Source organism: Acidiphilium acidophilum (assembly GCF_033842475.1).
Lineage (GTDB): Bacteria > Pseudomonadota > Alphaproteobacteria > Acetobacterales > Acetobacteraceae > Acidiphilium > Acidiphilium acidophilum.
In genome coordinates this window covers 2,041,182-2,098,852 of the sequence record NZ_JAWXYB010000018.1, presented here as the reverse complement: position 1 = coordinate 2,098,852, position 57,671 = coordinate 2,041,182, and the positions used below count along the sequence as shown (strand labels likewise).

Annotated in this window: 47 protein-coding genes, 1 tRNA gene and 1 pseudogene (1 of these 49 only partly in view); 26 read left to right on the top strand and 23 right to left on the bottom strand. The window is 63.0% G+C overall.

All coding sequences use genetic code 11. The annotated features are described in order from the left end of the window. The 12 genes from SIL87_RS12605 to SIL87_RS12550 all read left to right on the top strand — a co-directional run. Positions 1-11, top strand: the end of a protein-coding gene (locus SIL87_RS12605) for a DUF6691 family protein (RefSeq protein WP_319614525.1). Its footprint begins 436 nt before the window's first position; 11 of the gene's 447 nt are visible here — the last part of the coding sequence; the start codon falls outside the window, past its left edge; it ends in the stop codon at positions 9-11. Between the two features lie 120 nt (positions 12-131). Further along, positions 132-1,340 (top strand): efflux RND transporter periplasmic adaptor subunit, encoded by a 1,209-nt coding sequence (locus SIL87_RS12600; protein ID WP_319614524.1) that lies wholly within the window; start codon positions 132-134, stop codon positions 1,338-1,340. Continuing rightward, positions 1,333-4,773 carry an efflux RND transporter permease subunit gene (locus SIL87_RS12595; RefSeq protein ID WP_319614523.1) on the top strand — a complete coding sequence of 1,147 codons (3,441 nt, stop codon included), beginning with the start codon at positions 1,333-1,335 and terminating at the stop codon, positions 4,771-4,773. The genes SIL87_RS12600 and SIL87_RS12595 overlap by 8 nt, the downstream gene beginning before the upstream one ends. Positions 4,774-4,809: 36 nt before the next feature. After that, complete coding sequence (locus SIL87_RS12590; RefSeq protein ID WP_319614522.1) at positions 4,810-6,345, top strand: hypothetical protein; 1,536 nt, start codon at positions 4,810-4,812, stop codon at positions 6,343-6,345. A gap of 182 nt (positions 6,346-6,527) precedes the next feature. Beyond that, complete coding sequence (locus tag SIL87_RS12585; RefSeq protein WP_319614521.1) at positions 6,528-7,307, top strand: hypothetical protein; 780 nt, start codon at positions 6,528-6,530, stop codon at positions 7,305-7,307. Between the two features lie 142 nt (positions 7,308-7,449). Beyond that, positions 7,450-7,965, top strand: coding sequence for a hypothetical protein (locus SIL87_RS12580; RefSeq protein ID WP_319614520.1), 516 nt, complete (start codon positions 7,450-7,452; stop codon positions 7,963-7,965). Between the two features lie 71 nt (positions 7,966-8,036). Further along, positions 8,037-8,888 carry a tetratricopeptide repeat protein gene (locus SIL87_RS12575; RefSeq protein ID WP_319614519.1) on the top strand — a complete coding sequence of 284 codons (852 nt, stop codon included), beginning with the start codon at positions 8,037-8,039 and terminating at the stop codon, positions 8,886-8,888. 106 nt (positions 8,889-8,994) lie between these two features. Beyond that, positions 8,995-10,476, top strand: a complete 1,482-nt coding sequence (locus SIL87_RS12570) for a dynamin family protein (protein ID WP_319614518.1) — start codon at positions 8,995-8,997, stop codon at positions 10,474-10,476. 191 nt (positions 10,477-10,667) lie between these two features. Beyond that, on the top strand, positions 10,668-11,072 hold the full coding sequence (locus tag SIL87_RS12565; RefSeq protein ID WP_319614517.1) for a hypothetical protein: 405 nt from the start codon (positions 10,668-10,670) through the stop codon (positions 11,070-11,072). 13 nt (positions 11,073-11,085) lie between these two features. Further along, positions 11,086-11,955, top strand: a complete 870-nt coding sequence (locus tag SIL87_RS12560; RefSeq protein ID WP_319614516.1) for an adenine nucleotide alpha hydrolase family protein — start codon at positions 11,086-11,088, stop codon at positions 11,953-11,955. Positions 11,956-12,034: 79 nt separating this feature from the next. Next, on the top strand, positions 12,035-13,156 hold the full coding sequence (locus SIL87_RS12555) for an alpha-D-ribose 1-methylphosphonate 5-triphosphate diphosphatase (protein ID WP_319614515.1): 1,122 nt from the start codon (positions 12,035-12,037) through the stop codon (positions 13,154-13,156). A gap of 124 nt (positions 13,157-13,280) precedes the next feature. Next, on the top strand, positions 13,281-13,958 hold the full coding sequence (locus SIL87_RS12550) for a sulfotransferase family 2 domain-containing protein (RefSeq protein WP_319614514.1): 678 nt from the start codon (positions 13,281-13,283) through the stop codon (positions 13,956-13,958). A gap of 57 nt (positions 13,959-14,015) precedes the next feature. On the opposite strand, the gene SIL87_RS12545 is transcribed toward SIL87_RS12550, so the two are convergent. Both SIL87_RS12545 and SIL87_RS12540 read right to left on the bottom strand, forming a co-directional pair. After that, on the bottom strand, positions 14,016-15,188 hold the full coding sequence (locus SIL87_RS12545) for an isovaleryl-CoA dehydrogenase (RefSeq protein ID WP_319614513.1): 1,173 nt from the start codon (positions 15,186-15,188) through the stop codon (positions 14,016-14,018). Continuing rightward, on the bottom strand, positions 15,175-15,552 hold the full coding sequence (locus SIL87_RS12540) for a hypothetical protein (protein WP_319614512.1): 378 nt from the start codon (positions 15,550-15,552) through the stop codon (positions 15,175-15,177). Before SIL87_RS12540 ends, SIL87_RS12545 begins: the two co-directional genes overlap by 14 nt. Before the next feature lie 79 nt (positions 15,553-15,631). Here SIL87_RS12540 and SIL87_RS12535 point away from each other — a divergent pair, with 79 nt between their 5' ends. The 3 genes from SIL87_RS12535 to ppdK are packed head-to-tail and all read left to right on the top strand — an operon-like array spanning position 15,632 to position 21,208. Then, the gene (locus tag SIL87_RS12535) at positions 15,632-16,510 is read left to right on the top strand and encodes a glycine--tRNA ligase subunit alpha (protein ID WP_319614511.1); all 879 of its coding nucleotides are present in this window, start codon (positions 15,632-15,634) and stop codon (positions 16,508-16,510) included. Further along, entirely contained in the window at positions 16,510-18,519 is a 2,010-nt protein-coding gene (glyS, locus tag SIL87_RS12530; RefSeq protein ID WP_319614510.1) for a glycine--tRNA ligase subunit beta, read from the top strand. Before SIL87_RS12535 ends, glyS begins: the two co-directional genes overlap by 1 nt. 7 nt (positions 18,520-18,526) lie before the next feature. Beyond that, a complete protein-coding gene (ppdK, locus tag SIL87_RS12525; RefSeq protein WP_319614509.1) occupies positions 18,527-21,208 on the top strand; it encodes a pyruvate, phosphate dikinase in 2,682 nt (893 codons plus the stop codon). On the opposite strand, the gene SIL87_RS12520 is transcribed toward ppdK, so the two are convergent. From SIL87_RS12520 to ppc, 3 genes are all read right to left on the bottom strand, one after another. Further along, positions 21,205-22,959, bottom strand: coding sequence for an ABC transporter ATP-binding protein/permease (locus SIL87_RS12520; RefSeq protein WP_319614508.1), 1,755 nt, complete (start codon positions 22,957-22,959; stop codon positions 21,205-21,207). The genes ppdK and SIL87_RS12520 overlap by 4 nt on opposite strands. Before the next feature lie 75 nt (positions 22,960-23,034). Further along, positions 23,035-23,472, bottom strand: a complete 438-nt coding sequence (locus SIL87_RS12515; protein ID WP_319614507.1) for a PaaI family thioesterase — start codon at positions 23,470-23,472, stop codon at positions 23,035-23,037. 58 nt (positions 23,473-23,530) lie between these two features. After that, positions 23,531-26,278: a phosphoenolpyruvate carboxylase gene (ppc, locus tag SIL87_RS12510; RefSeq protein ID WP_319614506.1), complete on the bottom strand. Its 2,748-nt coding sequence runs from the start codon at positions 26,276-26,278 to the stop codon at positions 23,531-23,533. Between the two features lie 204 nt (positions 26,279-26,482). On the opposite strand from ppc, the gene SIL87_RS12505 reads away from it, so the two are divergent. Together SIL87_RS12505 and SIL87_RS12500 are read left to right on the top strand one after the other, a co-directional pair. After that, positions 26,483-26,725 carry a hypothetical protein gene (locus tag SIL87_RS12505; protein WP_319614505.1) on the top strand — a complete coding sequence of 81 codons (243 nt, stop codon included), beginning with the start codon at positions 26,483-26,485 and terminating at the stop codon, positions 26,723-26,725. A gap of 45 nt (positions 26,726-26,770) precedes the next feature. After that, positions 26,771-26,965 carry a hypothetical protein gene (locus SIL87_RS12500; RefSeq protein WP_319614504.1) on the top strand — a complete coding sequence of 65 codons (195 nt, stop codon included), beginning with the start codon at positions 26,771-26,773 and terminating at the stop codon, positions 26,963-26,965. A gap of 48 nt (positions 26,966-27,013) precedes the next feature. Here SIL87_RS12500 and ntrX read toward each other — a convergent pair whose 3' ends face one another. From ntrX to dusB, 5 genes are read right to left on the bottom strand one after another with little or no spacing between them, the layout of a single operon-like run. Further along, complete coding sequence (gene ntrX / locus SIL87_RS12495) at positions 27,014-28,411, bottom strand: nitrogen assimilation response regulator NtrX (protein ID WP_319614503.1); 1,398 nt, start codon at positions 28,409-28,411, stop codon at positions 27,014-27,016. A gap of 7 nt (positions 28,412-28,418) precedes the next feature. Beyond that, the gene (locus SIL87_RS12490) at positions 28,419-30,704 is read right to left on the bottom strand and encodes a sensor histidine kinase NtrY-like (RefSeq protein ID WP_319614502.1); all 2,286 of its coding nucleotides are present in this window, start codon (positions 30,702-30,704) and stop codon (positions 28,419-28,421) included. Between the two features lie 9 nt (positions 30,705-30,713). Continuing rightward, positions 30,714-32,174 carry a nitrogen regulation protein NR(I) gene (gene ntrC, locus SIL87_RS12485; RefSeq protein ID WP_319614501.1) on the bottom strand — a complete coding sequence of 487 codons (1,461 nt, stop codon included), beginning with the start codon at positions 32,172-32,174 and terminating at the stop codon, positions 30,714-30,716. Further along, positions 32,171-33,319: a two-component system sensor histidine kinase NtrB gene (locus SIL87_RS12480; RefSeq protein ID WP_319614500.1), complete on the bottom strand. Its 1,149-nt coding sequence runs from the start codon at positions 33,317-33,319 to the stop codon at positions 32,171-32,173. The genes ntrC and SIL87_RS12480 overlap by 4 nt, the downstream gene beginning before the upstream one ends. A 22-nt stretch (positions 33,320-33,341) precedes the next feature. After that, positions 33,342-34,391, bottom strand: a complete 1,050-nt coding sequence (dusB, locus tag SIL87_RS12475) for a tRNA dihydrouridine synthase DusB (RefSeq protein WP_319615976.1) — start codon at positions 34,389-34,391, stop codon at positions 33,342-33,344. Positions 34,392-34,600: 209 nt separating this feature from the next. On the opposite strand from dusB, the pseudogene ispF reads away from it, so the two are divergent. Next, positions 34,601-35,080 (top strand): annotated as a pseudogene (gene ispF / locus SIL87_RS12470) (2-C-methyl-D-erythritol 2,4-cyclodiphosphate synthase); the annotation flags it as partial. Positions 35,081-35,427: 347 nt separating this feature from the next. Then, a complete protein-coding gene (locus SIL87_RS12465; RefSeq protein WP_319614499.1) occupies positions 35,428-36,966 on the top strand; it encodes a Hint domain-containing protein in 1,539 nt (512 codons plus the stop codon). A 161-nt stretch (positions 36,967-37,127) separates the two neighbouring features. Here SIL87_RS12465 and SIL87_RS12460 read toward each other — a convergent pair whose 3' ends face one another. Further along, on the bottom strand, positions 37,128-38,759 hold the full coding sequence (locus SIL87_RS12460) for a hypothetical protein (RefSeq protein ID WP_319614498.1): 1,632 nt from the start codon (positions 38,757-38,759) through the stop codon (positions 37,128-37,130). 427 nt (positions 38,760-39,186) lie between these two features. On the opposite strand from SIL87_RS12460, the gene SIL87_RS12455 reads away from it, so the two are divergent. After that, on the top strand, positions 39,187-39,879 hold the full coding sequence (locus SIL87_RS12455; RefSeq protein ID WP_319614497.1) for a hypothetical protein: 693 nt from the start codon (positions 39,187-39,189) through the stop codon (positions 39,877-39,879). A 77-nt stretch (positions 39,880-39,956) separates the two neighbouring features. Here SIL87_RS12455 and SIL87_RS12450 read toward each other — a convergent pair whose 3' ends face one another. The 3 genes from SIL87_RS12450 to SIL87_RS12440 form a co-directional block, all read right to left on the bottom strand. After that, a complete protein-coding gene (locus SIL87_RS12450; protein WP_319614496.1) occupies positions 39,957-41,291 on the bottom strand; it encodes an ATP-binding protein in 1,335 nt (444 codons plus the stop codon). A gap of 16 nt (positions 41,292-41,307) precedes the next feature. Continuing rightward, positions 41,308-42,042 (bottom strand): response regulator, encoded by a 735-nt coding sequence (locus SIL87_RS12445; RefSeq protein ID WP_319614495.1) that lies wholly within the window; start codon positions 42,040-42,042, stop codon positions 41,308-41,310. Between the two features lie 132 nt (positions 42,043-42,174). Further along, complete coding sequence (locus SIL87_RS12440; RefSeq protein WP_319614494.1) at positions 42,175-42,573, bottom strand: hypothetical protein; 399 nt, start codon at positions 42,571-42,573, stop codon at positions 42,175-42,177. Between the two features lie 259 nt (positions 42,574-42,832). On the opposite strand from SIL87_RS12440, the gene SIL87_RS12435 reads away from it, so the two are divergent. From SIL87_RS12435 to SIL87_RS12415, 5 genes are all read left to right on the top strand, one after another. After that, the gene (locus tag SIL87_RS12435) at positions 42,833-44,314 is read left to right on the top strand and encodes an efflux transporter outer membrane subunit (RefSeq protein WP_319614493.1); all 1,482 of its coding nucleotides are present in this window, start codon (positions 42,833-42,835) and stop codon (positions 44,312-44,314) included. After that, on the top strand, positions 44,311-45,402 hold the full coding sequence (locus SIL87_RS12430; RefSeq protein ID WP_319614492.1) for an efflux RND transporter periplasmic adaptor subunit: 1,092 nt from the start codon (positions 44,311-44,313) through the stop codon (positions 45,400-45,402). The genes SIL87_RS12435 and SIL87_RS12430 overlap by 4 nt, the downstream gene beginning before the upstream one ends. Further along, complete coding sequence (locus tag SIL87_RS12425) at positions 45,399-48,509, top strand: efflux RND transporter permease subunit (protein ID WP_319614491.1); 3,111 nt, start codon at positions 45,399-45,401, stop codon at positions 48,507-48,509. Before SIL87_RS12430 ends, SIL87_RS12425 begins: the two co-directional genes overlap by 4 nt. Positions 48,510-48,766: 257 nt before the next feature. After that, the gene (locus tag SIL87_RS12420) at positions 48,767-50,167 is read left to right on the top strand and encodes an OprD family outer membrane porin (protein ID WP_319614490.1); all 1,401 of its coding nucleotides are present in this window, start codon (positions 48,767-48,769) and stop codon (positions 50,165-50,167) included. 122 nt (positions 50,168-50,289) lie between these two features. Further along, a tRNA-Thr gene (locus SIL87_RS12415) sits at positions 50,290-50,364 on the top strand. A 370-nt stretch (positions 50,365-50,734) separates the two neighbouring features. Here the strand turns inward: SIL87_RS12415 and SIL87_RS12410 are convergent. From SIL87_RS12410 to SIL87_RS12400, 3 genes are read right to left on the bottom strand one after another with little or no spacing between them, the layout of a single operon-like run. Continuing rightward, positions 50,735-51,172: a hypothetical protein gene (locus SIL87_RS12410; RefSeq protein ID WP_319614489.1), complete on the bottom strand. Its 438-nt coding sequence runs from the start codon at positions 51,170-51,172 to the stop codon at positions 50,735-50,737. Then, positions 51,169-51,567, bottom strand: a complete 399-nt coding sequence (locus tag SIL87_RS12405) for a hypothetical protein (protein ID WP_319614488.1) — start codon at positions 51,565-51,567, stop codon at positions 51,169-51,171. The genes SIL87_RS12410 and SIL87_RS12405 overlap by 4 nt, the downstream gene beginning before the upstream one ends. Then, the gene (locus SIL87_RS12400; RefSeq protein ID WP_319614487.1) at positions 51,564-51,740 is read right to left on the bottom strand and encodes a hypothetical protein; all 177 of its coding nucleotides are present in this window, start codon (positions 51,738-51,740) and stop codon (positions 51,564-51,566) included. The genes SIL87_RS12405 and SIL87_RS12400 overlap by 4 nt, the downstream gene beginning before the upstream one ends. A 307-nt stretch (positions 51,741-52,047) precedes the next feature. Here SIL87_RS12400 and SIL87_RS12395 point away from each other — a divergent pair, with 307 nt between their 5' ends. Further along, entirely contained in the window at positions 52,048-52,254 is a 207-nt protein-coding gene (locus SIL87_RS12395) for a hypothetical protein (RefSeq protein ID WP_319614486.1), read from the top strand. Positions 52,255-52,320: 66 nt separating this feature from the next. Here the strand turns inward: SIL87_RS12395 and SIL87_RS12390 are convergent, their stop codons facing one another. The 6 genes from SIL87_RS12390 to SIL87_RS12365 form a co-directional block, all read right to left on the bottom strand. Beyond that, positions 52,321-52,770 carry a hypothetical protein gene (locus tag SIL87_RS12390; RefSeq protein WP_319614485.1) on the bottom strand — a complete coding sequence of 150 codons (450 nt, stop codon included), beginning with the start codon at positions 52,768-52,770 and terminating at the stop codon, positions 52,321-52,323. Further along, positions 52,742-53,005 carry a hypothetical protein gene (locus tag SIL87_RS12385; RefSeq protein WP_319614484.1) on the bottom strand — a complete coding sequence of 88 codons (264 nt, stop codon included), beginning with the start codon at positions 53,003-53,005 and terminating at the stop codon, positions 52,742-52,744. The genes SIL87_RS12390 and SIL87_RS12385 overlap by 29 nt, the downstream gene beginning before the upstream one ends. Before the next feature lie 3 nt (positions 53,006-53,008). Next, positions 53,009-53,617, bottom strand: coding sequence for a hypothetical protein (locus tag SIL87_RS12380; protein ID WP_319614483.1), 609 nt, complete (start codon positions 53,615-53,617; stop codon positions 53,009-53,011). A gap of 11 nt (positions 53,618-53,628) precedes the next feature. Then, positions 53,629-56,049: a hypothetical protein gene (locus SIL87_RS12375; protein WP_319614482.1), complete on the bottom strand. Its 2,421-nt coding sequence runs from the start codon at positions 56,047-56,049 to the stop codon at positions 53,629-53,631. 429 nt (positions 56,050-56,478) lie between these two features. Further along, positions 56,479-57,354, bottom strand: coding sequence for a hypothetical protein (locus SIL87_RS12370; RefSeq protein WP_319614481.1), 876 nt, complete (start codon positions 57,352-57,354; stop codon positions 56,479-56,481). Continuing rightward, on the bottom strand, positions 57,351-57,656 hold the full coding sequence (locus tag SIL87_RS12365; RefSeq protein WP_319614480.1) for a ribbon-helix-helix protein, CopG family: 306 nt from the start codon (positions 57,654-57,656) through the stop codon (positions 57,351-57,353). Before SIL87_RS12365 ends, SIL87_RS12370 begins: the two co-directional genes overlap by 4 nt. Between the last annotated feature and the right edge of the window lie 15 nt (positions 57,657-57,671).

The window sequence follows — 57,671 nt, the reverse complement described above, 5'->3', positions numbered from 1 at the left end:
TGTCGGCGTAGGCGGCGAGGCAGAGGGCGCGGTCAGACCCGCGCATCACGAAGTATCGAAACGAACCAAAAGCGGACGGGGCGGAATGAAGCGAAATGGCAGGCAAATCGAAAACAGGGCGGAGACCGGAAATGCATAGATCGACCCTGCGTGCGCTTCTGCTGACCCTCGGCGGGGTTGTGCTGGTCGGCACCGGAGTTCCCGCCCATGCCGCCGGTGCGCCGATCTCGACCATTGCACCGAACTCGGCGAAATCGGCCAATCAGATCAGCCTCGGCGGCGTCGTCGTGCCGCTGCGAACCATCGATGCGGTCTCGCTGGTTTCTGGCCGGGTCAATTTCGTGCTCGGCTCGATCGGCACCCGCGTCACCGCCGGGCAGGTCGTCGTCGCGGTCAACAATTCCGCGCAGATGGCCAATCTTCAGGAAGCCCAGGCCGAACTGCTCTCGGCGCAGATCGGCTGGCAGACCGCGAACATCCAGTATACCCGCCAGCTCTACTCGCCGCGCTCGAACAATGTTGCGAGCCCGATGTCGATCGGCCCGTCCGGCCTGTTCAATCATTACTTCACCGGGCCGTTCGCGCAGATGGCCGGACTCCAGGATCCGGGCCTCGACCGCTATGCGGATACGGTGCAGTCGAAAGACGAGCTTCTGCTGGCCGAACAGCAGATCCGCGTCGCCCAGGCCAGGGTCGCGAACGCGCAGAGTGCGCTGTCCGATACCGATACCTACGCCCCGTTCGATGGCGTGATCATGTCCAAACAGGTCGAGGTCGGCGGCACGGTGCAGCCCGGTTCGCCGCTGCTGGTCCTCGCCGATGTATCGCGGATGCTGGTCAAGGTGGATGTGCCCGAGGATCTGGTTCCCAGCATGCGCCTCGGCCAACCCGTGCCGATCACGATCGGGCGGACCGAGCTGCCCGGAATCATCTATCAGATCTATCCGCTCGCCGCTCCGTCCACCCATACCGTGCCGATCAAGATCATGCTGCCGCCCGGTGCGCCGGTCGCTTCCGGCATGTACGCGACCATCACCCTGCCGGGGAACGGCGCGGATGGGGTCAGCCAGAGCCCGCAGGTCGCGGTGCCGGAAACCGCGCTGATCAAGGGATATTACCTGCCGTGCGTGCTGGTGGTGAACCCGCACACGCACAAGACCGAAATCCATGTTCTGCGCCTCGGTGAAACCCTGCCGCACGGCATGGTCGTGGTGCTGGCCGGGCTGAAATCGGGCGATCAGGTCGTGCTGCATCCGCCGGCCCACGCGGCGAGCGGCTGGGAGCCGGGCCACACGCCGCACACCGTGGCCGACCGTTCAGGCGCGTCCTCCCGTGGATGATTACCCCGGCCCACCGCCGCCTGCGGCGCCGGACGATGGCCGCAATGCCGGCGGTGCGGGCGTGAACCCGCAATCGCCACCCGCCGCGCGGGACACCACCGGCGATCCACGCGGCGAGCGCCACGGCCCGCGCGGTGCGTCCCCGCAAACGCCGAAATCGCCCGGCCTCGCCGGTGGCATCGCGCGGATGTTCGTCCGCTCGCCGGTCACGCCGCTGCTCTACATCATGGCTTTCTTCTTCGGCCTGATCGGCTTCTTTCAGATCCCGTATCAGCAGAATCCGCAGATTTCGGTGCCTTTCGTCGATATCTTCGTGAGCTATCCCGGCGCCTCGCCCAACCAGGTCGAGCGGCTGGTGACCGATCCGCTCGAACTGCTGATGACCAGCCTTCAGGGCGTCCGACATGTCTATGGCGTGTCCGAGCCGGGCCGCTCGATGGTCACGGTGAGGTTCGCGGTCGGTCAGCACGCGACCGACGCGTTGCAGCGCCTCTACACCAAGATTTTCAGCCATCTCAACGCCATGCCGGCGGGCGCCTCGCAGCCGCTGGTGGTGCCGAAGGGGGTGAACAGCGTTCCGTTCTTCAACGTCACGCTCTGGTCCAAAACGATGGGCCCGGCCCGGCTCGACGATATCGGGCAGGTGGTGCTGCAGGAACTGATGACGATCCCCGGCACGGCGGACGGATTCACCGTCCACGGCCAGCGCGAGGAAGTGCAGATCCACGTGCTGCCGAGCCGGCTCAACGCCTACGATATTCCCCTGACCAAAATCGCCGAGGTCATTCGCACCGCGAATTTGTCGGCCGAGGTCGGGCACATCACCCAGTCCAATCATTATCTCAAGGTCTATACCGGCAAGTTCCTCTCCAATCCGCAGGAGATCGAAAACCTCGTGGTCGGCGTCTATCACGGCTCGCCGGTCTATCTCGATCAGGTCGCCAAGGTCACGTTCGGTGCCGGCGCGCCCAACAAGATGGTGCAGTTCTTCGCCCCCGGCGGCGTCCACCACACGGCGGTGAACGGGGCCCCGGCGGTGACCATCGCGATCGCGAAAAAATCGGGCGCGAACACCGTGGTCATGGCGCATCAGATCCTCGCGAACCTCAAGAGTTTCGAAGGCACGATCATCCCGAACGACGTGCATGTCACGGTCAGCCGCAACGAGGGCAAATCGGCTGAAGGCAAGGTCAACGAGCTGCTGTTCAAGCTGGTTCTGGAAACCTCGCTGGTCGCCTTCCTGGTGTTCCTGGTCCTCGGCTGGCGACCGGCCTTCGTGACCCTGCTGATCATCCCGGTGGTGATCCTGTTCACGATCTTCCTCGCCCAGCACCTCGGCTACACCCTCAACCGGGTCAGCCTGTTCGCGTTGATCCTGACCATCGCCATCCTGGTCGACGACGCGATCGTGGTGGTCGAGAACATCTATCGCCGCTGGCTGGAGGCCGGGCGCGTCACGGCGGCGATCACGATCGACGCCGTGCGCGAAGTCGGCAACCCGACCATCGTGGCGACCCTCACCGTCGTGGTCGCCCTGCTGCCGATGGCCTTCGTGCGCGGCATGATGGGGCCGTACATGATCGCGATCCCGATCCTCGGATCGGCCGCGATGATCTTCTCGCTGTTCGCCGCCTTCGTGTTTACCCCCTATCTGATCCAGAAAATTCCGCCCAACTTGGCGCGGATGCGCCGCGCGGGCGAGCGCGAGCACCGCCAGAGCCGCAAACTGGCCGGCTTTTACAAATGGATGATGGACGGGTTGCTGGCCAAAGCGTGGCGGCGCGGGGCGCTGATCGGGCTTATCGTGATGGGCCTCGCCGGGGTCGGCGCGCTGTTCTATTTCGATGGCGTCATCATGACAATGCTGCCGGAGGACAACGTCAATCATTTCGACGTGGTGCTGAGCATGCGCGCGGGCACGCCGGTCGAGGAGACCTATAATACCGCCCGTGCGATGATCGAGCGGATCGACCGGATGCGCTACGTCAAGAACAGCCAGCTCTATGTCGGCGCGCCCGAGCCGTTTTCGTTCAACGGCATGGTGCGGCACTACTACCTGCGCGACAAGCCGTGGCAGGCGATGATCCATGTCGAGCTGAACGACCGCCGCCCGATGCAGAGCCACGCCATTGCCCTGCGCGCCGTGGCCAATCTCGATGCGCTGGCCAAAACGCTCAAGACGCCGATCAAATCGGTTCAGGTGGTGGAATCGCCGCCCGGCCCGCCGGTCCGTCGCAGCGTGGTCGCCGTGGTGTACGGCCCGGACCAGCAGGCCCGCGACAAATTCGCGACCGTGCTCGCGCATGATTTCGGCAAGGCGCGCAGCATCGGCGAGGTCGATAGTTCGATCGAATACGCCTACCCGGTCTGGCACTTCAAGATCGACCAGCTCAAGGCCGCGATCGCCGGGGTCGATGATCGCTCGATCAAGCGCAGCCTCGAACTCGCCCTGAACGATGAAACCATCGCCTCGCTGCCCCAGGGCGGCACGTTCAAAACCGTGCCGGTCAAGCTGAGCGTGCCGATGGGCACCCGCGCCGAAGCCGGCAAGCTGCTGCAACTCCCGGTCTCGACCGATCAGGGCAGCGCGGTCCCGCTCAGCGAGGTCGGCACACCCAAGCTCAGCCATGAGGAACCGACCCTGCTGCAACGCGATCTCCGCTCGGTCGCCTACGTCACCGGTGCCTCGATCGGCCAGCTCGCCGCCCCGATCTACGGGATGCTCGAAGTCGATACCATGCTGCAGAAGGCGAAATACCCCACCTGCACCTACACGGCCCCCCCGACCGACGTGAACAAGGTGGGCTGTTACTGGACCGGCAGCTGGACCGTGACGTTCGAGACCTTCCTCGACATGGGAATCGCCTTCGGTGTCGCGTTCTTCCTGATCTACATGGTGCTCGCCGCTGAATTCCGTGGCCTCGTGATGCCGGTGGTGATCATGGTGCCGATCTTCCTGACCATGCTCGGGATCGTTCCCGGCCACTGGCTGTTCGGCGCGCCCTTCACTGCAACCTCGATGATCGGCTTCATCGCGCTCATGGGCATCATCGTGCGCAACTCGATCCTGCTGGTCGATTTCGCCCAGCACGCGGTGATCGAGGGGGCGACCGTGCGCGAGGCCGTGGTTGCCGCCTGCGCGGCGCGCACCCGCCCGATCCTGATCACCGCGGCGGTGCTGATGATCGGCTCGATGTTCATCATCAGCTCGCCGATTTTCCAGGGCATGGGCCTGTCGCTGCTGTTCGGCACCTTGGTCTCGACCTTGCTGACCCTGATCGTGGTGCCGCTCGGCATCAACATTGCGGGCAATTACCTGCTGCCGCACGAAATGCGGCGTCAGGCCGATGATGAAGGCGAGCCCGAGGCGCCCCCGGCACAGCCAGTCCCGGCCGGACCCGCGACGGTGCCCTACGGCACATACGAAGGTTAGACGATGCGACACGAGAAAGGTGGAGGAGAAATCGAAATGAAACGTAAAATCAGTCTGTTGAAATGGAGCCTGATCGGCGGGGTCGCCTATCTCGCGCTCGGCGCGGCCTATGCGGGGCCGATTGCCGCGGCACCCGCCGCTGCCACGCCGCCGACCCAGCAGGTGCCGCCGCCACCCGGCCCGTTCGTCGCGCAGCCGCAGGCGACCGCGCCCCGGATGGCCCCGGCTCAGGGCTATTATCCGGCACCCGGTTACGTCGCGATGCCGCCTTACGGATACATGCGGCCGCAATACCCGATGGTCGCGCCGCAACAGGGCTATTATCCGCCGCCGGGCTACGACCGCCCGATGCCGTATGGCTACCCGCCGCAGCCTCAGCAGATGCAGCAGCGGCCCCAGCCGATGATGGCCAAGCCGCAGCCCCAGGCAGAGCAGCAACACCCGATGGCGGCGCCGCCACACCCGATGCCGATGCAGCCGGGCTATTATCCGCGTCCCTATTATCCGATGCCCTACGGCTATCCGCCGCAAATGGCGCAGCCACAACCGCAGCAGCCCCAGCCCCAGCCCCAGCCCCAGCCCCAGCAGGCAGCGAAGCCTCAGCCGCAACAGCAGGCTGCACAGCCGCATCCCGCGCCGCAACCGCAACAGCCGATGCAGCCGGGCTATTATCCCCACCCCTATTATCCGCAGATGCCCTATGGCTGGGCTCCGCCCGGCTATTATCCGCTGCCCTATGGCTACCCTGCCTATGGCGCGCAGCCGATGATGGCCCGACCGCAGCAGAACGCGCCGCAACAGAATAACCAGACGGCACCGCAGCACGCCGCAGCTGCGCCGAACGGGGCGAAGTCCGATCCCGGCAAACCCGCGCAGCAGAAAACGGCTCAGCCGCAACAGACCCAACCGCCGCAACAGCCGCAGATGCGCCCGATGATGGCGCCCCCCGGCTATTATCCCCCGCCTTACGGCTACGCGATGCCGCAGAACAACGCGGTCATGGCGCCGCAGGCCTATTATCGGCCCCAGCCGCAGCCCTATTACGCGCAACGGGTCTGGTACGCGCAGCCGCGCTACGCAGCGCCACCGCAATACTATTACCCGGCAATGCCGGTGGCCTATCCGGTCGCGCGCTGGCCGGTGAATGTTCAGCCGAGGCCCTATGCCGCCCCTTACGGATATCCGCAGGCGGAACCGGCCTATCGCGCACCGCAATATCGATATCCAGCGCCCCAGGTCTGGTCGCGCCCGGTGATGTATCAATATGGAGCAACCATCGGCGGCTACGTCCCGCAGGCCTATGTACCGCGGGCCTACGTCACTCCCTACGCGCCGTTCGCGAGGGCAGAAAACACGGCCGCCCCGGCCCCGATTCCGGCTTTGGCACCGGCAGCACCCGTCGCGGCAAGTCCGGCCTCAACTGGTGCCACGCCGCTCAAGACCCGTCCGAACACGGTCTGGGCCTCCTACGGCACCGGCTCCGCGCCGCAGGCACCGGCTGGTGCCTCCGCGCCATCGAATTCGCCATCCCCCGGCTTCTGGATGGCCCCGTCTCAGCAGGTCCAGAAATGAACCTGGTGATCCCGCCGGCAACGGGTCGTTGGGGGGCTTGTCATGCCCCGTTTGCCGAATGCGGTCCGGCACAGCGAGGGTTCGCCCCCGCTGCCGCCACGGCCTGACCATCGCAGATGCGGAATTCCTCCGCCTCTGCCGAAAAGCGATGCAAGTGAATCGAAACACCGAAGGAGAGTGACGTGCAAGAGAGTAAGAGACGATTGATCCTGACCACCGGGATCGGCTGTATCGCCGCAATGGGCCTGATGGCGGGGTCGGCCCTGGCACAAGGCGCACCGGCCAAATCGACCCCGGCGGCCACCACGCCGGCAGCCGCACCGCCGACCTACGCGCCGCCGCCGTATTACTACGGCTACCCGAGCGCCCCGGCCCAGAACGGCCCGGGTCCCATGATGGGCAACAGCGGCACCTATGGCGGCAGCACCGGTCCGATGTCCGGCAGCACCGGCCCGATGGACATGGGCAGCATGGACATGAACTTCCCGAAGGGCGGCCCGATGTCCGGCAGCACCGGCCCGATGAGCGGCTATGGCGGACCGATGACCGGCGGCTATCAGGGAACCGGCGCGCAGCCGGGTTATGCCCCGCCGCCGCCGCAATACTACGCGCCGCCGCCGGTTGCCTATCAGCAGCCTCCGATGCCGCAGCAGCCGCAAATGCAGCCCGCTCCGCAGATGCAGCCGGCGCCGGGCTATTACCCGCCCCCGCCGCCGCAATACTACGCGCCGCAGCCTTATCCGGCGCCGTATTACGGCACGTCCAACGGGCCCGGCCCGATGAGCGGATCGAGCGGTCCGTTCGGCGGCAGCACCGGTCCGATGTCCGGCAGCTCCGGCCCGATGAACATGGGCAGCATGGACATGAACTTCCCCAAGGGCGGGCCGTTCACCACCAGCGGTGGCCCGGTCAGCGGCTATGGCGGCCCGATGACGGGTGGCTACAACGGGTCGGGCTACTGACGCCCCGCTCGATCTGACGATGTCGGGCACCCGCAGCGGACGTGAAGCTGCGGGTGCCACGGGACAAGACCGTTGATGTGACCTGCCGGATGACGCGCTTGTCCAATGTCTGTTCACGCCTGATGGTTTTACGGAGGTAAAAGTGATGTTGTTTTTCAATCCAAAGCGTTTCGCGATTGTCGCCGGTCTCATCGGCACGATGTGTGCAGTCGGACCGTGTCTGACCGCGGCCCATGCCGACTGGCCGATGCCGTGGAACAACGGCTACAATAACGGCTATAATAACGGCTGGAGCACCCCGTGGGGCGGCAACGGCGGCAATCCGTTCTCGACGATGATGAATGGTGGCCCGTGGTCCGGCAACAGCGGCCCGTTCTCGGGCAATTCCGGCCCCTGGAACATGGGCAGCCTGAACATGAACATGCCCCATGGCGGCCCGATCAGCGGCTATGGCGGTCCGGTCTCCGGTTATGGCGGCCCCATTTCAGGCTATGCCAGTACCGGCAATGGCTATGGCTACGGCTATGGCGGCGTGCCGAACTATGCGCCGCCGAGCTACGCACCGCCAAGCTATGCACCGGCCCCGGCCTATGGCGTCCCCCCCTATGGCGGCATGCAGCCACCGCCCTACGGCACTTATGGCTACGGCAACCCGTAATGCGGAAACCCGTGCCCGGTCAGGCACGGGTCTCTGCGCCTTGAAGTACTGATCCTGAAAGAACAAATCCAATGAAGCGTTTTCTTGTCTGGTTGATTGTTGTCGTGGTCGTGGTCGGTGGCGGTTTCGTCGTCTGGCGGCACGAGGAGGCGCGCAACGACCGCCTCGTCGCAACCAACGATACCCCCCTGCCGGCGACCTCATCCTCCACCACCGCGACAGCGACCGACCAGACCGGAACCACCGGTGGCGCGACCGACCATGCGACGTCGGATAACGATACGACCACCACCACGCATCAGCCGAAAACCTACACGATCAAGCCGGTCCCCAAGCCCACACCGGACTCATCCTCCACCGCGGCGACCACGCCGGCAGTTCCGGGAACCGCCACCACCACACCCAGGGATGACGCCACCGCGCCCTCCACCGCCACAACCGCCACAACCACCACGACGACAACACCCAAGCCGTCGTCCACGACCGCGACCCCGACTCAGGCGACCACTCCGGCGACCACCCCGGCGCCGGCTGAAACGCCCAAGCCCGCGCCCGCCACGCCGGCCGTCACGCCCTCAACCCAACCCGCCGCGCCGAAACCAACCGATGCCGCGCTCGACGCCCAGTTCCAGAAAGCGCGCACCGCCTTCTGGCAGCGCCAATACCCCGCCGCGATCGACGATTACGCCGCGATCGAGAAAGACCACCCCGACAACGCCACCGCCTGGGGCGAACAGGGCAACGTCTACCTCGCGGGCGGCGATCGCCCGATGGCGGCAAAAGCATTCGAACATGCCGCCCGCCTCCGCGTGAAACAGGGGGCCGATTGCGCTCAGATCGAGCCGATGCTGCCATGGATCGCCGCATCGGATGCCAAGGCTGCCCACGAGATCGCGACCTCGGCGCATTGCCCCGGCACCTGAAGCGCCGCAGCGTGCCAAGCAGCGCGCGCCGTGGCTGGCCGGTTGACGGCCCGGCCACGGCGCGCCTCCCCGACCCTCGTGCAGCCTCGGAGGCGACCGTCCAGCCATGAAATACAATATCGATCTCACCAAACGCATCCAGGAACTCCGGGATCATCTCGCGCGCGAGAACCGCACGATGCTGGGCGCGGTCGATCAGTTCGAAGAACTCGACCGCATCGCCTGGCGCATGGGCATGCTCGACCAGCACCATTCCTTCGTCACCCAGATCCAGTGGTGGCCGATGATCGCCTGCCTCGGCACCTTCTCGGCCGGGAAATCCACCTTCATCAACGACTATCTCGGCTGCAAGGTGCAGGCGACCGGCAATCAGGCGGTGGATGACCGTTTCACCGTGATCTGCAGCGGCCCGGAATCCGATGCCCGCGTCCTTCCCGGGCGTGCGCTCGATGCCGATCCAAGGTTTCCGTTCTACCAGATCAGCCTCGATCTGGAGACCATCGGCGCGGGCGAGGGCAAGCGGATCGACCGCTACCTGCAACTCAAGAGCGTGAAGGTCGATCGCCTGAAAGGCCGCATCCTGATCGACTCTCCCGGCTTCGATGCCGATGTCACCCGCAGCGGCATCCTGAAAATCTCCCAGCTCATCATCGACCGGGCCGATCTCGTGCTGGTCTTCTTCGATGCCCGTCACGCCGAGCCCGGCGCCATGCAGGAAACCCTGCGGCATCTGGTCGCGGGCACGGTCAACCGCCCGGATTCCAACAAATTCCTCTTCATCCTCAACCAGATCGACGCGACCTCGCATGAGGACAATCTTGAGGAAGTCACCGGCGCCTGGCAGCGCGCGGTCGCCACGCAGGGGCTCAACAGCGGGCAGTTCTTCCTGATCTATTCCGAGGAAGCGGCAACCGGTTTCGAAAGCGAAGACCAGCATCACCGCTACCAGCGCAAGCGCGATCGCGATCTGGAGGGCATCAACAAGCGGATCGACAAAGTCACGGTCGAACGAACCTACCGCGTGGTCGGCAACCTCGAAGTCATCGCGGACCGCATGGTGGAACAATGGGTTCCCACGCTCAACCAGTATATCCGGCGGTGGCGGCGCGCGGTGACGCTGAGCGATATCGCCGCCGTCATCGTCGTGATCGCGGCCCTGGCGTTCGCCTTCATCCGCCTGTTCGTGCGCGATGGCCGTCTTTCACAGCCGATCGGCCAGATCGTGACCGATCACCAACCGGCCCTCGCGATCATCGCGGGCGGCATCGCGGTGTTTCTGATCGCGGTGCACATGTCCGCCAAAAACGCCGCGAGCCGCCGGCTCGTCAAACGCATCCCGGCGGATGACATGGTCGATCTCCGCGCCGCGTTCCGCAAGCACACCGCCCATTGGCTGTTCCCCTTGTGGCGGCGTCATCCGGTCGGCTGGCGCGGCAGCGTCCGGACCCGGCTCGAAAACGTCAAGCGCGCGGCCCGCGACCTGATGCGCCAGACCAACGATCTCTACGCCCGGCCCGCCGGCACGGAACCCCTGGTGGCCGACGCAGCGAGCCGGCCCGCCCGCTCGGTCGAAAGCCCGGCGAGCTGACCGCGATGAACGACCCCGAAGTCACCAACCGGCGTGGTCGCAGTGCAGGCGGACCACCTCCGCCATGCTGAACAATAATCACGAGCGGAACGCGACTTTTATCAAAGACACCACACCGCCGCCGCGATTTTTCGTTGAAAAATTGCGACATCCCGGCTAGAACGAAGCTGCAAAAATAAGGAGGAATGGTCATGCCGGCACTGTTTTCAGATCAATGGGTCTCACTCTATGGCGATGCCTGGAACAGCGATCCGGAGCTGAGCGGCGCGCTCGCCAAAATCGGCTTCAATTCGACCATCGCCTATGGTTTTCAGGGCGAGGATAACCCGCGTTGCTACATCAAGGTCGAAGGCGGTTCCGTGACGGAGTCCGGGGCTTATTCCGGCCAACCCCTGAGCTGGGATCTGCGCGCCAGCCCGGCGGACTGGGATAAATGGATGTCCAAAGGCCTCGGCATGATGTCGCTCGGCATCGCCTACACCACCGGAAAGCTGAAATTCAAGGTGGGCGACTACACCGCGATGGTCAAAAACCCCGCAATGGCCGGCCCCTTCATCAAGAGCTTTTCGGCGATGGGTCGAGTTCCGAGGGATTGATGCGTTGGGTGTGATGTCAGCCGTCACGAAACCTCTCGATCCGGCAGGGCGCAGCATCATGGGCTCCATGATCTGCGCCCTGCTGAACGATCGAACCAGTTCCCGCACCATCCTCGGTGCCGCGGATCAACTGGCCGATCTGGTGGGGCACCTGCAGATCTCGGCCCTCGCCATCCGCGCCGAACCGAGCGACGTCATCGGCTCGACCGAAGACATGCTCTCCGAAGACGACGAGCAGAAGATCAGGGCGGAGGAAGACCGCCGGGTCCGGTCTCTGCACTGGGCGTTCAAGACCTGGCTGGCCAATGCCGACCGGGCCGATACCCCGTGCTGGATCGACCGGGAAGGCAACATCAAAACCCTGATCAAGGGCTACGGCAAAACCGCCGCGTATTTCGTCGCCGGCCAGCCCGGCGGAACCATCAACTGCGCCGAAAAAAAACAGATCTGCGCCGCCCTGTTCCAATGCGGCAAGCCGGTGCTGGTCACCCCCCCCCGCGCGCAGGCCGGGTTCGGACGTTCGGTGGCCATGATATGGCGCGGCTACCGCAACGCGAGAGACATAATTTCAGCCGCGATGCCGATTTTCTCCCAGGCCGACGAGATCCACGTGCTGGTCGATTCGATCCGCCCGACACCCGATATCCTGATCGCGGAGTTGTTCGCGACCCACCGCGCCCGACTCCACATCCACCGCCCCAGAGCAGGATTTTCCCTCCGCAACGCCGGAGCGACCGTGCTCGATATCGTGCGCAAGGCCGATGCCGACCTTCTGGTCATGAACGCCTGCGCCAAACCGACCTGGCCGATGCCGTTCCTCTACGGCAGCGCGACGGAATTCATCCTGAAGAACAGCACCATCCCGATCCTGCTCGGCCGCTGATTCCACCCGGGCTCGCCCCGCATTCCGCAAAACGCGCCGAGGTGATAGAGCGGCCCCAGTCGCCGTCCCGGAGCCTCGCATGACCGTCCTGACCAACGCCGAAATCGTCCTCGCGGACCGTGTCATCACCGGCACGCTGGTGATCGCGAACGGCCTGATCACCGAAATCACCCCCGGAACGCACCCAACCGGCATCGATTGCGCGGGCGACTACCTGATCCCCGGCATCGTCGATCTCCATACCGACAATCTCGAACGCCAGGTCCTGCCCCGCAGCAACGCCCGCTGGCCCTCCCGTTCGGCCCTGCTCGCGCATGACGCCCAATGCGCCATCGCCGGCGTCACCACCGTGTTCGATGCGCTCTGCCTCGGCGACAGCCTCGACAACCAGCGCCACCAGACCTTCGTGGACGGAATGCGCGATCTGCGCGACCTCGCGGATACCGGCGCGCTCAAGGCCGAGCACTTCCTCCATCTCCGCTGCGAACTCCCCGCCGCCGACCTGCCCGCCCTGCTCGACAGCGCGATCGGCGACCCCCGCACCCGCCTGCTCAGCGTGATGGACCACAGCCCCGGCGTCGGCCAGTTCGCCGACCTCGAAAAATACCGCGCCATGCGCCGCCATGACGGCCACACCGAGGACGCGATCACCGCGATGATCGAGCGCCTGACCCACGCCCAGTCCCGCTTCACCCGCCCCAACCGCGCCGCCGTGCTCGAACGCGCCCGCACAAGCGCCGTCCCGATCGCCTCGCACGACGACCGCACCACCGGGGAGATTGCCCGCAACCACGATGAAGGCATCGCCATCGCCGAATTTCCGGTCACCCGCGAAGCCGCCGCCGCCGCCCGCGCCTGCGGCATGAGCATCATCGCCGGCGCCCCCAACATCGTGCGCGGCGGCTCGCACTCCGGCAACGTCGCTGCGATCGACCTGATCCGCGACAGGCTGGTCGACGCCCTGGCCTCCGACTACGTCCCCGCCGCCATGCTCGAAGCCGCCTTCGCCTGCGCCCATATTGGCGCCTGCACCCTGCCCGAAGCCATCGCCCTGATCACCGCCAACCCCGCCGCCATGGTCGGCCTGACCGATCGCGGCCGCCTCGCGCCCGGCCAGCGCGCCGACCTCATCCGCGTCCACCTCCACGAAACCCACCCCATCGTCCGCGCGGTCTGGCGCGCCGGCGACCGCGTGGCCTGACCCCGCCGCGCCGGCCCGGCGATACATCCCGGTTACAGCCGGCAAGTTGAAAGTTCCGTCACGATTCCGTTATATGCCTCCCACACGTCTCCGTGATGGTTCGAGGAAGGATGCCCGCCAGCCAATGATCATTTCCCACCAGGACCGCTTTGTGTTCATCCATAATCCCAAATGCGCCGGCTCAAGTTTCCGCCACCAGATCGCCCATCTTCACGACGACGCCACGACCTTCTGGGACATCCACTTCAACCACCATCTCGGCCTGCACCTCGACCATGCCCATTTGCGGGTCTGGGAACTCCGCGCGTTCCATGGCGATCTGCTCGAACGGTTGCGGGGATACCGCTCGGTCGTCTTCGTCCGCAACCCGATCCGCCGCCTCGCCTCGGCCATCGTGCATCACATCGGCGCCTACCGCCCCGAACTGCAATTCGCCGATTGCGACCGTCGGGACCAGATCGCGATCGTCGACCGCATCCTCGATGAATTGACGATCGAGCGCATCATCACCGACTACCGCTATGTGCATTTCTCGCCGCAACGCTGGTTCTTCATGCACCCGGATGACACACTCGCCTGGAATGTCCTTCCCCTGTCCAACGATGCGGAGTCGATCCTGCCAGGGTTCGACGCGCTCGGATTGCCACGCGCCGCGCCCGAACCGATCAACACCGCCCCGATCGACTACAGCCACCTGCTCAATCATCCGCGCCTGCTTCTGTTCGGCGTCGATTTCTACGCAGGCGATTTCGAGGCATTCCACCGGCTCGACCTGCCGACCTCGCTGACCACCCTGCCTTAGCCCGCGGCCGCCGGATTTCCCTGAGCGACCCTTGCGAGTCCAACCCCGCCGCAAACCTCAGGCGGTTTCCTTGAACAATTCCCGCCCGATCAGCATCCGCCTGATCTCCGAAGTCCCCGCCCCGATCTCATACAATTTGGCATCGCGCAGCAGCCGCCCGGTCGGGTAATCGTTGATATACCCGTTGCCGCCGAGGCACTGGATCGCCTCCAGCGCCATCCAGGTCGCCCGTTCGGCGGCATACAAAATCGCCCCGGCGGCATCCTTGCGGCTGGTCATCCCCCGGTCGCACGCCCGCAGCACCGCATAAACATAGGCGCGCGCCGCCGAATGTGTCACGTACATATCCGCGAGCTTGCCCTGGATCAGCTGGAACTCCCCGATCTTCCGCCCGAACTGCTCGCGCTCATGAACATACGGCACCACGATATCCAGCGCCGCCTGCATGATCCCGAGCGGCCCGGCCGCCAGCACCGCGCGCTCGTAATCGAGCCCGCTCATCAGCACGTTCACCCCGCGCCCCAGCCCGCCGAGAATATTCGCCTCCGGCACCGCGCAGTCCTCGAACACCAGCTCCCCGGTATTCGAGCCGCGCATCCCGAGCTTGTCGAGCTTCTGCGCGCAGGAAAACCCCTTCATGGTCTTCTCGACGATGAACGCGGTGATCCCGCGCGCCCCCGCCGCCGGATCGGTCTTGGCATAGACCACCAGCGTATCGGCATCCGGCCCGTTGGTGATCCACATCTTGGTCCCGTTGAGCACGTAATCGCCGCCCCGCCGGTCCGCCCGCAACCGCATCGAAACCACGTCCGACCCCGCGCCCGGCTCGCTCATCGCCAGCGCCCCCACCGCCGAGCCATCGATCAGCCCCGGCAGATACCGCCGCTTCTGGGCCTCGGTCCCGTTCAGATTGATCTGGTTGACGCATAAATTGGAATGCGCCCCGTAGGACAGCCCGACCGAGGCGGACGCCCGCGAAATCTCCTCCATCGCCACCGCATGCGCGAGATACCCCATCCCCGCCCCGCCATACGCTTCCGGCACCGTCACCCCGAGCAGCCCCATCGCCCCGAATTTCGGCCATAATTCGGCGGGAAATTCATTCTCCCGGTCGATCGCGGCGGCGCGCGGCGCAATCTCGGCGGCGGCGAACCGCCGCACCGAGTCCCGCAGCGCGTCGATCTCCTCGCCGAGGTCGAAATCGAGCGTGGTCCGGTCATTGGCGAGCATGGTGCGTTTCCCCCTTGGTCGTGGCAGCTTCCAGCCATGCCCACAGCCCGAGCGATGCGCCGATGATGCCTTCGGTGCCGTTGTAATTCACCGTGGCGACAATGCCCACCGCCAGCGCCGCAACCCCGAGGCTCCGGCGCGCGAAAGCGAACCCCACAACCCCCAGCAGCAGGGCAGCCATGCCGAACCAGCGTTCATACTGCGCCCACAGCACCGCCTGGCGCACCACACAGACCAGCGGCGGATGCGCCGCCGCGCAAATCCCGACATAGGCGCGCGGCACGATGGTCAATTCCCGAAACAGGATCGCCGCCGCCGCCCAACCCGCGACCACCGCGATTCCCACCCCGTCCGCCCGCTGCAATCTTGCCCTCATCCGATCCGCCCCGTAATGGTGCGTCGCGGAAATGCCCGGCGACACACGGAATTTGTACCACGAAATCATGAACGATCAGAAGTCACTCAGTTTCCAGGATATGATCCTCGCCCTGCACCGGTTCTGGGCGGCGCAGGGCTGCGTCATCCTGCAACCCTACGACATCGAAATGGGCGCCGGCACCTTCCACCCCGCCACCACCCTGCGCGCCCTCGGCCCCAAACCCTGGGCCGCCGCCTACGTCCAGCCCTCGCGCCGCCCGTCCGATGGCCGCTACGGCGAAAACCCCAACCGGCTCCAGCATTATTACCAGTATCAGGTCATCATCAAACCCAGCCCGGAAAACGCGCAGGACCTGCTGCTCGACAGTTACCGCGCCATCGGGCTCGACCCGCTGCTGCACGATTTCCGCTTCGTCGAGGACGATTGGGAAAGCCCCACCCTCGGCGCCTGGGGCCTCGGCTGGGAAATCTGGTGCGACGGGATGGAGGTTGGCCAGTTCACCTATTTCCAGCAGGTCGGCGGCATCGCGGTCGATCTGCCGAGCTTCGAAATGACCTACGGGCTGGAACGCCTCGCCATGTACGTCCAGGGCGTCGAAAACGTGTTCGACCTTGCCTTCAACCCGCCCGGCACCCCCCGCTCGCTGAGCTATGGCGATGTCTTCCGCCGCGCCGAGCGCGATTACTCGACCCATAATTTCGAGGTCGCGAACACCGACATGCTGATCCGCCACTTCGCGGATGCCGAGGCCGAATGCGCGGCCCTGATCGCCCGCAGCCTCGCCCAACCGGCCTATGATTATTGCATCAAGGCGAGCCATCTGTTCAACCTGCTCGACGCGCGCGGCGTCATCTCGGTCGCCGAACGCGCCAGCTACATCGGCCGCGTCCGAGCCCTCGCCAAATCCTGCGCCGAAGCCTGGGTTGCCGGAGAGCGGGTCTGATGGCCGAATTTTTCCTCGAATTATTCTCCGAAGAAATCCCGGCGCGGATGCAGGCGCAGGCCGCCGATCATCTCGCGAAAATCGCGGGACAGGCGCTGGCCCCGTTGCAGCCGCATGATATCGTCACCTTCCACGGCCCCCGGCGGATCGCGCTCGGTGCCACGATGTCTCCCGAAACGCCATCGGGCGAGACCGAGTTGCGCGGCCCGAAACGCGGCGCGCCCGCGCAGGCGCTCGAAGGGTTCCTGCGCAAAAACAACGCCGACCGTGCCGATCTTGTCGAGGAGGGCGAACATGTCCTGCTCCGCCGCACCATCGCCGCGCGCCCCGCCGCCGATGTCATCCTGACCGATCTCGCCCGCGCGCTGGCCGCCTTCCCGTGGCCGAAATCGATGCGCTGGGGCCAGAGCGGCGGCTTCACCTGGGTGCGCCCCCTGCGCCGGATCGTCTGCCTGCTCGATGGCGAGATCGTGCCGATCGTCCTCGGTCCCGTCACCGCCTCGAACCTCTCCGAAGGCCACCGCTTCCTCGTCCCCGGCGCGTTCGAGGTTTCCGATGCCGCGCAATGGCATGCCGAACTGACACGGCGCTGCGTCGTCGCCGATGCCGGCAAGCGCCGCGCGATGATCGCGATGCGCCTCGACCATGAAGCGCAGGCGCGCGGCCTCGCCATCGTCCGGGACGACGCCTTGCTCGATGAAGTCACCGGGCTGGTCGAATACCCGGTGCCGATGATCGGCTCGATCGAGCAGCGCTTCATGACGCTGCCCCCGGAAGTGCGCGAACTCTCCATGAAAGTGAACCAGCGCTATTTCGCGACCCGCGATGCAACCGGCGCGCCCGCCCCGCATTTCGCCTTCATCGCCAATATCACCGCAAGCGATCGCGGTGCCACGATCATCGCCGGCAACGAACGCGTCCTGCGCGCCCGCCTCGCCGACGCCGAACATTTCTGGACCCAGGACCGCCAGCACAAGCTCGAAGACTATCTGCCGAAACTGAAATCGGTGGTCTTTCACGCCAAACTCGGCACCCAGTTCGAACGCGCCGAACGGATCGCCAGACTGGCGCGGGAAATCGCACAACAGCTTGGCGCGGATAGCCAGTCCATCGATGATGCCGAACGCGCAGGATTGCTCTGCAAAGCCGATCTCGTCACCGGCATGGTCGGCGAGTTCCCCGAATTACAGGGCATCATGGGCGGGTATTATGCTGGCGGGGCGGTCGGTGCCGCGATCCGCACGCATTATCAGCCCAAAGGACCATCAGATGATGTGCCGCAGGGAATTGTGCCTTGCGCCGTGGCGCTGGCGGATAAACTCGATACGCTACGGGAATTTTTCAGGATCGGTGAGACGCCGACGGGTTCGGGCGATCCCTACGCGCTGCGGCGCGCAGCACTCGGTGTGGTTCGCATCATTCTCGAAAACGACTTGCAACTGCATTTGAGGTCGTTGCTCGATGATGCGGTGTTTGACTTCATCATCGAGCGGTTCCGGGTCAAGCTGCGCGGTGAAGGCAAGCGATTTGACGTCGTCAACGCCATTCTCGCGAATACGGCCGACGACGATCTCTTCCGCGTTCAACAATGTGGCGATGCGCTCGAATCATTCATCAAGACCGATGATGGCGCGAACCTGCTGGTGGCCTACCGGCGCGGGGTTAACATACTGCGGATCGAAAACGAGAAGGATGGCCCGCATACCGGCGAAGTTGACGAGTCGGCTCTCGTCGAGGGCGCGGAGATCAACCTAGCGATCGCGACCCATACGCTTGAGGCAAGACTCAGTCACGCGCCTCATTTGGACGGACCCGGCGTTCTGGATCAGCGAAATTTCGATGTGGCGCTCAAAGGACTGGCCTCGCTGCGAAGCCCGGTCGATGCCTTTTTCAACGACGTCACCGTCAACGCCGAAGACCCCGCTCTCCGCCGCAACCGCCTCCGCCTGCTCGCCAAACTCCGCGATGTGATGCATCGCGTCGCCGATTTCTCGAAACTGGAAGGGTAACCCCGCCATGAGCAAATACGTCTACAGCTTCGGCCCCGGCGCCAGCGATGGCAGCGCCGCGCTCAAAAACCTGCTCGGCGGCAAAGGGGCCAACCTCGCGGAAATGGCCAGTATCGGCCTGCCGGTCCCGCCCGGCTTCACCATCACCACCGAAGTCTGCACCGAATTCTACGATAACGACCGCCAGTATCCGCAGGCCCTGCGCGGCGAGGTCGCCGCCGCCCTCGCCAAGGTCGAAGCCGAAGTCGGCCGCAAATTCGGCGACCCGGCCAAGCCTCTGCTGGTCTCGGTCCGCTCCGGCGCCCGCGTCTCGATGCCCGGCATGATGGACACGGTGCTGAACCTCGGCCTCAACGATGCCACGGTCGAGGGCCTCGCCACCGAATCGGGCGATGCCCGCTTCGCCTGGGATTCCTACCGCCGCTTCATCCAGATGTACGGCTCGGTCGTCCTCGGCGTCGCCCATCACCGCTTCGAGGAAATCATCGAAACCACCAAGATGGACGCCGGCACCATCGAGGACACCCAACTCACCGCCGAAGACTGGAAACTGGTCGTCGCCGCCTATCAGGACGTGGTTGCCCACGAAACCGGCAAGCCCTTCCCGCAGGACCCGCACGACCAGATGTGGGGCGCGATCGGCGCCGTGTTCGGCTCGTGGATGAACCAGCGCGCCATCACCTACCGCCGCCTGCACGAAATCCCGGCAAGCTGGGGCACCGCCGTCAACGTCCAGGCCATGGTGTTCGGCAACATGGGCGACGATTGCGCCACCGGCGTCTGCTTCACCCGCGACCCCTCGACCGGCCTCAACGAATTCTACGGCGAATACCTCCCCAACGCCCAGGGCGAAGACGTCGTCGCCGGCATCCGCACCCCGCGCCCGCTCTCCAAATCCTACGCCAAACCGGGCGAAATCAGCATGGAGGAGGCGCTGCCCGAAGCCTATGCCGAGCTTGCCCGCGTCCGCGACGTGCTGGAACGTCACTACCACGACATGCAGGACATCGAGTTCACCATCCAGCGCAACAAACTCTATATGTTGCAAACCCGCAACGGCAAACGCACCGCCAATGCCAGTGTCCGCATCGCGGTCGAAATGGCCGAATCCGGCCTGATCGACCAGCGCGAGGCGGTCATGCGGGTCAACCCGCAATCGCTCGACCAGTTGCTCCACCCCACGCTCGACCCCAAGGCCACCCGCACCCTGCTCGCCCGTGGCCTGCCCGCCTCGCCGGGTGCCGCATCCGGCCTCGTGGTGTTCTCCGCCGATGAAGCCGAAATGCGCGCCCAGAAAGGCGAGGCCGTCATTCTGGTGCGGATCGAAACCAGCCCGGAAGACATCCACGGCATGCACGCCGCCCGCGGCATCCTCACCACCCGCGGCGGCATGACCAGCCACGCCGCCGTGGTCGCGCGGGGCATGGGCCGCCCCTGCGTCGCCGGGGCCGGCGGCATCCATGTCGATTACGGGGCCAAAACCCTCACCGCCGGCGGCGTCACCGTCCGCGCGGGCGAAACCATCACCCTCGATGGCGCGACCGGCGAAATTTTCGCGGGCTTCGTCCCCATGATCGAACCGGCCCTGTCCGGCGATTTCGCGAAACTGATGGACTGGGCGGACCAGAACCGCCGCCTCGGCGTCCGCGCCAACGCCGAAACCCCGCTCGATGCCGAAACCGCCCGCAAATTCGGTGCCGAAGGCATCGGCCTCTCGCGCACCGAGCACATGTTCTTCGACCCCGAGCGGATCGGCGCGGTCCGCCAGATGATCATGGCGAACGACGAGGCGGGCCGCCGCACCGCGCTCGCCAAACTCCTGCCCTACCAGCGTCAGGATTTCATCGAACTCTTCCGCATCATGGCCGGCCTGCCGGTCACCATCCGCCTGCTCGATCCGCCGCTCCACGAATTTCTCCCCCACGCCGAGGAGGAACTCGAAGAGGTCGCCGAGGCCCTCGGCGTCGGCATCGAAGCCATGCGCCAGCGCGCCGGCGAACTCGCCGAAGCCAACCCCATGCTCGGCCATCGCGGCTGCCGCCTCGGCATCTCCTTCCCCGAAATCTACGAAATGCAGGCCCGCGCGATCTTCGAGGCCGCGCTCGACGTCGCGCGCGAAACCGGCGCCGCCCCGGTCCCCGAAATCATGATCCCCCTGGTCGGCATGAAGCGCGAGCTCGACATCACCCGCGCCCAGATCGACGAGGTCGCGAAATCCGTCTTCGCCACCGCCGGCCGCACCCTCGACTACAGCGTCGGCACCATGATCGAACTGCCCCGCGCCGCCCTCACAGCGGACACCATCGCCCAATCCGCCGATTTCTTCTCCTTCGGCACCAACGACCTGACCCAGACGGTCTTCGGCCTCTCGCGTGACGACGCCGGCAAATTCCTCCCGAAATACGTCGAATCCGGCATTCTGCCGAAAGACCCGTTCGTCTCGATCGATGTCGAAGGCGTCGGTGCCATGGTCCGCATCGCCGCCGAAAAAGGCCGCGCCACCAAGCCCGGCCTCAAACTCGGCATCTGTGGCGAACACGGCGGCGACCCCGCCTCGATCACCTTCTGCGAGGAAATCGGGCTCGACTACGTCTCCTGCAGCCCCTACCGCGTCCCGGTCGCCCGCCTCGCCGCCGCCCAGGCAGCGATTGGTGCCGCGATCGGTGCCGCGAGCGACCGCACCGCCTAACCCACCGCTTCGGGCGCGGGCGCGATCACCTCATCGCGCCACCCCCCGTCGCCCAGCAGCCGCAGGCGACGGGTATGGTATTTCACGATGGTCGAACGATGCCCCACGCTGATGATCGTGGCATGGGGCAGCGCCATGGTCAGCGTCCGATACATCAGCGCCTCGTAATCCTCATCGAGCGCCGAGGTCGCCTCATCGAGAATGATCACATCCGGCCTCAGCAGCACGCACCGCGCAAACGCAATCCGCTGCTGCTCCCCCGGCGACAACTCCCGATCCCACGGCTCGACCGTCTCCAGCTTGGCGGTGAGCCGCCCAAGCCCGACGCTGGTCAGCGTATCGCCCACCAGCGCGCGATCGAGCGGCTCGTCATACGGAAACATCAGGCTCTGGATCAGCGCCCCGTTCGGCAGGTAGGGACGCTGCGGAATGAACAGCACCCGCCCGCCCGGTGTCTGGACCGTCCCCGCCCCGAACGGCCATATCCCCGCAATCGCGCGGATCAATGTGCTCTTGCCCGAACCGGTCGGGCCGCTGACGAGCAGGCGTTCACCGGGCGGGACATCGAGATTCAAATCATTGAGCAGAACCCGATGATCGGGCAGCGCGAGCGTCAGCCCGTCTATGACAAGGGCAGACGTGGTTCCGGCTCGATAGACGATTTCCGGTGCCGTGATCTCCTGCTCATGATGGCGCAGGCTCACTTCCAGCGTGTAAAGTCGGTCGATCACCGCGCGCCATTCCGTGATCGACAAATAGCCGGAACCCAATGTACTGAAATTATTGATGATGAACGCAAAGGCCGATTGCGTCTGATTGAACGCACCGAAGGTCTGCGACACGGTCCCGATCAATACGCGTTTCGCAAGATAGGACGGCAGCACAAGAAGAAACGGTAGAATCCCGGAGGCGCCCGTGTAGGAAAAGGAGAACAGATTGACCAGAACTGTCCGGCGGATGCGCCGGTAGAAGATCTCGACAACAGGAGCGAAGCGGGTGCTCAGACGCGTCGATTCCGCCGCACCGCTATGGGCGGTAGCGATCGTCTCCGAGTTGTCCCGAACGCGGATGAGTTCGAAGCGAAAATCGCCTACCGCACGCTGCTGGATGTTGTTCAGATAGAAGAGAGGCCGCCCGATCCTGACGAGCAGATAAGTCCCTCCAACCGCATAGATCAGATTGAACCACACAAGCATACCCGGAATATAGACACCGAACATCCGCAGCTTTTCAGAAAGCACCCAGAGCATGAAGCCGAACGAGGCAATCGTAACGACCGACTGGAGCGCGCTGATCGGAAGATTGACGCTTTGTCCCGCAAAGAAATCGACATCGTCGGAGATGCGCTGATCCGGATTATCGACTTTGGTTGCGTCGATCTGCATCCTGTAATGGACCTGATTATGCATCCACCGTCCCAGCAGATAGTTGGTGAACCAGCCACGCCATTCGATTTGCAGCTTCTGGATCGTATATTGCTGGACTGTGGAAATAACTGTTATCACAGCCACGATTGCAAAAAAAATGAACCCGAGGAACCATAACTGGTTCACGTCGTATTTCTGCATCGCGTTGTAGAAACGTCCGTTCCAGACAACGATGGCGTAATTCGCAGCCACGACGAGCAGCGTCAGCACAATGTTGACGATCGTGAGGAGCCAGGCCGCTCTCTTGCGTTCGGAGCGGAAGAAAGGCGTCACCAGATACCGCAACCGGTAAAAAAACCCGGTCTTCGCAAGCTGTTCGTCCATCAATATCTCCGCCAGGGCATCATCATCGTCTCAGGGAAACAAACTTCGCGGCCCTCCACAAGCCCCCCACCCAACCTACCGCTCCATGATAATCAGCGTCGACGTCGCGGACGCATAGAGCCGTCCGTCGCCATCGGTCAGCCGCGCCTCGGCGAACGCCGCCCGCCGCCCCATTGAAACCACGCTGCCCACCGCCCGCACCACCCCGGTGCTCGCGGTCAACGCCTTGTGATACGCCACCTTCAACTCCAGCGTCGAATACCCCTGCGCCGCGCTCAGCCGGGAATGCACCGCGCAGCCGCACGCGGAGTCGAGCAGCGCCGCCGCGTACCCGCCATGCACCGTCCCGATCGGATTATACACATCGATGCCCGGCTCCCCCTCGAACACCGCCCGCCCGTCCTCGATTTCCACCAGCCGGAACCGCAGCGTCTCGCCAATCCCCATCCCCCTGCCGGACTCCATCAACGCCCGCAACTCTTCCAGCCCGCTCCGCAACGCCTGATCGGCCATAATGCCCCCTCCATGCTGTCCCCCGGTATCCCGCAACCGGGCCGGGGCGACAACCGGCCTACCCGCTGTTGCGCAACGCCGCCGCAATCCCGTTGATCGAAATATGCACCCCCCGCCGCACCCGCTCCCGGGGCTCGTCCGCCAGCCCGTCGCTCGCGCGAAACCGCCGCAGCATCTCGACCTGAACATGGTTCAGCGGGTCCAGATAGGGAAACCGGTTGATGATCGAGCGGCGCATCACCGGGTTGCGGTCCAGCAGCGCCCGCTGCCCGGTAATCGCCAGCAACTGCGCGCAGGTCCGCCGGTATTCCGCCTCGATCCGTGGAAAAATGCTCTCCCGCAACGCCGCATCCTCCACCAGCCCGGCATACCGCGCCGCAATCCGCATATCCGCCTTGGCCAGCACCATGTCCATGTTGAGCAGCAGGGTCGAAAACACCGGCCATTCCTGAAACATCGACTGCAACAGCCGCATCCCGCGATACCCGCGCTTGGCCACCACCGCCTCCACCGCGGTGCCGAACCCATACCATCCCGGCAGCATCACCCGGCACTGCGCCCAGGAAAACACCCACGGAATCGCCCGCAAATCCTCGATCGACCGCCCCTTCGCCCGCGAAGCCGGCCGACTCCCGAGGTTCAAACTCGAAATCTCGGTAATCACGGTCGACTGCCAGAAATAATCCTCGAACCCCGGCGTCTCGTAAACTAGGCCGCGATACGCCGCATAAGCCGCGTCGCTCAACTCGCCCAGCACCACCGGAAACCCCGGCTCCAGCGGTTCCGCCGCCGCCGGTTCGGCGGTCGCCGCCAGCGTCGCCGAAACCAGCACCTCCAGATTCCGCTTGCCCACTTCCGGATTGCCATATTTCGCGGCAATCACCTCGCCCTGCTCGGTCAGCCGGATCTGCCCGTCCACCGCCCCCTTCGGCTGCGCCAGAATCGCCTGGAAACTCGGCCCGCCACCGCGCCCCACCGAGCCGCCCCGTCCATGAAACAGCCGCAGCCGCACCCCGTGCCGCGCGAACACCTCGACCAGCCCGACCTCGGCGCGATACAACTCCCAGCCCGAGGTCAGAAACCCGCCATCCTTGTTGCTGTCGGAATAGCCGAGCATCACCTCCTGCGTCCCGCCCCGGCTCGCCAGCAGCGCCCGATACCCCGGCAGCGCGAACAGCCGGTCCATGATTTCCGGTGCCGCCCGCAAATCCTCGATCGTCTCGAACAACGGCACGAGGTTGACATCGAGCCGCCCGGTATCCGGGTGCAGCAGCCCGGCCTCCTTCAACAGCACCGCGAGTTCGAGCAGGTCCGAAACGCTCGCCGCCTTGGAAATGATCGCCGTGCGCAGCGCCCGCGCCCCGTAGCGCGCATGGGCCATCGCGGCGGCATCGAAAATCGCGAGTTCCTTCGTGGTCTCCGCCCCGTAGCGGATATGGCGCGACACCAGCGGGCGGCTGGTCGCGAGTTCGGCGAGCAACACCGCCACCCGCCCGGCCTCATCCAGCGCGAGGTATCCCGCACAGGTCCCGGCCCGTTCGAGCAGTTCGGCAATGGTCCGCTCATGAACATCCGAGTTCTGCCGCAGATCGATCGGCGCCAGCGTCCAGCCGAACGCCCGCGCCGCCTGCACCAGATGGCCGAGCCGCCCGTGGGTGAGCAGCGCCGAGCCGTTCTCCCGCAACGACTCCACGATCACCCCAAGCTCCGCGACGAACGCCTCCGGCGTCTCATAGGGCAGCGCGTCCCCCTCGCTCACCCCGCCGAACAACACCGCATGGGTCGCCGCGAGGCGTGCCTGAATCGTCGCCAGCGCCAGCCGGTAAGGCTCGTCCGCCTGATGCTCGATATGCCCGGCCGACTGCGCCGCCAGCGCCTGCAAGGCCGGCGTCGTCCGCACATGCAGCGAGGCGAGCGTGAGTTCCCGCCGCAACTGCCGCACCTCCCCGCTATAGAACCCGAACGCCCGTTCCGCCTGCCGCGCCAGCGCCCCGCGCAGCACCTCGGCATCCGCGAACGGATTGCCATCCCGATCCCCGCCGATCCAGCTCCCGATCTCCAGAAACACCGGCACTTCCCCCACCGAAGCCCCGAGTTCCCGCTCCACCGCCGCATAGAGTTTCGGCACCTCGGCAAAGAACGTCGCATCGAAAAACGCGAGCGCGTTCTCCACCTCGTCGAGCACCGAAAGCTTGGTCGGCCGCAGCATCCGGGTCTGCCACAGCGTCAGCACCAGCCGGCGCATCGCAATATCGATCTCGGCGCGCTCCTCCATCGTCCCGGCCTGCCGGTCGCGCCGGACCAGCAGTGCCGCGATCGCATCGAGCGTATCGAGAATGCTCCGCCGCTGCACCTCGGTCGGGTGCGCGGTCAGCACCGGTGAAATCGAGGCGGTGCTGAAAAACTGCCGCAGCGCCCCGGTATCGAACCCGAGTTCCCGCGCCCGCGCGAACCCCGCCGCAAGGCTGCCCTCGCGCGGCGGCGACCCCGCCACCAGATGCGTCCGCCACCGCCTGGTATGATGATGATCCTCGGCGATATTGGCGAGGATCGAAAAATACCCGAACGCGCGGGTGATGCTGTTGATCTGCCCGCCGGGCCGCTCCTTGAGCAGCGCTTCGAGTTCGGCCTCCGCCGCCTGATCCCCGTCCCGATGAAACCGCAGCGCCAACTGGCGGATCGATTCGATCAGATCATAGGTTTCCGCCCCATCCACCTCGCGAATAGTATCGCCCAATATCCGCCCGAGCAGGCGGATATCCTCGCGCAACGCCTCGTCCATGGTGCCGGGGCGAAATTTTTGCATGTGCTCAATGTCCATGGCGCAATCAAACCATGTCCTTGGCCCGGAAGGAAATGTTTTCTGCCGAAATGAACGCACCCGCAACATGAACCGTCCGGCACCCCAGGTCGAAAGGGCAAGGGGGGGGTCGAAAGGGGAGGGGGGCTTGAGTGGAGCCACCGGACATCACATATCCGTGTGCACCTCTCTCACCACAGGAACCTCCGCATGCGAACACGCCTCACCCTCGCCGCGCTTACCGGCCTGATGCTCGCCGGACTCGCATCGCCCGTCCACGCGGGCCAGTCTCCGGGTATGTCCGTCCACGCCACCCGAAGCGCCCTGCCGATCATCGAGGCCGATCACCGCTGCGGCCCCGGCCATCATTTCGTGCCGCGCCATCGCTGGCATGGTCGCTGGGTCCACGCCTATTGCGCCCGCAACCTGCGTCGCCATCCGCCGGGCTACTGATCCTTGACTCAACGCAGCCGGACCCTGACAGCAGCGCTCGCCCTCGTGGCCCCTGCGCTCCTGCTTTCCGGCTGCACCCCGAGCGGCCCGCCGCCCACGCCCACCGCCCTCTGCGCCGCCTTCGGCTACACCCAGGGAACCCCGGCCTACGCCGACTGCGTCCAAACCCAGGCCGAACGCGCCACCGACCGCACAAAACAGGACGCCATCATGAAACGCCTGTTCTCCGGCGCCCCCTGACCGCCGCAACCTGACCGCCCCCCCTGACCACCGATCCAACCGCGTCCCTCACGCCGCCCCCGCGCGATCCTCCGCCCCGATCCCGAGCTGCTTGAGCTTGCGGTGCAGCGCGCTGCGCTCCATCCCGACGAAATTCGCGGTCCGGCTGATATTGCCGCCGAACCGCAGCAACTGCGCCTGCAAATACTGCGTCTCGAACACATCCCGCGCCTCACGCAGCGGCAGCGCCATGATATCCGCGAGCGGATCGATCGCGAGCGCGCGCGGCGCATGCGCCCCGATTTCCACCGGCAGATGCTCGGCGCGAAACGCCTCGCCCGCCTCGCCGGGATGCATGATCATCAGCCAGTCCATCACGTTGCGAAGCTGGCGCACATTCCCCGGCCAGTCATGCACCTGCAGCGCCGCCAGCGCCTCGGACGACAAATTGCGCGGCGGCAGGCCCGAGGTCTCCGCCGCCCGCCGCAGAAAATAGGCGGCGAGTTCGGGAATATCCTCGCGCCGCTCGCGCAGCGAGGGCACCCGCAGCGGCACCACCGCCAGCCGGTAATACAGATCTTGGCGGAATTTTCCCGCCGCGATCGCCGCCTGCAAATCCCGCGCCGAGCTGGCGATCGTCCGCACATCGACCTTCACCCGCGCCGACCCGCCGATCCGCTCGAAACTCTGGTCCTGCAACACCCGCACGATCTTGCCCTGGGTCTCCAGCGGCATGTCGGCAATCTCATCGAGCAGCAAAGTCCCGCCATGGGCGCGTTCCAGCACCCCGGCCCGGCGCGGCTGCACGTCGGGATCGGCCCCGGCCTCGGTGCCGAACAATTCGATCTCGACCCGCTCAGGCGCCAGAATCGCGCAATTCAGCACCACGAAAGGCTGGTCGGCGCGCTTCGACTGGGCGTGGATCATCCGCGCCACCACCTCCTTGCCCGCGCCCGCCGCCCCCGAGAGCAGCACCCGCGATCCGGTCGGCGCGACCTTCTCGATCGCGTGGCGCAACCCGGTGATCGCGGCGCTGCTGCCGGTCAGGTCGGAAATCGCCCCCATCCGCAGCCGCAACTCGGCATTTTCGGCGGCCAGCTTCGCCGCCTCCAGCGCCCGCTGGATGATCAGCAGCAACCGGTCGGACTTGAACGGCTTCTCGATGAAATCATAAGCGCCGTACTGGATCGCATTGACCGCCATCTCGATCGTGCCATGGCCGGAAATCATCACCACCGGCACTTCCGGCGCCTCAGCCTTCATGATCTGCAAAATCCCGATCCCGTCGAGCGGCGAGTTCTGCAACCACACATCGAGCACCACCATCGAGGGCCTGCGATCGCGGAACGCCGCCACCGCGTCGTCCGACGTGCCGGCATTGCGCGTGGCATAGCCCTCGTCGCGCAGGATCGCATCGATCAGCAGCCTGATATCCGGCTCGTCGTCGATGATGAGTATTTCGGACATTTGCCTCCTAATCCGCCTTCTGCGCCACTCGCCCGGCTCCCGCCGTATCGACCGGCCGCTCGTTCATCGGTGTCTCCGCCGCCAGCGTCAATGTCACGACCGATCCGGGCCCGTCCGGGCGATCCTCCAGTTCCAGCCCGCCGCCGTGATCCTCCATGATCTTGCGCACGATGGCGAGCCCCAGGCCGGTCCCCTTGGTCTTATGCGTTATATAGGGCTCGACCAGCCGTGCGCGATCCTGCACCGGCAATCCGATCCCATCATCGCTCACCGCGATATGATGGGTCGCGCCCACCGTCGAGATCCGCAGGGTCACCTTCCCGTGAGCCGCACCCGCCGCCACGTTATCGGGCCGCATCGCAATCGCATCCGCCGCGTTCTGCAACAAATTGGTCAGCGCCTGGCCGATCAGCCGCGCATCGCAGCGCGCGCGCGGCGCCGGATCGGGGCAATCGACCACCCAGTCGATCCCGGGATGCGCGCTCCGCTGCAAAATCACGGCCTCGCGCGCGATCCGCCCGAGATCCTCGGATTTGATGATCGGCTGCGGCATCCGTGCAAACGCCGAAAACTCATCGACCATCCGCCCGATATCGCCGACATGCCGCACGATGGTATCGGCGCATTGCGCGAAACTCTCGGGGTCGGAGGTAATCTCGCGGGTGAACCGCCGCTTCAGCCGCTCCGCCGAAAGCTGGATCGGGGTGAGCGGGTTCTTGATCTCATGCGCGATCCGCCGCGCCACATCCGCCCAGGCCGCCTTGCGCTGCGCCGATTGCAGTTCCGTGATGTCGTCGAACGTCACGACAAACCCGGTCGCCCGCTCGCCCTTCCGATCCGCGCCGATCCGCACCAGAAACACCCGCTTGGCGCTCGCGCTGCCATATTCCACCTCGCCGGTTGCCGGTTTCTCCGGCGTCTCGCGCGCCTGCGCGACCAGCGGCGCGAAATCCGGCAGCAACTCCACCAGCGGCGTGCCGAGATGCGCCAGCAGATCGAGGCTGAGCAGCACCGAAGCCGCCCGGTTCGGCAACTCGATCCGCCCCTTGGGATCGAGCCCGATCACCCCGGCCGAAACCCCGGCCAGCACCGTCTCGGTAAACCGCCGCCGCTCGTCGATCTGGCCATAGGCGTTCATCAGCTCCGCCCGCTGCTCGGCGATCTGCCCGGTCATCCGGTTGAACGCGCGCGACAGCCCCGCAACATCGTCCCCGGAATCGCCCTCCGGCACCCGCACCAGATAATCCCCCGCCCGCACCCGCTCCGCCGCCTCGATCAGGTATGAAATCGGCCGCGCGATCTGATTGGCGAACACAAGCCCGATCAGCGACGCACCGGAGAGCACCAGCAACGCCACCGTGGTGAAAATCAGCGCGAAAAACAGCTCGAACTGCGCCCGGTGATGCTCCAGCCGGTTATATTCCGCGAGCGCCTGCCGGGTCCGATCGACATGGGCAAGAATACTCGGGTCGATCGGCCGCTCCACCATCAGCATCAGCGTCGGCGTCGCCTCAAGCTCCACCACCGCACTTTCCAGCGTCGAATTCGGCGTGTTCCACACCGCGACCTGATGCTTCTCCGCCTCCGCCACCACGCTCTCCGGCGGCAGCGTCACCCCGGCCCCCGCGAACAACCCCGCCGAGGCCACCACCTTGTCGGTCAGCGGCTCGAAAATCGCCGACTGGGTCAGCCCGTGCAGCTCGGTCTGCGCGACCAGCACATTGAGAAACCCCTGATTGAAAAAATTCTGGGGATCGCCGTAGAAAATCGGCCCGTTCTGGTTCAGCGCATTGGCGATCGCCAGCGCATCGAGCCGGATGCTGTTCTTCTTGGCATCCAGATACCCCACCGCCACCTGCTGGCTCTCCGCCAGCGCCGTCCGCACCCGCTGATTGAACCAGGCCTGAATCCCGAGGTTAAAGAACACCGCGGCAAAAATCGCGACCAGTATCGCGGGCACCGCCGCCACCCCGCCGAACAGCAGCACCAGCCGCACATGCAGCCGCGCCCCCGCCGCACCCCGCCGGCTCTCCATCACCACCCGCGTCACCCGCGCCACCAGCACGGTGATCAGCAGCAGCAATATCGCAATATCCCCGATCGCCAGCCCGAACGCCGCCCCGGTATGCAGCTCCAGCTTGATCCCGCCCGCGAGATACGCAAAGCTGCCGATCCCCAGCATCAGCGCCAGCGCCGCCAGAACCAGCGTCGAAACCCGCCCGAGCAGCACGTCGAGCATCCCCGCCCCCATTGTGCTCCTGCCGCGCTCGTCCTTCGGGCTCACCGGGTCCATCCGCCTCACCTAGCCAACGCGGCGGGTCACGCCGATATCGTGCTCGCGGATCTTCTTGCGCAGCGTATTGCGATTCAGCCCCAGCATCGCCGCCGCCCGGATCTGATTGCCCCGCGTCTCCCCCAGCACCAGCCGGATCAGCGGCTCCTCGAACGCCGCGAGCACCCGGTCGTACAACACCCCATCCTCCCCGGCATCCCGCGCCTCGCCGAGCAACCGCGCGACATGCCGCTCGATCGCCCGCTCCACCGCCTGCGGCGTATCCGGCATCGCCTCACCCGGCGTCCCGGCCACCTCCTGCACGCTCCGATCCGCGAGTTCCGCCTCGATGATCTCCTCGCCGATCATCGATTGCGGCACCAGCGCCGAAAGCCGCCGCATCAAATTCTCCAGCTCCCGCACATTCCCCGGCCACCGGTAATTCGCGAGCCGCGTCATCGCCTCGGGCGTCAGCGTCTTCATCGGCAAGCCCTCGGCCTGCGCGCGCGCCAGAAAATGCTGCGCCAGCAACGCAATATCCCCCGCCCGCTCGCGCAACGGCGGCAGGCGGATCGGCACCACGTTCAACCGATAAAACAAATCCTCCCGAAACTGCCCCGAACGGATCAGCACCCGCAAATCCCGGTGCGTCGCCGCCACAATCCGCGCATTCGCCCGGATCGGCTGACGCCCCCCCACCGTGGTAAACTCGCCCTCCTGCAACACCCGCAGCAGCCGCGTCTGCGCCTCGGGCGGCATATCCCCGATCTCGTCGAGAAACAGCGTCCCCCCCGCCGCCTGCTCGAACCGCCCGACATGCCGGTTGGTCGCCCCGGTGAACGCCCCGCGCTCATGCCCGAACAACTCGCTCTCGATCAGCTCGCGCGGAATCGCCGCCATGTTGATCGCCACGAACGGCCCCTGCCGCCGGCGCCCGTAATCATGCAGCGCCCGCGCCACCAGCTCCTTGCCCGACCCCGATTCCCCCGTGATCATCACCGTCAGATCGGTCGTGGTCAGCCGCGCGATCACCCGGTAAATCTCCTGCATCGAGCCCGATCGCCCGATCAGCGGCAGATTATCCTCAGGCGCCTTCGAAGCCTCCACCGGCACCGCCAGCGCCGGCTGCTTCAACGCCCGATCGACAATCCCGAGCAACTCCCCAAGATCGAACGGCTTGGGCAGATACTCGAACGCCCCCCGCTGGGTCGACTGCACCGCCGTCAATATCGTCGACTGCGCCGACATCACCAGCACCGGCAGATCCGGCCTGATCCGCTTGATCCGCGGCACCAGATCCAGCCCGTTCTCATCGGGCATCACCACATCGGTGATCACCAGATCGCCCTCGCCATCCTCCACCCACCGCCACAGCGTCGCCGCCGAGGATGTCGTCCGCACCTGATACCCCGACCGCCCCAACGCCTGCGTCAGCACCGTCCGGATCGAGCGATCGTCATCCGCGATCAATATCGTCGGCAAGGTCGTCATCGATGCTCACCCTCGCCGCGATCCTCGAACTGCGGCAGATGCACCCGAAATTCCGTCCGCCCCGGCCTGCTGTCCACGTTGATCAACCCTCCATGATCCGCAACGATCTTCGCCACCAGCGCCAGCCCGAGCCCCGACCCCACCGCCTTGCTGCTCACGAACGGCTCGAACAGATGCCGCCTGATATCCTCGGGAATCCCCGCCCCGTTATCCCGCACCGCAATGACGATCGGCAAATTCGGCTGCCCCCGCGCGCTCGAAGCTGCCAGCCGCACCCCATGCTGAAACCCGGTCGAAAGCAGAATTTCCCCATCAGGCCGCTGCGTCTCCGCCACCGCCTCCGCCGCATTCTTCACCACGTTCAGCAACACCTGCACCAACTGGTCCCGGTTCCCCAGCACCGGCGGCAGGGACGGATCATACGCCTCGACAAACCTCACCCGCGCCCCGAACCCGTTCTGCGCCAGCCGCCGCACATGCTCCAGCACCCGGTGAATATTCACCGCCTGCAAATCCATCTTCTTGTCGCCGAACACCTCGATCCGCTCGACTAAATCTTTGATCCGGTCCACCTCGTCCCTGATCAGCACCGCCAGTTCCCGATCATCCGCGGATGCATTCGCCTCCAGCAGTTGCGCCGCCCCGCGTATCCCCGAAAGCGGATTTTTCACCTCATGCGCCAGCACCGCCGCCATCCCGGTAATGCTCCGCGCCGCATTCCGCGCCGACAATTGCTGATCCAGCGCCCGCGCCGCCGAACTATCCTGCAACGTCACCACCAGATGCCCCGCCGCATCCGCAATCGGTGCCGCCTGCAACGAAATCCCCCGCCGCGCGAATCGCGGCCCCTCGATTGCCAGATCATGCTCGGCAATCGGCGCCCCATCCCGCCGCGCCCGATCCAGCAACATGAAAATCGGATGATCCGCCGGCAGAATCTCGTGCAGCGGCTTGCCATACAAAAACGCCGAGGACGAGCCGAACAACTCCTCCGCCGCATAATTCACGAACAGAAACCGGTCATCCGCATCCAGTTCGATCACCGCGAGCGGCAACGCCGCCAGCAACCGCGCGGTCTCCACCGGCGCCTCCGCCCGCTTCGCCGCCGCCACCCGCCGCCGAAACGCGCCCCGTAATCCACTCATCCGGCGCACCGCTGCATCTTAATCACGCCGCATCCCGCAACTCATCGCCCGACTCGCGCATATCGGCCGCCCGCTCATAAAACCGCGCCACCAAATCCTCCACCGCCGCCGTCTCATCCAGCCGCATCACCGCCGCCCGAAACTCCGCCGCCCCATACAAGCCGCGCGAATACCACCCGATATGCTTCCGCGCCGCCCGCATCCCCGGCACCTCGCCATAATGCGCCCGCATCGCCCGATAATGCCCGAGCAACACATCCCGCTGCATCTCCAGCCCAGGCTCCTCCACCCGTCGCCCGGTCATCAGAAATTCCGAAACCTGCGCCGGAAACCACGGCCGCCCATAAGCCCCGCGCCCCACCATCACCCCATCCGCACCCGAACGCGCCAACGCCGCCGCCGCCCCGTCAACCGTCGTGATATCCCCATTGGCAATCACCGGAATCGACACCGCATCCTTCACCGAGGCAATGAAATCCCAATCCGCCACCCCCTCGTAAAACTGCTGGCGCGTCCGCCCATGCACGCTCACCATCGCAATCCCGACATCCTCGGCAATCCGGGCGAGGGCAGGGGCGTTCAAACTCTCCCGATCCCACCCCATCCGCATCTTCAACGTCACCGGCACATCCACGGCCCGCGCCGTCGCCTCCAGAATCCGCGCCGCCCGCGCCTCATCGCGCATCAGCGCCGAGCCCGCCATCTGCCCCACCGCCACCTTCTTCACCGGGCAGCCGAAATTGATATCGACAATATCGGCCCCGCCATCCACCGCCATCCGCGCCGCCTCGGCCATCGCCGCAGGATCGCACCCGGCAAGCTGCACCGAATTCGGCCCCTTGCCCTCCTCCACCGAAGCCATCCGCCGCGTCGCCGCATTCTCATGGATCATCGCCCACGACGCGATCATCTCGGACACCACCAGCCCGGCACCCATCGACTTCACCAGCCGCCGGAACGGCAGATCGCTCACGCCGGACATCGGTGCCAAAATAACCGGCACATCGATCACCACATCCCGCGCCGCACCGCCATGCCCCGCGCGCAACGTAATCGGCCTGAGTTTCGCCATCCCCGCCCCGCCAATGCCCGTCCCGCCGCCAGCCATAACCCCGTCGCTCACCCCATCTATGCCCATGATTTAATCACTACGCTCCCCATCCTTGACGCGCAATCGCCCAATCGCCAAACCCCGCCCCAAACACCACCACCCCAACCGCCCCCATCGCCGCACCGGAGCCCCGCATGACCCTCAAATCCCTCATCGAAGCCGGCGCCATCCCCCGCATCGGCACCGGATTCGACGTCCACGCCCTCACCGAAGGCCGCAAACTCATCCTCTGCGGCATCGAAATCCCCCACACCCACGGCCTCGCCGGCCACTCGGACGCCGACGTCGCCATCCACGCCCTCTGCGACGCCATCTACGGCGCCCTCGCCGAAGGCGACATCGGCCGCCACTTCCCCCCCACCGAAGCCACCTGGAAAGACGCCGACAGCACAAAATTCCTCCGCCACGCCGCCCACCTCGTCGCCTCCAAAGGCGGCGCCATCACCAACGCCGACATCACCATCATCTGCGAACACCCCAAAATCACCCCCCACGCCCAAGCCATGCGCACCCGCCTCGCAGACCTGCTGGAAATCCCCATCACCCGCATCTCCGTCAAAGCCACCACCACCGAAAAACTAGGCTTCCCCGGCCGAGGCGAAGGCATAGCCGCCCAGGCCGCCGTGTGCGTGCTCGTACCAATGGAGTAAGGAAGAAAGTAGTTCTTTTTTGTAAAAAAGAACCAAAAAACTTTCGAAATGCAAAACGATAGGAAGAAAATCATAAGTTTTATTATATAGGTAGTACAATGATTATTCGGTCCAAACGTTATCTGTTTCACATTCTTGCTGAGATCATTTTATGGGTTCAGTCTATAAAATTTAATATATGAGGTATTCTGACCCATTCGTTCCACTCAAATATGATCCTAAAACACGATCGTATAAAAATTGATACGTTTTGCTCTCAATTATTTCATTGCGTCCGTTCAGAGTCTCCCTTATGAGCTCTAACGGACATCAAAACAAACCGACGCGCCCAAAGTAGGAGAGGTTAAGTGACATCCATTATATCAATCTCGATGTTTGGAACAGCCGATATAAGTTTATCAGGAACGTATGCGATAGAAGGATCGTTAGCTACAGTTAATATAGAAGGACCTGGGGTATCAGGTAACCCAATATCAACTGAAATTCTAGGTTTTAGTGGAGATGTTATTACTACCGATATAAGCAACGGCGCAAGCGTATACTTAAATCCTATTTCGGGTGGCGTCGTTTCCGACAGCTTCAATGTCGGGCAGGACGCAAATAATAATAATATTGGGCACGGGACGCTTGAATTTAGCTCTCAGCTTTCGAGTATGATACCGCCAATCGTGAACTTATACGGCGTGGATAATGAAATCATACTTGATCCAGGAGTCTCGAACTTCACTTTGGGTGACAGTCCGATAGGTACAGGATCAAGCTTTGTCGGTAGTGATACTATTGACATGCAGGGGGTAGTAGCTACCTCGGCCAGCTTTACGCAAAACTCATTTTTTGGAAGCACGTCGCCGGGGGGGACATTGGTTCTCGACAACAGTGCTGGTCAGGTTGTTGGTGAAGTATTTTTGTCGGTCGGTACATATGCATCTAACGGCTTTTCGATTGAAACCGTTAACGGGGGGACCGAAATTACCGTGTGCTTTGCCGCGGGTACTCGTATTCTGACACCGGAAGGTGAGAAAGAAATCGATCATCTAAAAGTCGGGGACATGGTCGTCGCACAAGGCGGTCGCCTTGCTCCGATTCGGTGGATTGGTCATCGTCATATCGACAGCACTAAGCATCCCCGACCGGAAACAGTTCTGCCGGTTCAATTTGAGCCCGACGCAATCAAGGATGGTGTTCCCGCGCGGCATTTGTTTGTATCACCGGATCACGCTCTTTTTATTGATGGACATCTAATTCCGGCTAAGGCGCTTATTAATGGCTATAGCATAAGACAGGTGGCACGAAAGAGCGTTGATTATTACCACCTTGAGTTAGATCGGCACGATGTCATATATGCTGAAGAAACTGCGGTTGAGTCATACTTGGATACCGGGAATAGACACTTCTTCGACGGGAGTAAGCAGGTGGTTCTACATCCCGATTTCGGGCAACGCCTCCGCGAGGCGACGGGGTGCGCCCCGTTTGCGGAACAAGGACCAGTTGTAGAGTCGGTTCGCGAAGACCTCATAGCCCGCGCAGGCATTCCAGTTACTAATGATCCTGATCTGAATATCGAGTCCCTGCGCAACGGTTCAATCATAATTCGATCTCGCGTTGCAGTACCCGGTCATCTTACACCTGACCCGCGTGATCGCCGGATACTCGGTGTCAAAATTGCTGCTCTGAAATATTCTGATGGTTCCTCCATTCCGCTAGATCATCCAGCACTTGTAGATGGATGGTACGAACAGGAAAATGATGGACGTTGGACGAATGGTTGCGCAGTAATTCCGGCCATTCTAGCCGAGAAGGGTACGATTAGAGTCGATCTCGGTGCTACATTAAATTATCCAGAAGATGTTTCACTAAGATCACATTCAGAAAGAATGCGAGTTTAGTAAATAGTATGGAGATAGGAATGTTGACGGGTATCCTTCGGTGCCCGTCAAAATTTCCTAAGCACTTATTTCAAATAGTCGTAGAGTGGTATCTTTATCCTGCACCTAAAAAGTTTTCCATCTCTCCAGTCAGTTCATAATATAATTAGATATCTAAAATATTATCCGACGGATAACCTGGCTATTTCGTCTTTGAACGGAATTATTGGATCATATAAATCGTGATAGGCACGGCCTATTGCGCCAGAAAACAGCATAATCTTGGGCCTATTGTTCCCGGACGCTAGAACGTGGCTGATCGAAATTCCAGGATATGGGTCAATATAATAAATATTTTTGATTCCGAGCTGAAACGCCTTCTTGGCACATAATTCACACGGACTGGCAGTGCTAAAGAGGTTTCCTCCATCTACAGGGGGGCCGCCATGCTTCGCGATTTGAAGAAATGCGTTTTCCTCAGCATGAAGAGAGCGAGTGTGAACCTGATTTTTTGTACTTTTCTGAGAATTATAAATATCTTTAAAACAATAACACTGATTTCTACCTTTTAAGACTGAATTATTTGATAACTTTTCCTTAATAAGGCTCCTAAAGTCTTCGTCTTCGAGCTCAAATTCACTATAAGCGATCACATCATGTCGAGCATATACATCGTCGACATTGCGTAAAAGACATGGGACTTGTCCTTTCGGAACATCATTCCATCCGATAGCCTGAATGGAAAAGTTGCTGTTGGTAACCACTGCGCCAACCTGCCGGGAGACGCAACCGGAATTGACACGCGCAGAAAAAGCAACTTGCATGCAACGTTCTACACTTGTAGGATTTACTAATCCGGGATGCTGCATGAGAGCTATATATCGCATTAATTGCTGCGTCGTGGCCTTCAAGTCTTTATGACCTCGGCCTAAATTACTTATATAAATATCGGCCAATGCCAAACATGCCTGTATATTTTGTGATATAAATGCACTATATCCGTCGGTGTTCTTTGTCGGATATTCTTTTTCGTCAAGTTTTGTGATATCATCGATCGTGTAATTCTGGGCAATAAGACGCGATTTGCGATCATTGTCGTTTGTTGTTACGGCGATCAGATAGAAACGAGCAATTCGTTCACGCAAATATCTAATTTCGAATGGATGGCGAAGGGCGTCGATAACAACGTGAACCTTGTTATTCGAAGAAACCGGAAATTTTATACGATGTAGTTTAAGAATTTGTGATATAAGGTCTGGGATGAGCAAGAGTGCTGAAGGAGAAATCTTATCAGAACTCGAACTTCCCGACCGTCTGATGTTGTCTCCAATTTTCTGGAAGGCAGCGATATATGAAGATTTGTCTTTCGAATTAAGTATCTGTCGTAAGTTATTCGCAATGCTTGGTAACCTTTTAAAAATAAATTCGTATGTGTCATTTTTGTCAGAATCTGTAGCGGTTCTAAGAAGACTTAGTGTATTTATCGTTTTTGAAGCTATAGCAAAATTTTCCGTAAAAATATAGTCAAGCTCAAGTGCTTTTTTGATTTCAACTCCTTTTTTCAAACACTCTCTTGTAGAATTATCTTGATCAGAAAGTGCAATGAGGAGAATGATATCGCTGACGCTTATGCGTAGAAATGCTGTCCACTTCTCTCTAAGCCACTTATTCACTATTTTAGTTTTTCTTCCCTCCTGCGACCAAGGGGAGTTCTCGATTTCAGGCAGATTTAAGTCAGAGAAAGATGCGGTAGCCAGAATATCAGCTATAGACGTGCATCCGCTCCCTGTACGCCCCGTCAGGGCAACTACCACGTGTGACTCTCTATGGTTGAAAATCGTCTCTGAAAATCGTCTCTAAAGCCTCCGCTATCTTCTGAGCCTCCGTTCCTTCATTCATTACGCCAAGTCTCTCGATAAAAATGGGGTTGCGACAAATAGGGATCAGTGCGCATGAGATGATATTACCTGCCACCATCTATCTACATACATTGTGGGTGTTGTGGGAAGTCCCCAAGTTGCCCCAAAAGAGAATACGCTTGCTCGAAGTAAACGTAATGTGAATATCCCTTGATACCCATCAACGCTCGCCGCCAGCAAACATCGAGTCCGAAACTCTGGCACCGCCAAGACCCAACCGAAAGGCAACCGCGATTATTCCGCCGCCTCACACCCACCAAAAATTGCCCGTCACCAGAACTAACTCTTTCCCACCCCCCACCGCTCATGCTCTAACGTCAGCATGAACGCGGCCTCACCCCTCTTCACCCGTTTCGCGGGCTTCATAGATCGCCTGAAGCAGACCATCGCCGCCGCCAGCGTGAAGGTGCAGGGCTGTCCCGCGCGTCTGCCCACCCCGCTCGGCCTGCTGCTCTACGGTCGCCTCTCCCGCCTCACCACCCGCCTGCGCGACCTGCTCGCCCGCATCGAGGCCGAGCGCACCAAGCCCCGCCGCATCGCCGCGCCCCGCGCCCCACGCAAATCCACCCCCAAACCACCCCCTGTTCTACCCCGCCGCTTCGGCTGGATCGCCCAACCTCTCCCCGAAGCCAACGCCCACGCCCAAACCCTCCGCCAGTTCCTCTGCGAGCCCGAAACCGAATCCCTCATCGCGAGCGACCCCCGCATCGGCCGCATCCTCCGCCCCCTCTGCCACCTCCTCGGCATCGACCTCACCTTGATCTACCGCATGATCCCCCCAACCCATCCGCAGGACGCCCTTCAATCCAAACCCCACCCTCTATTACGCAACCCATCCACCAAACCCCGCCAGCAAAACCCACACCCACGAATCCCCAAACCCCCCGACCCCCCACTCCGCGCCCCCACGCTCGATGCCATCCAATCACTCCTCGACCACACCTTCAGCCCCCGCGCCCAAACCCATAACCCCTGGTTCACCCCACCCGATTTCTTCATCGTCCACCCGAAATAGCCGAACCACGTCCATGTCATTACGATATCGCAACAAAATGGACGAAAACCTCCGCGTTCCCGGCCCGGTGCGACCCTCTACGTGACCATCGGCCCCCGCCGCCGGTCGCGGCTTTCGGTTTTGCCCCCCGGCGACAGGCCCCGTCTCACATCGGCGCGGGGCAAAGTCAGGCAGGCGCTGAGCCCGCCTTCGGGAGCATTGACGAACTCGATGCTCCCGCCATGCAAAGTCGCGATCCGGCGGCACAGCAACATCCCGACGCCGGAACCCGATCGGGCGCTGCGCGCACTGAAAGCATCATCGGTTTCATCGGCGGTCGGCAGGCCGGGGCCGTTATCGGTAAACGCGAGCTTGACCGACTCGGCCGTCGTGACCGCCGTGATCCGGATCGCATCCGCCCCATAGCGGGCCGAATTGTCGAACAGGTTGCGCACGAGCCGTTCGAGTGCCAGCGGCTTGAACGCAACCGGCGGCAAATCCGGCAGCGTCGCGACGACATCGAGATTATACCGCTCCCGCCCGATCTCGCTCATCTCGGCCAGAAACGGCGCGAGGCTCGCGGTCATGCTCCGTTCCTGGCTGTCATTGCGAACCAGCGCCAGAAATTTCCGGAGCGTCTCGTCCATTTCAGCGACATCGTCGAACATCGCCTGCTTGTGCGCGAGAAGCTTGGCATCCGGCAGATGCAGCACCAGCAGCAGACGCGACAGCGGCGTTCTCAACTCGTGCGAAATCCCGGTGAGCAGCACCGAATGTTCATCGTAAAGCGCGCGCAAATCCGCCGCCATGCCGCGAATCGCCGTTTCGACCTGGCGGATTTCATCCGGCCCGCCGAACGGCGCCATCTCGAAAATCTGATCCCCCTTGCCCCATTGATGAGCCAGAGCCGCAAGCCGCGCGAGCGGCCGGTTGATCTCCCGCACAATCACCACGGAGCCGAGAAAGGTGAAGCCGAACAGAACGATGAGCCGCAGCAGAACGAAATTCGACGCCCCGAAATTGAACCGCGAAACCGGAAACCCGATCCATGCCGGCGCGCCCGGCCGCCTGATCCACACAATACCCTTCCGCGCCCCCAGATCAGGGCTGATCCGCATCTGCCCCCCGCCGGTCATCGAGGCGATATCGCGCGCGGTCTGGGCCAGAAAATAATTATTCGGCAGATGCCCCGGCGCCGCCTCCCGGCTGAACAGCAATCGCTGACCCGATGATGCAATCGCGCCGGGCGTCGAACGTGCCGGAAGGGCAGGGGCCTGCGTCGCGTCGATCAGGATTTCCGCAAACCGGGTCGCCGCCGGTTCGATCACATAGACATGAAACAAAACAACGACCGTGGCCTCGGTCGCGATGAACAGACCGAGCAGCAACAGCACCGCCCGCTGCATCGTCGTAAATCCGCGTCGGCGGATCATCGCGGCAACAACCGCGTCAAGGCATGTCGGTATAGAACACGTAACCCTCGCCCCAGACGGTCTGGATGAACTGAGGGTCCGCCGGATCGGCCTCGATCGTTTTGCGCAGTTTGGAAATCTGGACATCGATCGTGCGGTCATACGGACCATAGCTGCGCCCCCGGCTCAGCACCATGATCTGCTGGCGTGAAAGCGCCTGCCCCGCATGAGAGACCAGAATGCCGAGCAGTTTCGCCTCGCCCGACGTGATCCCGACGATATGACCATCGCGGAATAATTTCTGATGTTGGAAATCGAACGTGAACGGCCCGAAGCTCACATTCTCGACTTCCTTGCGCGCCGGCGCGGCAACGATCCGGGCGCGCCGGAGGATGGCCTTGATCCGCGCGATCAGTTCGCGCGGGCTGAACGGTTTGGCCAGATAATCATCCGCCCCCATTTCCAGCCCGAGAACCCGATCGACCTCATCCCCCCGTGCCGTCAGGATGAGAATCGGCACCGTGCTGTCGGCGCGGATTTTGCGGCACAGGCTCAATCCGTCTTCGAACGGCAACCCCAGATCAAGGATCACGAGATCGATCTGGTTGGTCTTCAGCGTTTCGACCATTTTCCGCCCATCCGGCAACGCGACAACCTTCAGGCCGAATTCGGTCAAATGGTCTTCGACCAGTGTTCGCAGACGGGCATCGTCGTCGATCAGCAGGATCGTGTCGGTCACGGGTTCCGGAGCGGGAGTGATCTGGGCGGACATGGCAGCAAAATCCTGACGGTTCGAGCAAGGCGGGCAGGGACGTCGTAAGTCACATGTGTCGCGATCGGATGACGATGTCCAGAAATTGATGCCGGACAACGACAATCAACGTCCCGCCGGCGCGGCACCCGATCAGTTGCCGTCGTGCGAAACCGTGCGGGATTCGGTCATACCCGGCAATCCGCCTGACACGCCCTCGTTATTCATCCCGCCGGTGGGACGGTTCATGTCGCGCGTCGATCCAACCCGCCTTGCCGGCAGCCGTCCCGCCTTGAACCCGCTGAAATGACCCGTGACCGCAGCACCGTTCATGCTGCCCGGCCGGGGTTCACCGGCGGGGATGCCGGCAGGCGGCGTCACCGACCGCCCGGCATCCATACCGGGAATACCGCCGCTGACCGCAGCGTTGTTCATGCCCGAGGTCTGGGGCGAACCGTTACCGACACCCGGCGTCTGGGCCGAGGCCGACGGGGCTGCGGCGCTGACGGCGAGCAGGAGCGCCAGAGCGGCGCCGTATGATAGCTTGTTCATTATGAAACTCCTTGTGAGTGGGTATCCACCGGGTTGATCGGCTATATTTTCAATGTAGACCCAACGGGACTGAGAAATAAGTCATCTTGTGCGAATAAGTGTAAGAGTGTGTTTTGGAAATCATCCTGTTATAATCTGCTTTCACCTCTTTACAATCCGCTTACAATTGACCATCGACATCCAAGCCGGAAAATCATAACTGCAGGCCATCGCAGATATGATCGAAAAAATGCAATTTCCAGTTCCGTTTGACTTTATCGTGAGCCGGAGGGCCCGGCGGGTGTTGCGCCGCCCCCTCGTGCTCCTGCTCACTCTGGGTGTGTCAGCCTGCTCCGTCGGCCCGCACCTGAAGCTCCCTGCCGCGCCGCCCCCCGCGCATTACGGCGCGCACGACCCCAATTCCGCGCACAGCGCGGTATCGATGAGCGCGGCCCTGTCCTGGACCGCGACGCAGAACGCGGCGTGGTGGCGAATGTTCCACGCCCCGCAGCTCAACATGCTGATCGCCGAGGGGTTCTCGCACAGCCCCACCCTGGCGGCGGCGAAGCATGCGCTCACGGCGGCGAACGAATACGCCATCGCGCAGGAAGGCTCGCTCTTTCCCACCATCGGGCTGGGGGGCGGGTTGCAGCGCAATACCGCGATCCGCTCGGTGGTGGGCGGGCGGGTCGTCGTGCCGGGCAAGCCGTTCACCCTTGCCTCGGCCGAAGGGCAGATCAGCTACAGCGCGGATGTTTTCGGCCTGCAGACCGACCTGATCGCCAACAGCCGTGATCGTGCCGAAGTCAGCGCCGCCGAACTCGACGATGCCCGGATCTTCCTTGCCGGCAACATCGCGACCGCCGCGATCTCCTATGCGGGCAATGAGGCCGAGGTGAAGCTGCGCACCCGCATCGTTCAGGCGCAGACCCAGATCCTCGGCGTGATGAACAGCGACTATCGCTTCGGTGCGATCTCGGATGAATCGGTCGAGCAGCAAAAAGCGGTCCTGGCCGCGAGCAAGGCCAAGCTTCCTCTGGTCACCGCAGCGCGGGACGATGCCCGGCACCGGCTCGACTATCTGATCGGCACGACGCCGGACCAGCCCGTGCCGGCATTCGATCTCAAGGATCTCGTGCCGCCCACCAACATCCCGGTGGTGATCCCTTCGGTCCTGGTCGAGCACCGGCCCGATATCGTGGCCGCCATGGCCGGGGTGAAAGCCGCTTCCGCCGCGGTGGATGCCTCGACGGCGGCGATGTACCCGAGCTTCAACATCAGCGGCGCATTCGGTGCCGGCAGCGCGGTTGCCCTGTTCAATCCGGCCTCGGAAATCTTTTCGCTCGCCTCGTCGTTCGCCGCCCCGCTGTTCGAAGGCGGCAAACTCTCGGCGGATAAAAAAGCGTCCTATGCCTTATGGCAGCAGGCGACGGCGCAATATCGCAACACCGTGCTGCTCGCGTTCCGCCAGGTGGCCGATGCACTGCGCAGCCTGCAGGGGGCCGAGGCGTCGCTCGCCCAGCGTCAGGCCGCCGCCACCTTCGCCCTCAATGCCCAGACCCTTGCCCGCGAACGCTACGATGCCGGGGCGATCACCTACCAGACCCTGCTGAACGCCGAGTTGCTCGCCCAGAGCGATCAGGTTGCGGCCCTCACCGCCCGCGTCACCTGCGATCAGGACATCGTCGCCCTGTTCGTCGCGATGGGCGATGCCTCACCCACCACCCCTGTCGATAACGCGAACGGATCGAACAAGTCATGAAGCGTGCTGTCATAGTTGCCGTGCTGGCGGTTGTCGTTCTGTTCGGCATCGTGTTCGGACTGCATCGGTATCAGGAGGATCAGGTCCATCGGAAGCTGGCCGCCTCGGCCGATCCGGCGGTGGTGGTATCGGATGCGCCGGTCACGACGGTGAACCATGCCGAGTCCAGCAGCGCGGTCGGCCAGATCATGGCGGTGCAGGGCGCACCGATCAGCAGTGCGGTCGGCGGTGTGGTGGAGAGCGTCGGTTTTCACTCCGGCATGAAGGTGAAGGCCGGGCAGGTCCTGCTGACGCTGAATGCCGGGGCGCTGCCGGGGCAGCTCGAACAGGCCGAGGCGAAAGCTCATCTTGCCGCGATCGATGCGAACCGCCAGCGCGGGCTCTACGGCGTCAAAGGCACCTCGCAGGCCAATTACGACACCGCGACCTACGCGTACAAAAGCGATCAGGCAGCCGTGGCCGCGCTCAAGCAGTCGCTCGCGCAATACACCATCACCGCGCCGTTTGCGGGCGTCGCCGGTCTGCGCACGCTCGATGCCGGGGCCTACGTCCATCCCGGCGACATCATCACCGATCTGGAAAACCTCGATCAATTGTACGTCGATTTCTCGATCCCGCAGAAGGATATCGCCCTCGTTCACATCGGCGCGCCGGTAAGTATCGCGGTGCATGCCGGGGATGCGACACGCCACGTCACCGCTCATGTCACTGCGGTCGACAGCCATGTTTCGATGAAGAGCCGCGCGATGTCGGTGCGCGCCGTGATCCACGATCAGGCCGGCCTGTTCCCGGGCATGTTCACCATGGTCACCATCGAGAGTGCCACCGCGAAACCGGTGGTCACCGTGCCGATGGTCGCGGTTTCGTTCAACACGTTCGGCGATTTCGTCTATGTCGTCGACCGATCCGGCGGCAAGGACATCGCGCGTGAACAACCGGTCAAGGTCGGCGCCCAGTTCGGTGGCCGCGTCGAAGTGCTGAGCGGCGTCAAGCCGGGGATGAACGTCGTCACCGCCGGTCAGGTGAAGCTCCACTCGGGCGACAAGGTGATCATCAACAACGCCGTCTCGCTGGAGGCGCAATCGTGAACTTCACCTCGCTGTTCATTCGCCGGCCGATCCTCGCGATCAGTCTGAGCCTCGCGATCCTGATGTTCGGCATCAAATCGCTGGTCTCGATGCCGATCACCGAATATCCGCCGACCGTGAACACCACGGTCGTCATCACCACCCATTACTTTGGGGCTTCGCCGAAAACCGTGACCGCCTTCGTCACCGCGCCGATGGAAAAGGCGATCGGTCAGGCGCCCGGCATCAACTACATGACAGCAATCAGCGAGGAAGGGCTTTCGATCGTCACGGTGTACATGCAGATGGGCCAGAACCCGAACGCGGCGCTCACCCAGGTGCAGACCAAGGTGAACTCGGTCCTCAACCAGTTACCGAAAGGCGTGATGCTGCCGATCGTGCAGGAAATATCGGGTTCGGGTGCCGACCTGATGTATCTGAACTTCTCGGGAAAAAACTATACCCAGCAGCAGGTCACCGACTATCTCACCCGCGTGGTTCAGCCGGCGATCGAATCCGTCAAGGGCATCGGCCTGACCTCGATCCTGCCGCCCGGCACCGGCCCGAACGGCAACACCTTCTCGATGCGCGTCTGGCTCAACCCGCACGAAATGGCGGTGCTCGGCGTGACACCGGCCGAAATCGACGACGCCCTGAAAAAGAACGACTACGTCGCCGCCGTGGGCCGTGCCCGGGGCAAGTATTTCGCGGTCAATCTGACGGCGGATACCTCGATGCACAAACCATCCTCGTTCGATCATCTGATCGTCGCCTATAAAGGCGGGACGCCGATTTATCTCGATCAGGTCGCGAAGGTCGAACTCGGCGCGCAGACCTACAATTCATCGGTGCTGCTCAACGGAACCCCCTCGGTCAGTATCGGCGTGATGGCGGCACCGGGCAGCAACTCGCTCGATGTTGCCAAAGGCGTCGTCGCGACGATGAAAAAACTCAAGCCCGCGATGCCGGTGGGGATGAAGGGCTTCGTCCTTTATAACGGCGCGTCCTTCATCAGCTCCTCGATCGATGAGGTGCTGCTCGACATCGCGATCGCGCTCGGCATCGTCATCGTGGTGATCTACGGTTTCCTCGGCTCCTTCCGCGCGCTGGCGATCCCGGCGATCGCGATCCCGATCGCCCTGCTCGGCACCGGCACGATCATGATGGCGCTGGGGTTCACCATCAACATCCTGACCCTGCTCGCCATGGTTCTCGCGATCGGCCTCGTGGTCGATGACAGCATCATCATGGTCGAAAACGTCCATCGCCATATCGAAGGCGGCCTCAGCCCGATCGATGCGGCGATCCTGTCGGCCCGGGAGCTGACCAGCCCGATCCTGGTGATGGCGACCACGATCGTCGCGGTGTTCGCCCCGCTCGGCCTGCTCGGAGGATTGATCGGCAGCCTGTTCAGCGAGTTCGCCTTCACCATCGTCGGCACCGTCATCCTCTCGCTGGTCGTTGCCCTCACCCTCGCGCCGATGCTGTCCTCGCGCTTTCTCAAGCATGGTGAACCGGGCCGCGCGGCGCAGGCGATCGACCGGGTGTTCAACCGCCTGCGCGATGGTTACAGCCGGGCGCTGCGCGCGAGCTTCCGGGTCTGGCCCGCGATTGTGGTGGCGGCGGCACTTCTGGCAATCGGCCTGCTGCCGCTGTTCAACATCAGCAAGAGCGAACTCGCCCCGCCGGCGGATCAGGGCATCGTTTACGTCAACGGCATCGGGCCGCCGACCGCGACGCTGCAATACATGAATGCCTACGACAAATACCTGACCTCGGCGGTGTTCGACAAAATCCCGTCGAAGGAAAACTCCTTCGTGGTCAACGGCATCGGCGTCGGCGGCATGCTGCTCGACAACGAAATGGTCGCCGGCTTGGTACTCAAACCCAAGCGCGGCAGCACGACGACGCAGCAGGTCCGCACCGAGGTGCAGAAACTCTCGGCCAATGTGCCGGGCATGAAGCTCTCGGCCTTCGGTCTGCCGCCTTTGCCGGGCGCCGCGGTCGGGTTGCCGGTTCAGTTCGTCATCACCGGCACCGGCGGCTATCATGCGCTCGATCAGGCAGCCGCGAAAATCATCGCCGCCGCGCATAAGAGCGGTTTGTTCTCCTTCGTCGACAAGGACCTGAAATTCAACAACGAGCAGGTGACCATTCATATCAACCGCAAGCTCGCGGCCTCGATGGGCTTCAGCATGGCCGAGATCGGCACCAATCTGGGCGCCCTGCTCGGGGGCAATTATGTCAACTATTACAGCATGAACGGGCTGAGCTACCGGGTGACGCCGCAGGTGCCGCCGAAATTGCGGGCCAACCCCGACTTTCTGCGCGATTACGACCTGCGCTCGAGCAGCGGTGCGATGGTGCCGATCTCGACGTTCGTGTCCCTGCAACACGCCCCGGCACCCGATTTTCTGCCTCAGTTCCAGCAGCTCAACTCGGTCACCATTCAGGGTAACCCGGCTCCCGGCGTCTCGCTCGGTCAGGCGCTGAGCTTTCTCAAGACCACGGCGAAGACAACCCTGCCCTCGACCGATCAGATCCATTACGGCGGCGTTTCGCGGCAGTTCGAGCAGCAGGGCAACGCCTTCATCGTCACCTTCGCCTTCGCGCTGCTGATCGTGTTTCTGGTGCTCTCCGCCCAGTTCGAAAGCTTCCGCGACGCGCTGGTGGTGCTGACCGCCGTGCCGATGACCCTGGTGGGGGCGGTGGTGCCGATCGCCCTTGGGCTCTCCACCATCAACATCTATTCGGAAGTCGGCATGATCATGCTGATGGGGCTGGTGAGCAAACAGGGCATCCTGATCGTTCAGTTCGCCCGGGTGATCCAGATGGAAGAGGGGCTGAGCAAGGCCGAGGCGGTGATCAAGGCATCCGAACTCCGCCTGCGCCCGATCCTGATGACCGTCGCGGCCATGATCGCCGGCGCGCTGCCGCTGGTGTTCGCCTCCGGCGGCGGTGCCGAGGCGCGCTTCTCGATGGGGCTGGTGATCATCTGCGGCCTCGCCTTTGGTTCGCTGGTCTCGCTCTTCGCGGTGCCGGCGTTCTACCAGTGGTTCGGCGCGACCCTTCGCCGCGCCACGCCGCAACGCAACCCGGCGATCCACCACGTGCCGCAGGAAAGCTGATCTCGATGGCACCTTTCGGGGCGCGTGGAGGTCCGGATCTTCCGGCAGGAAAATCAAAAGGCCTGCCGGAAGATAAATATGGCCAAAGCGTGGATATTTACATTTGATAATAATTTTAAGATGTAAATATATGTAAATTATAGTCTGGACTGTATTTGAAGTATCACAAACAACATCTTCAAAATCACGATTGCGTTGGTGTATGAACCCTGTGATTGCCGCGATCGTCGCGGCCGAATTCACAGGGGATTTTCACGGTGCAGATCAGATATGTGACGTTACTCGCGGTGATCGCGGGGTTGGCGAACGTCGCGGCAGCGCAGGCTCAATCCGTCGAGACCGGGCCGGTTGCGGCACCGACGCTCGCGGATTGGTTCGATCAGGCGAAGGTCACCGGCACGGTCCGGTCCTTCTATTTCGACAGGATGTATGGCGCACCGGGCGTCTCCAACCAGTCGGCCTACAGTCTCGCGGGCATTCTGAACGTGCAGTCCGCGCCGTTCCTCGACGGGTTCGAGGTCGGCACCAGTTTTTTCACGGCGCAGTCGCTCAGCGCCAATAATACCGAGGGGGCACCGGGTTACCCGCATCTGGATGCGACGCTGATGGGGCCGCGCAATTCCATCACCTCGCTCGGTCAGGCCTTCATCCAGTACCGGAACAAGCTGGTTCTGGTGCGTCTCGGTGATCAGTTGCTCAACACGCCGTGGATGAGCCCCTCCGATTCCCGGGTCCTGCCGGCGACCTATCAGGCCGGATTCGCTCAACTCGACCCCCTGCCGGGCCTCAGCCTGTACGGGTTGCGTGAGCTGCGCTGGAAGAGCCGGACGTCGGATAATTACTATCAGGACAATCTTTATTATCCCTCCACGTTCGATGGCGATTCTGCCTATGGCGGTGCCGCGGCGCTCGGGGCCAACGCCTCGAAGACGCAGGGGACGCTCGCATTCGGCGGTGCCTACGCGGCGCACGGCATCAAGGCCGATGCCTGGTACTACGATTTCTACGACTTCGCTGCGATGGCCTACACCGACGCCTCCTACACGTTCAAAACCGGAACCGGCATCGATCCGTTCATCGCCGGCCAGTATCTCCGCGAAACCGGCAGGAACAGCGTCCTGAACGGCAATCGCGGGGGCACCGCGATCGATGGCTACAAAGGCAACGGCGTCGATGCCACCGCTTTCGGCTTTCAGACCGGCATCACCTATGCGATCGACCGTGGAATATTCGGTGACGGCAGCATCGCTCTCTCGTACAACAACCTGCCCGGTCACCCCGGATCGGTCGGCGACGGCGCGATCGTCTCGCCGTTCACCGTCGGCTATGCCACCGATCCGCTCTATACCACGGCGACGCTGCGCGGGCTGGTCGAACTCGGCCCGGGCGACGCGGCAAAACTGGCGGTCACGCAGTACATGCTGGACAAGCAGATCATTGCGGTGATCGGGATCACCAAATTCAATACCAAGCTTGAGGGCAGCAACAACGAAGTCGATTTGGACCTCACCTATGCGCCGGGCGGTCGTTTCAAGGGTCTTTCGATCCGCGATCGCCTCGAAGTCAGCAATGCCAGTTACATCTATAATAACGGCGCGACCGGTAACCGGGGGCACTCCTTCGTCTATAACCGCGTCATGTTGCAATATAATTTCTGACGGGGCGCGGCGGGCAGGCGGCGGATTGCGGGGGCAGCCCACCGCATTCGACCGCTTGCAGCACCGCCCGCGCGCGGCTTGCGCCCACCCTACCCATTGGATATACCCTGCCGGCGACGGAGGCTGTCATAGCTCAGGGGTAGAGCACCTCATTGGTAATGAGGAGGTCGAGGGTTCAATTCCCTCTGACAGCACCAGTCTTTTCAATGGGTTACGGGACTTTTCCACACCCCTGAACCGACCCAATCCAAAACGGGGCATCACTGGGGCATCAAAGTCGGCGAGATAGCCCGCGACAATCGGGCATCATCGCCGCCACCATCAGCGCCAGTACGGCCCGTTCCGAAACGCCGATCAGCTCCTGTTCCGAAACCTCAATCACGCGCCGATGGGGTGGGGAGGTGGGGACAGGAACCGGTCGACCCCCAAAACACCGGCCAACCCCCTCGCGGAATTTTTGCACAAAAAAACGGCCCCGGTTTAGGGGGCCGCTAGTTTTATGGGTTTTCACGTCAACTGACCTTAGCCGCTTCTGCGTCTCACTCAATCCCGGATCGGGCCGGTCACTCACTCGTGTTCGAGAATATCCCGCGCCGCAAGTGTCCGATCGCGCCAAGGGGTCAGTGTGGTAAGCAAGGGCTCGAACGCATCGCCATCCAGATCGACGCCAGATGCCATGTCTTGGAGGCCGCACAGGCAGGTGACCACCCCGGACAGCGCGCCATGTAGGCCCCGCAAATCCAGACCGCCGGGCCACGCTGAATCCGCCCGGGCGGTGTAGTCGTCGGGTTTCGGATCGGTCGCACTGACTGCCCTGTCCGGTGTAAACTCCATGCCGCGCTCGACGTGGCTGGCGATCAGGCGGGCGAGCATGTCGATGGCGGTGCCGGCGATCGGCTTGTTTTCGCTGATCTCCCGCGCCGAGATATCCTGCATGATGCTGGCGATCTCGCCGATCTGGCCCAGAACGTCGAAGAGTTCGGCGGGAATTGAGTTCCGGGTCATGAGATTGCCCTCGCATCCCGTACCAGCATCGAGACAAGCTGCTCGTTGATGCAACCGTGTTCGTCGGGTTCACCGATCTGCGAATCCCATAGACCGAGGCTTCGCGCTACGGCCACAAATCCGGCGAGGGTGGTGATGCGATGGGCAGTGATCTGTTCGGCAAGGGCGTGTTGCTGATCCTGTATGGGGAAGGCAACCGCATCCCGCTCATCGTCGTCGGTGATCTCGTTCTCGCCACCCGAGTAGTAAGAAAGATAGCGCCGTTCGTTCGCGTCGAACTTGGCGCACAAGGCGATGAGTTCGGCATCGGCGTTGCTGGCGTGGGCGGTGATCGGTGCCATGATCGCGGCGGCGGTGCCAGCGGCGAGGCCAGCGAGGGTCTTGCGGCGGTTCATGGCTGCACCCCTCCCAGCCCACGCTCAATCGCCTGCGTCGCGATCTGTGCCAGCCAAGCCCGTTCCCCCGGCGAAGCGGTCAGTGCGCGGAGTTCGGACACTTGCCGGTCGAGGGTGTCGCGGATTGTGGCGAGGTTCGGTGATGTGTTTGTCGTATCGCGTGCGGGCTGCATCGCGGGCTCCTATCGCTTCCATATTGCCGGAGAGCGTCGGTGTTCAAGCCGCGCGACTCCGGGGGTTGAACACCCGGCGATAGACGGGCCATCATGCCTTTAGGGTTGCCCCATTGGACATACGCATGATGCCCCCGGATGTATGAGCGGAATCCGCTGTATCGGTGCGGACCGCTATCGCTTAGGAGAGTTCAAGCTCCGGGTCTGATGCTGCCGTGGGCGGCGCTTGGTGTCAAGCCCTTGGTCCCTTATCGAGTTCGGTCCCCTTGATCTCTGACAGGACATCCGCACTGATCCTGGAGCCTCGATGGGCGTCGCGCTGAACGGCGCGTTCGGACTGGCCGGTGCGGGTTGCGGTGTCGGCGGTGAAGCGGTCGGCATTTTTCAGTTCGCCAATTTGGCAATCTGGTCCGCGACGATCCCCGCCATTCCGCGTCTCCGGATGCAGCGCCTCGTAAGCCTCTTTGCGGCGCTGCGTGAACAGGGCGCGCTCGGATGGGTCCGCACAGTCTGAGGACCCTTAGAGGGTGTGCGGGGGGCGCACAGCCTTAGAGGGTGTCGTTAACTCCGACACCCTTGCTTAAGGCCTTGATTTTGAACGGCGCAAAATTGCGCTGGGTCTCCTCAGATTTGAGGTGGCTGGTAAACCCTTGGAATCATTAATGAACGCAGAATTGCGTTGACCTGTCCCCGTTGATTTATTGGCCGCCCCAAAATCTTGGGTGGGCTCCAATAAAGCGCCAATGCTCTGCATCACGTGATCGTGCCGCTTTTCAAACAACTCCGCCACGTCGTAACCCATTGATTTATTGGCTGCCCTCAGATTTGAGGGGGGCTCCAACAGGCTTTCGATGTCGCGGACAATGTTGTCGTGCCGCTTTTCAAACACCTCCGCCACGTCGTAACCCATTGATTTATTGGACGTCCCCAGATTTGGGGGCGTCTCCAATAGGCTTTCGATGTCGCGGACGAACCAAGGGTCTTTATAACTTGAAGCCCCCTTACGCCCACGGCCAATCGCGCGCCTCATCCCTGATATCGGGCATCACCGCGTTCGCGGGCAGCGGCTCCTTCTCCACCTCCACCCCGGCGAGGGCGTCGCGCTGGTGCTGGCGGCACGTGGCGCTAGCGTAGGCTTTGAGGATGCGCCGCGCCTCCACTCTGTGAGAGGGCCGGGCAAACCGATCCTCCGCGATCTGGTGCAGTTCGAGCAGGGCTTCGGCGTCACTCGGGTGCGGCTGTAGGCCGGGTTTCGTCGCGCTCACTGATCAACCACCCTCGATCGTCAGCGACTTCGGATTGACCATGCGTTCATAGGCCGCTCGCAAGTCGGGCGGCCATTTCGCTTTGTCCGGCTCACGGTTCAGCATGAGCACGATCTCGCGCTGGATGCTCGCTGCATCCTTTGCGCGTTCGATCTTGGCCTGGAACGCTGGATCGGGCTTCGCCTCCACCGTTTCGTTGATCAGATGGGTTTTGACCCCATAATCCTCGCGCCGCCGCCGTTCGAGCCACCATTTCGCGCTCTCCACCCCACCCGCCGAGATATCGTCCAAGATGACGCCGAGGATGTTTTCTTCTGCCTTGCCATCCGCTGCTGCGACTTCGGCGGCGAAGGCAATTTTCCATTCATCTGCATCAGGTTCGCGGGAATCCCTGATCCATTTCCCGAAGACCGAAACACTGATCCCTGCTGCCGCGCACGCGCTGTTGCGACTGTGACCGCGACGCAGATAGTCGAACAGGATCGTGGCGCGCTGCGGCGTAAGGGCTGGGGCACGGCCAACGCGCTTCCCGGGATCGAACGGCGGCACAACGTCCATGTTTAGCTCGTAGGGGGCTGCCGTGCGTTTTTGTTTCGTGATCGGTTTCGTCATGGTGTGCTCCTTCAAAGTCCAGGCCGGGCTCGCGGAGCCGGGGTTGCTGGCGTGGTTTTGTTCATTTTTTGAAACGAGCCTGTCAGTTTGTTCACGGCGGTATCCAGGGTGTTCATCAGCGTGGCCGAGTGAACGACCTTTTCATTCCAGATCGTGAATGCATCCGATCCGCCGGCCATCCCGGCCTGCCCGGTTGCGCTCTGGTTCCGCAATGTGCGGGCCGGCAATATCCGGTTCAACGCGCCACCCGCCACCTCCCAATCGCGATCGTGTGGGTTTCCTGCCGGACCGCTTTCGTAATACCCCATCAACTTGGCGGGGCTGGCGTTTGGGTGCAAACGGTGCAGTCGATCAAGGTAACGGCCAGCCATCTCTGCCTGCCCATACCGCCCATGCAGATTGCCCATCGCCGCCTTTGTGCCGGGCTCCATCTGGAACGCACCCCCGCCGTTACCGACGCCGCTTGTCTTTGACAGGGAGTATCGACCGCCCTCAGTTTTGTTCAGAACAGCCAGTTCGAGCGGCGAGCGGCCTGTTGCTTTTCCTGCCGCAATCATGCGGTTGATATCGCCCGGCTTGTAGCCCATCGACGCAAGTTGCTTGCGATACATCGTGTCGCGCGATGCTTTGTAGTTGGGATGTGCCAGCAATATCCGGTTATGCAGCATTTGTCCGACGCTGCCGGAATACTTGCCATCGGCGTAGGGTATTTTTCCTTCCATCACCAGTTCTTTGCTCATACTTCCCGGAGTTAACGCGCCGCCCGTCGCGAAGGCTCCGTAAACAAGCCGGTTTGCCCGTCCGAGTGCGCCGGGTTCGTTGGCGACGCCCGCCATTCCGATCGCGCCATGCCGAAATATCGCCCCTGCGGCGTTGGGGTGCGACCTTAGAATCTGCATCATTATCGCCGTCGCAAAAAGCGGATTGCCCGCCTTGTCTTCGACCACGGCGTCTTTGAGCATCTTGCGCCCGGCTGCTGTTTTCATCTCTCCCGAGAACAAGCCCGGCGATAAATGGTGCATCCCGGCCTGCAACGACTTCATCGAAGTCGCGTTCTTCTTTGTCCACTGCGACAGGATCAACGTCGATACCGCGTCCTTACCCACGCTATTGAGCGTTTTTGTAACCGAGTCGATCGCGCCACCTGCCAGCGAGCCGTTGCGGCCACCCGGCAAGCCGGTTCCGAGGGCGCGGGCAAAGATCGAGCCCACCCCGCCAGCGTTCACGGTGCCACCCCGCGCCGCAAGAGCCGCAAGGCTCCGGTTCATGCTCGACAAGATTTGCAGCGACGATGCGCCCATCCTGTTTGCCGCGCCGAGCGCCGGGGCAAGCTGCGTCGCAAGCCCCATCTCGCCCTTCACCCCCGGCTGGACGTATCCGGCATGGATTCCCGATGCGACTGCTCCCTGCCAAGCGCCGCTAGGTAGCCCGCCTGCATCCGGCATAAACGCACCGATCCGGCTGCCCTCGATGATGCGCCGGGCCGCGTATGGCGATGACGGGACAACGCCCGTTTGTTGCAGGAGGGCCGCGCTCGATTGAGGCGTCAGGCCCAGCGTCGATTGCCATGCGTGGGGGATATTGCCGCGTTTCCACAGATCATGAGTGAGCGCATGGCGGCTGTAGTGCCCCGCGCGGCCAAGACCAGCCGCCAATTTCTTCATGGCGATGACAGGTGCCGCGCCTTTCTGTTCGGAGGCGAGGAACCGGGCGTAGTCCTGCGGTGCCCGAACGACAGCGCCAGCCGCCTTCGACGCAAGTGCGCCCAGATCAGCCCCGACCAGTGCGCCGGGCACTGCCCCGATGCCGCCAGCCGCCGACCCGATCAGGCCGCCGATCGCGCCGCCGACCAGACCCCCGATACCGGCTCCGCCACCATGTGCTGCCCGCGCGAGAAGCTGCCCCCCGGCTCCCCCTCCAAGGGCGGCGGCGAGGCGGCTGGTGTGCCTGCCGTAGTTCGATGTGGGTGCTCGATAGCGCACCCCCGCCTTCCGTGCCGCTGCCCGTTGCCCCGCCAGCGTGCCGGGGATGTCGTAGGCCGCGCTGTAGTCCGGCTTGTCGTAATTGCCGGAATACCCACCGCCACCGGCCAGCTTGCCCGCGATAACCTTGTCCGTCCGGGCGCTGGATTCCGTCGCACGCTCGATTTTTACCAGCGCGGTTTCAATCCGCTTCGTCGGAACGAGCGCCCGGCTCTGATTGTAAAGCGCCGGCACGCCGCCACGCTCGGGGTATGTCCCACCAGCACCGGAGTAGAAGTTTGCACCACCTCCACGTCCACCACCACCACCGACCATCGTAAAGCCAGTGCCGGGGATGCGCGCCGGCAAGCCGCCCTTGTGCGGATAGGCGACGCCTGCCTGATCTATGGTGATCGTCCCGCGCCCGAACGTCCCCACCTGGCCCGCGTAGACCTTGTGCATCGCGTTCAAGCGTGGCGTCATCGGCTGATACGTCAGGCGCGGAATCCCCTGCGGCCCCGACGATGTAGGGACAGATCGCAACGCCTTGATCGCCGCCGCGAACTTATCCTTCGACCCCGGCGAACTCGACGCGCGGCCCATGTGGAAAATCTGATCGGCCACCGGGCTGTTCTGCCACGCAATGCGGAAATCAGCCGCGCTCGATACCGATGGGTTCTCGATTAAATTCTGCCACGCCCGCGCTACCGCCGACTGCTTGCCACCGGAGCCGCCATTGCCGCCCTTGCCGCCGCCCGCGCCGTTCAGGTTAATCGTGGGCATGTCGTGCGGCTCCTATATGTTGGTGAGGGGTGCCGCCGCCAGATTGATGAAATCACGGACCCTCTGGCGGCGGCGTATCGGCGGTATGCTGCAACCCGCCGAACTGGTAACAAACCGTTAGGCGAACAGTGGAGCGAGGGCGGTGCGGACAGTGCCGTTTGCCGCTTCGGTTGCGACGCAGATGTGGCGATCGTCGATGCGTCCGCTTTCGATCATCCGCAAAATCGTCGCACCGCGCTCCCGATCAGTGGGTTCGGTGAGCATCGCAACCGATTTGGCAACGCTCTCGAAGATTGCGCCGCTTTTGGCGACAACGCGCCGGATGGTGGGGGTAATATCGTTGCTGTTACGCACCTCGCCGGTAAAGCGATCACGGACCAGGATGCCACCCTGATCGACCGCAGAAAAGTCGGATTTTTGCACGGCGACACCGCCCATCTGACGCCCACCTGATGTGGCAAGCCGTGTTAGATCGGCCATCATCGTTTTGACATCCGAATTGATGACGGCGATGGAGCCGAGCAGGACATCCACACTTTTCAGCGCCTGTTCGGTGTTGCCCGATTTGGCGGCCTTGCGGAGCCGTGCCCTGGCTTTTTCGCGCCGGGCGGCGTCGCGCAGATCGTCGTCGTCGTCGTCGTCGTCGTCATCGGCTTCGGCGTCGGCCTTCGCCTTGGCGGCGATCAGCGAAACCACAATATCCTGCAAGGCTTTTTGCGACTGCTCCATGCCACGCATCGTCACGAGCACCGAGCCCAGATCGCGCGAAAGCTGTTCGACCGTCGCGGTCGCGCCATGCTGCGGAGCCGGGTTCGAGTAATCGCCGATCATGCGGGCAGCGCCACCACCAGATGCGGATTGTGGTGGGCCGTAGCTGGGGCCTGATGGCAAAGGCGCGCCAGACCAGACATCGAGCGCCTGTTCGGATTCGCGGAGCGCCTGACTGGACTTTTTGAGGTTATGCATCATTCGGGCGATTTCGGAGGTATTCATCGTTGCGTGTCTTTCGGGCTGGGGTTTTCGGGGTTCATCGCTTCGGCGCGGGCGGCTTCGAGTTGCTCGACAGTCACGTTCAAGATGCGGGCGAGTGTTTGATCGGCCTTTTCATCGTCACCGAAGTCGTGCCCGACTGCGAAGCCAGCCGCGTTTACCGGGCGATTGCTCGCGAGCCAGAAACCGACCGCCTGTTCAAGCTGCCAGCTTCGGCTTTGCTTTGTTGCCTTCGCAATCCCGTCCATCTCCCTAAGGAGTTGGTTGTCGAGCCGGACGCTAATCAGTGTTTTTGTCTGTGCCATTCCCTGTATGTATTA

What these genes read in the sequence shown, in the direction of transcription:
- SIL87_RS12565 (WP_319614517.1), top strand. Translation starts at nt 10,668, where the DNA reads ATGCCGGCACTGTTTTCAGATCAATGGGTCTCACTCTATGGCGATGCC.
- SIL87_RS12590 (WP_319614522.1), top strand. Translation starts at nt 4,810, where the DNA reads ATGAAACGTAAAATCAGTCTGTTGAAATGGAGCCTGATCGGCGGGGTC.
- SIL87_RS12570 (WP_319614518.1), top strand. Translation starts at nt 8,995, where the DNA reads ATGAAATACAATATCGATCTCACCAAACGCATCCAGGAACTCCGGGAT.
- SIL87_RS12400 (WP_319614487.1), bottom strand. Translation starts at nt 51,740, where the DNA reads ATGCAGCCCGCACGCGATACGACAAACACATCACCGAACCTCGCCACA.
- SIL87_RS12410 (WP_319614489.1), bottom strand. Translation starts at nt 51,172, where the DNA reads ATGACCCGGAACTCAATTCCCGCCGAACTCTTCGACGTTCTGGGCCAG.
- SIL87_RS12365 (WP_319614480.1), bottom strand. Translation starts at nt 57,656, where the DNA reads ATGGCACAGACAAAAACACTGATTAGCGTCCGGCTCGACAACCAACTC.
- ntrC (WP_319614501.1), bottom strand. Translation starts at nt 32,174, where the DNA reads ATGACGACCTTGCCGACGATATTGATCGCGGATGACGATCGCTCGATC.
- SIL87_RS12395 (WP_319614486.1), top strand. Translation starts at nt 52,048, where the DNA reads ATGGGCGTCGCGCTGAACGGCGCGTTCGGACTGGCCGGTGCGGGTTGC.
- SIL87_RS12560 (WP_319614516.1), top strand. Translation starts at nt 11,086, where the DNA reads ATGTCAGCCGTCACGAAACCTCTCGATCCGGCAGGGCGCAGCATCATG.
- SIL87_RS12575 (WP_319614519.1), top strand. Translation starts at nt 8,037, where the DNA reads ATGAAGCGTTTTCTTGTCTGGTTGATTGTTGTCGTGGTCGTGGTCGGT.
- SIL87_RS12455 (WP_319614497.1), top strand. Translation starts at nt 39,187, where the DNA reads ATGAACGCGGCCTCACCCCTCTTCACCCGTTTCGCGGGCTTCATAGAT.
- SIL87_RS12555 (WP_319614515.1), top strand. Translation starts at nt 12,035, where the DNA reads ATGACCGTCCTGACCAACGCCGAAATCGTCCTCGCGGACCGTGTCATC.
- SIL87_RS12450 (WP_319614496.1), bottom strand. Translation starts at nt 41,291, where the DNA reads ATGATCCGCCGACGCGGATTTACGACGATGCAGCGGGCGGTGCTGTTG.
- SIL87_RS12505 (WP_319614505.1), top strand. Translation starts at nt 26,483, where the DNA reads ATGCGAACACGCCTCACCCTCGCCGCGCTTACCGGCCTGATGCTCGCC.
- dusB (WP_319615976.1), bottom strand. Translation starts at nt 34,391, where the DNA reads ATGGCGAAACTCAGGCCGATTACGTTGCGCGCGGGGCATGGCGGTGCG.
- glyS (WP_319614510.1), top strand. Translation starts at nt 16,510, where the DNA reads ATGGCCGAATTTTTCCTCGAATTATTCTCCGAAGAAATCCCGGCGCGG.
- SIL87_RS12490 (WP_319614502.1), bottom strand. Translation starts at nt 30,704, where the DNA reads ATGGACCCGGTGAGCCCGAAGGACGAGCGCGGCAGGAGCACAATGGGG.
- SIL87_RS12430 (WP_319614492.1), top strand. Translation starts at nt 44,311, where the DNA reads ATGAAGCGTGCTGTCATAGTTGCCGTGCTGGCGGTTGTCGTTCTGTTC.
- SIL87_RS12405 (WP_319614488.1), bottom strand. Translation starts at nt 51,567, where the DNA reads ATGAACCGCCGCAAGACCCTCGCTGGCCTCGCCGCTGGCACCGCCGCC.
- ntrX (WP_319614503.1), bottom strand. Translation starts at nt 28,411, where the DNA reads ATGTCCGAAATACTCATCATCGACGACGAGCCGGATATCAGGCTGCTG.
- ppc (WP_319614506.1), bottom strand. Translation starts at nt 26,278, where the DNA reads ATGCAAAAATTTCGCCCCGGCACCATGGACGAGGCGTTGCGCGAGGAT.
- SIL87_RS12380 (WP_319614483.1), bottom strand. Translation starts at nt 53,617, where the DNA reads ATGACGAAACCGATCACGAAACAAAAACGCACGGCAGCCCCCTACGAG.
- SIL87_RS12480 (WP_319614500.1), bottom strand. Translation starts at nt 33,319, where the DNA reads ATGAGTGGATTACGGGGCGCGTTTCGGCGGCGGGTGGCGGCGGCGAAG.
- SIL87_RS12515 (WP_319614507.1), bottom strand. Translation starts at nt 23,472, where the DNA reads ATGGCCGATCAGGCGTTGCGGAGCGGGCTGGAAGAGTTGCGGGCGTTG.
- SIL87_RS12520 (WP_319614508.1), bottom strand. Translation starts at nt 22,959, where the DNA reads ATGGACGAACAGCTTGCGAAGACCGGGTTTTTTTACCGGTTGCGGTAT.
- SIL87_RS12445 (WP_319614495.1), bottom strand. Translation starts at nt 42,042, where the DNA reads ATGTCCGCCCAGATCACTCCCGCTCCGGAACCCGTGACCGACACGATC.
- SIL87_RS12550 (WP_319614514.1), top strand. Translation starts at nt 13,281, where the DNA reads ATGATCATTTCCCACCAGGACCGCTTTGTGTTCATCCATAATCCCAAA.
- SIL87_RS12545 (WP_319614513.1), bottom strand. Translation starts at nt 15,188, where the DNA reads ATGCTCGCCAATGACCGGACCACGCTCGATTTCGACCTCGGCGAGGAG.
- ppdK (WP_319614509.1), top strand. Translation starts at nt 18,527, where the DNA reads ATGAGCAAATACGTCTACAGCTTCGGCCCCGGCGCCAGCGATGGCAGC.
- SIL87_RS12535 (WP_319614511.1), top strand. Translation starts at nt 15,632, where the DNA reads ATGAACGATCAGAAGTCACTCAGTTTCCAGGATATGATCCTCGCCCTG.
- SIL87_RS12370 (WP_319614481.1), bottom strand. Translation starts at nt 57,354, where the DNA reads ATGAATACCTCCGAAATCGCCCGAATGATGCATAACCTCAAAAAGTCC.
- SIL87_RS12390 (WP_319614485.1), bottom strand. Translation starts at nt 52,770, where the DNA reads ATGAGGCGCGCGATTGGCCGTGGGCGTAAGGGGGCTTCAAGTTATAAA.
- SIL87_RS12440 (WP_319614494.1), bottom strand. Translation starts at nt 42,573, where the DNA reads ATGAACAAGCTATCATACGGCGCCGCTCTGGCGCTCCTGCTCGCCGTC.
- SIL87_RS12600 (WP_319614524.1), top strand. Translation starts at nt 132, where the DNA reads ATGCATAGATCGACCCTGCGTGCGCTTCTGCTGACCCTCGGCGGGGTT.